General features: G+C 47.2%; 54 protein-coding genes and 1 other annotated feature (2 of these 55 cut by a window edge). Of the genes, 39 read left to right on the top strand and 15 right to left on the bottom strand.

Annotated features, from left to right (window positions below; translation table 11 throughout):
• From CYJ37_RS15860 to CYJ37_RS15825, 7 genes are all read left to right on the top strand, one after another.
• Positions 1-280: the 3' portion of an IS110 family transposase gene (locus CYJ37_RS15860; protein ID WP_022543719.1), read on the top strand. Its footprint begins 833 nt before the window's first position; 280 of the gene's 1113 nt are visible here — the last part of the coding sequence; its start codon lies beyond the left edge, outside the window; the stop codon is at positions 278-280.
• 716 nt (positions 281-996) lie between these two features.
• A complete protein-coding gene (locus CYJ37_RS15850; RefSeq protein WP_180827363.1) occupies positions 997-2361 on the top strand; it encodes a sigma-54 interaction domain-containing protein in 1365 nt (454 codons plus the stop codon).
• A gap of 321 nt (positions 2362-2682) precedes the next feature.
• Complete coding sequence (locus tag CYJ37_RS15845; RefSeq protein WP_101550558.1) at positions 2683-4002, top strand: GntP family permease; 1320 nt, start codon at positions 2683-2685, stop codon at positions 4000-4002.
• Positions 4003-4065: 63 nt separating this feature from the next.
• Complete coding sequence (locus tag CYJ37_RS15840) at positions 4066-4842, top strand: 3-hydroxybutyrate dehydrogenase (protein WP_101550556.1); 777 nt, start codon at positions 4066-4068, stop codon at positions 4840-4842.
• 177 nt (positions 4843-5019) lie between these two features.
• Positions 5020-5238: a binding site (T-box leader), on the top strand.
• A gap of 99 nt (positions 5239-5337) precedes the next feature.
• Positions 5338-7755, top strand: coding sequence for a leucine--tRNA ligase (gene leuS, locus CYJ37_RS15835; protein ID WP_094769903.1), 2418 nt, complete (start codon positions 5338-5340; stop codon positions 7753-7755).
• Between the two features lie 163 nt (positions 7756-7918).
• Positions 7919-8224 carry a rhodanese-like domain-containing protein gene (locus CYJ37_RS15830; RefSeq protein ID WP_009795252.1) on the top strand — a complete coding sequence of 102 codons (306 nt, stop codon included), beginning with the start codon at positions 7919-7921 and terminating at the stop codon, positions 8222-8224.
• A gap of 97 nt (positions 8225-8321) precedes the next feature.
• The gene (locus CYJ37_RS15825; protein ID WP_009795251.1) at positions 8322-8504 is read left to right on the top strand and encodes a sporulation protein Cse60; all 183 of its coding nucleotides are present in this window, start codon (positions 8322-8324) and stop codon (positions 8502-8504) included.
• 17 nt (positions 8505-8521) lie between these two features.
• Here the strand turns inward: CYJ37_RS15825 and CYJ37_RS15820 are convergent, their stop codons facing one another.
• Complete coding sequence (locus CYJ37_RS15820; protein ID WP_094769902.1) at positions 8522-9781, bottom strand: NAD(P)/FAD-dependent oxidoreductase; 1260 nt, start codon at positions 9779-9781, stop codon at positions 8522-8524.
• A 285-nt stretch (positions 9782-10066) separates the two neighbouring features.
• Between CYJ37_RS15820 and CYJ37_RS15815 the strand changes: the two genes are divergently transcribed.
• Positions 10067-11683 carry a putative polysaccharide biosynthesis protein gene (locus CYJ37_RS15815; protein ID WP_009795249.1) on the top strand — a complete coding sequence of 539 codons (1617 nt, stop codon included), beginning with the start codon at positions 10067-10069 and terminating at the stop codon, positions 11681-11683.
• Positions 11684-11748: 65 nt separating this feature from the next.
• Here CYJ37_RS15815 and CYJ37_RS15810 read toward each other — a convergent pair whose 3' ends face one another.
• Complete coding sequence (locus CYJ37_RS15810) at positions 11749-11994, bottom strand: hypothetical protein (protein WP_022544295.1); 246 nt, start codon at positions 11992-11994, stop codon at positions 11749-11751.
• Positions 11995-12093: 99 nt separating this feature from the next.
• Here CYJ37_RS15810 and CYJ37_RS15805 point away from each other — a divergent pair, with 99 nt between their 5' ends.
• Entirely contained in the window at positions 12094-12813 is a 720-nt protein-coding gene (locus CYJ37_RS15805) for a pseudouridine synthase (RefSeq protein ID WP_009795248.1), read from the top strand.
• 65 nt (positions 12814-12878) lie between these two features.
• Here CYJ37_RS15805 and CYJ37_RS15800 read toward each other — a convergent pair whose 3' ends face one another.
• Complete coding sequence (locus CYJ37_RS15800; RefSeq protein WP_009795247.1) at positions 12879-13100, bottom strand: DeoR family transcriptional regulator; 222 nt, start codon at positions 13098-13100, stop codon at positions 12879-12881.
• 433 nt (positions 13101-13533) lie between these two features.
• Between CYJ37_RS15800 and CYJ37_RS15795 the strand changes: the two genes are divergently transcribed.
• The 6 genes from CYJ37_RS15795 (at position 13534) to dat (ending at position 20074) form a co-directional block, all read left to right on the top strand.
• A complete protein-coding gene (locus tag CYJ37_RS15795) occupies positions 13534-14829 on the top strand; it encodes a M48 family metallopeptidase (RefSeq protein ID WP_224952402.1) in 1296 nt (431 codons plus the stop codon).
• A gap of 134 nt (positions 14830-14963) precedes the next feature.
• On the top strand, positions 14964-15692 hold the full coding sequence (locus CYJ37_RS15790; RefSeq protein ID WP_022544293.1) for an MOSC domain-containing protein: 729 nt from the start codon (positions 14964-14966) through the stop codon (positions 15690-15692).
• Between the two features lie 51 nt (positions 15693-15743).
• Complete coding sequence (locus CYJ37_RS15785; RefSeq protein WP_101550554.1) at positions 15744-16457, top strand: ABC transporter ATP-binding protein; 714 nt, start codon at positions 15744-15746, stop codon at positions 16455-16457.
• Positions 16450-17637 carry an ABC transporter permease gene (locus CYJ37_RS15780; RefSeq protein ID WP_101550553.1) on the top strand — a complete coding sequence of 396 codons (1188 nt, stop codon included), beginning with the start codon at positions 16450-16452 and terminating at the stop codon, positions 17635-17637. The genes CYJ37_RS15785 and CYJ37_RS15780 overlap by 8 nt, the downstream gene beginning before the upstream one ends.
• Positions 17638-17741: 104 nt before the next feature.
• Positions 17742-19160 (top strand): dipeptidase PepV, encoded by a 1419-nt coding sequence (gene pepV / locus CYJ37_RS15775; protein WP_009795242.1) that lies wholly within the window; start codon positions 17742-17744, stop codon positions 19158-19160.
• 38 nt (positions 19161-19198) lie between these two features.
• Positions 19199-20074 carry a D-amino-acid transaminase gene (gene dat / locus CYJ37_RS15770; RefSeq protein ID WP_101550551.1) on the top strand — a complete coding sequence of 292 codons (876 nt, stop codon included), beginning with the start codon at positions 19199-19201 and terminating at the stop codon, positions 20072-20074.
• A gap of 79 nt (positions 20075-20153) precedes the next feature.
• Here the strand turns inward: dat and cysK are convergent, their stop codons facing one another.
• Positions 20154-21086: a cysteine synthase A gene (gene cysK, locus CYJ37_RS15765; protein WP_009795240.1), complete on the bottom strand. Its 933-nt coding sequence runs from the start codon at positions 21084-21086 to the stop codon at positions 20154-20156.
• A gap of 229 nt (positions 21087-21315) precedes the next feature.
• Here cysK and thpR point away from each other — a divergent pair, with 229 nt between their 5' ends.
• From thpR to CYJ37_RS15745, 4 genes are all read left to right on the top strand, one after another.
• A complete protein-coding gene (thpR, locus tag CYJ37_RS15760; RefSeq protein ID WP_009795238.1) occupies positions 21316-21873 on the top strand; it encodes an RNA 2',3'-cyclic phosphodiesterase in 558 nt (185 codons plus the stop codon).
• Between the two features lie 29 nt (positions 21874-21902).
• On the top strand, positions 21903-22856 hold the full coding sequence (locus CYJ37_RS15755) for an NERD domain-containing protein (protein WP_009795237.1): 954 nt from the start codon (positions 21903-21905) through the stop codon (positions 22854-22856).
• A gap of 197 nt (positions 22857-23053) precedes the next feature.
• Positions 23054-25195: a type I pullulanase gene (gene pulA / locus CYJ37_RS15750; RefSeq protein ID WP_009795236.1), complete on the top strand. Its 2142-nt coding sequence runs from the start codon at positions 23054-23056 to the stop codon at positions 25193-25195.
• A 367-nt stretch (positions 25196-25562) separates the two neighbouring features.
• Entirely contained in the window at positions 25563-26342 is a 780-nt protein-coding gene (locus CYJ37_RS15745; RefSeq protein ID WP_009795234.1) for a phosphotransferase family protein, read from the top strand.
• Here the strand turns inward: CYJ37_RS15745 and CYJ37_RS15740 are convergent.
• Together CYJ37_RS15740 and CYJ37_RS15735 are read right to left on the bottom strand one after the other, a co-directional pair.
• Positions 26339-26617 carry a YtzH-like family protein gene (locus CYJ37_RS15740; RefSeq protein ID WP_009795233.1) on the bottom strand — a complete coding sequence of 93 codons (279 nt, stop codon included), beginning with the start codon at positions 26615-26617 and terminating at the stop codon, positions 26339-26341. The two genes, CYJ37_RS15745 and CYJ37_RS15740, sit on opposite strands and share 4 nt — an antisense overlap.
• Before the next feature lie 112 nt (positions 26618-26729).
• Positions 26730-26909, bottom strand: coding sequence for a hypothetical protein (locus CYJ37_RS15735; protein ID WP_009795231.1), 180 nt, complete (start codon positions 26907-26909; stop codon positions 26730-26732).
• Between the two features lie 283 nt (positions 26910-27192).
• Here CYJ37_RS15735 and trmB point away from each other — a divergent pair, with 283 nt between their 5' ends.
• Both trmB and CYJ37_RS15720 read left to right on the top strand, forming a co-directional pair.
• On the top strand, positions 27193-27831 hold the full coding sequence (trmB, locus tag CYJ37_RS15730) for a tRNA (guanosine(46)-N7)-methyltransferase TrmB (RefSeq protein WP_022544290.1): 639 nt from the start codon (positions 27193-27195) through the stop codon (positions 27829-27831).
• A gap of 458 nt (positions 27832-28289) precedes the next feature.
• Positions 28290-29129 carry a YtnP family quorum-quenching lactonase gene (locus CYJ37_RS15720; protein ID WP_022544289.1) on the top strand — a complete coding sequence of 280 codons (840 nt, stop codon included), beginning with the start codon at positions 28290-28292 and terminating at the stop codon, positions 29127-29129.
• A gap of 49 nt (positions 29130-29178) precedes the next feature.
• Here CYJ37_RS15720 and CYJ37_RS15715 read toward each other — a convergent pair whose 3' ends face one another.
• Positions 29179-29493 (bottom strand): PepSY domain-containing protein, encoded by a 315-nt coding sequence (locus tag CYJ37_RS15715; protein WP_009795384.1) that lies wholly within the window; start codon positions 29491-29493, stop codon positions 29179-29181.
• 212 nt (positions 29494-29705) lie between these two features.
• Here CYJ37_RS15715 and CYJ37_RS15710 point away from each other — a divergent pair, with 212 nt between their 5' ends.
• Positions 29706-30779 (top strand): M42 family metallopeptidase, encoded by a 1074-nt coding sequence (locus tag CYJ37_RS15710; RefSeq protein ID WP_101550549.1) that lies wholly within the window; start codon positions 29706-29708, stop codon positions 30777-30779.
• Positions 30780-30874: 95 nt separating this feature from the next.
• Positions 30875-31399 carry a DUF84 family protein gene (locus tag CYJ37_RS15705; protein ID WP_094766873.1) on the top strand — a complete coding sequence of 175 codons (525 nt, stop codon included), beginning with the start codon at positions 30875-30877 and terminating at the stop codon, positions 31397-31399.
• Between the two features lie 41 nt (positions 31400-31440).
• Here the strand turns inward: CYJ37_RS15705 and CYJ37_RS15700 are convergent, their stop codons facing one another.
• Complete coding sequence (locus tag CYJ37_RS15700; RefSeq protein ID WP_009795381.1) at positions 31441-31887, bottom strand: YtoQ family protein; 447 nt, start codon at positions 31885-31887, stop codon at positions 31441-31443.
• 160 nt (positions 31888-32047) lie between these two features.
• Here CYJ37_RS15700 and CYJ37_RS15695 point away from each other — a divergent pair, with 160 nt between their 5' ends.
• From CYJ37_RS15695 to murC, 8 genes are all read left to right on the top strand, one after another.
• Complete coding sequence (locus CYJ37_RS15695) at positions 32048-32557, top strand: hypothetical protein (RefSeq protein WP_094767241.1); 510 nt, start codon at positions 32048-32050, stop codon at positions 32555-32557.
• A gap of 201 nt (positions 32558-32758) precedes the next feature.
• The gene (locus CYJ37_RS15690; RefSeq protein WP_009795379.1) at positions 32759-33802 is read left to right on the top strand and encodes a PTS transporter subunit IIC; all 1044 of its coding nucleotides are present in this window, start codon (positions 32759-32761) and stop codon (positions 33800-33802) included.
• Positions 33789-34106 carry a thioredoxin family protein gene (locus CYJ37_RS15685; protein WP_009795378.1) on the top strand — a complete coding sequence of 106 codons (318 nt, stop codon included), beginning with the start codon at positions 33789-33791 and terminating at the stop codon, positions 34104-34106. Before CYJ37_RS15690 ends, CYJ37_RS15685 begins: the two co-directional genes overlap by 14 nt.
• Positions 34107-34195: 89 nt before the next feature.
• Positions 34196-34996 carry a DUF1444 domain-containing protein gene (locus CYJ37_RS15680; RefSeq protein WP_009795377.1) on the top strand — a complete coding sequence of 267 codons (801 nt, stop codon included), beginning with the start codon at positions 34196-34198 and terminating at the stop codon, positions 34994-34996.
• A gap of 349 nt (positions 34997-35345) precedes the next feature.
• A complete protein-coding gene (locus CYJ37_RS27790) occupies positions 35346-38666 on the top strand; it encodes a DNA translocase FtsK (RefSeq protein ID WP_257964238.1) in 3321 nt (1106 codons plus the stop codon).
• Positions 38667-38745: 79 nt separating this feature from the next.
• The gene (locus tag CYJ37_RS15670; protein ID WP_009795375.1) at positions 38746-39846 is read left to right on the top strand and encodes a nicotinate phosphoribosyltransferase; all 1101 of its coding nucleotides are present in this window, start codon (positions 38746-38748) and stop codon (positions 39844-39846) included.
• Between the two features lie 40 nt (positions 39847-39886).
• Positions 39887-40522, top strand: a complete 636-nt coding sequence (locus CYJ37_RS15665; RefSeq protein ID WP_009795374.1) for a hypothetical protein — start codon at positions 39887-39889, stop codon at positions 40520-40522.
• Between the two features lie 234 nt (positions 40523-40756).
• Complete coding sequence (gene murC, locus CYJ37_RS15660) at positions 40757-42052, top strand: UDP-N-acetylmuramate--L-alanine ligase (RefSeq protein WP_009795373.1); 1296 nt, start codon at positions 40757-40759, stop codon at positions 42050-42052.
• A gap of 325 nt (positions 42053-42377) precedes the next feature.
• Here murC and CYJ37_RS15655 read toward each other — a convergent pair whose 3' ends face one another.
• On the bottom strand, positions 42378-43493 hold the full coding sequence (locus tag CYJ37_RS15655; RefSeq protein WP_101550547.1) for an aminopeptidase: 1116 nt from the start codon (positions 43491-43493) through the stop codon (positions 42378-42380).
• Between the two features lie 418 nt (positions 43494-43911).
• Between CYJ37_RS15655 and CYJ37_RS15650 the strand changes: the two genes are divergently transcribed.
• The 3 genes from CYJ37_RS15650 to ytxJ all read left to right on the top strand — a co-directional run bounded on the left by CYJ37_RS15650 (position 43912) and on the right by ytxJ (position 45346).
• On the top strand, positions 43912-44427 hold the full coding sequence (locus CYJ37_RS15650; protein WP_022544286.1) for a DUF948 domain-containing protein: 516 nt from the start codon (positions 43912-43914) through the stop codon (positions 44425-44427).
• Positions 44428-44449: 22 nt separating this feature from the next.
• A complete protein-coding gene (locus tag CYJ37_RS15645; RefSeq protein WP_101550545.1) occupies positions 44450-44950 on the top strand; it encodes a YtxH domain-containing protein in 501 nt (166 codons plus the stop codon).
• A 66-nt stretch (positions 44951-45016) separates the two neighbouring features.
• Positions 45017-45346: a bacillithiol system redox-active protein YtxJ gene (ytxJ, locus tag CYJ37_RS15640; RefSeq protein WP_009795368.1), complete on the top strand. Its 330-nt coding sequence runs from the start codon at positions 45017-45019 to the stop codon at positions 45344-45346.
• Between the two features lie 40 nt (positions 45347-45386).
• Here the strand turns inward: ytxJ and CYJ37_RS15635 are convergent, their stop codons facing one another.
• Positions 45387-47546 carry a cell division protein FtsA gene (locus CYJ37_RS15635; RefSeq protein WP_101550543.1) on the bottom strand — a complete coding sequence of 720 codons (2160 nt, stop codon included), beginning with the start codon at positions 47544-47546 and terminating at the stop codon, positions 45387-45389.
• Positions 47547-47791: 245 nt separating this feature from the next.
• Between CYJ37_RS15635 and CYJ37_RS15630 the strand changes: the two genes are divergently transcribed.
• The 4 genes from CYJ37_RS15630 (at position 47792) to motS (ending at position 52065) form a co-directional block, all read left to right on the top strand.
• Complete coding sequence (locus tag CYJ37_RS15630) at positions 47792-48868, top strand: bifunctional 3-deoxy-7-phosphoheptulonate synthase/chorismate mutase (RefSeq protein ID WP_035403260.1); 1077 nt, start codon at positions 47792-47794, stop codon at positions 48866-48868.
• Positions 48869-49411: 543 nt separating this feature from the next.
• The gene (ccpA, locus tag CYJ37_RS15625) at positions 49412-50410 is read left to right on the top strand and encodes a catabolite control protein A (protein ID WP_009795364.1); all 999 of its coding nucleotides are present in this window, start codon (positions 49412-49414) and stop codon (positions 50408-50410) included.
• A 106-nt stretch (positions 50411-50516) separates the two neighbouring features.
• On the top strand, positions 50517-51335 hold the full coding sequence (gene motP, locus CYJ37_RS15620) for a flagellar motor protein MotP (protein ID WP_094766882.1): 819 nt from the start codon (positions 50517-50519) through the stop codon (positions 51333-51335).
• Complete coding sequence (gene motS, locus CYJ37_RS15615) at positions 51325-52065, top strand: flagellar motor protein MotS (protein WP_101550541.1); 741 nt, start codon at positions 51325-51327, stop codon at positions 52063-52065. The genes motP and motS overlap by 11 nt, the downstream gene beginning before the upstream one ends.
• 58 nt (positions 52066-52123) lie before the next feature.
• Here motS and CYJ37_RS15610 read toward each other — a convergent pair whose 3' ends face one another.
• The 4 genes from CYJ37_RS15610 to CYJ37_RS15595 all read right to left on the bottom strand — a co-directional run bounded on the left by CYJ37_RS15610 (position 52124) and on the right by CYJ37_RS15595 (position 55178).
• A complete protein-coding gene (locus CYJ37_RS15610) occupies positions 52124-52588 on the bottom strand; it encodes a hypothetical protein (RefSeq protein ID WP_022544284.1) in 465 nt (154 codons plus the stop codon).
• 104 nt (positions 52589-52692) lie between these two features.
• Positions 52693-53865 (bottom strand): acetoin utilization protein AcuC, encoded by a 1173-nt coding sequence (locus CYJ37_RS15605; protein WP_009795360.1) that lies wholly within the window; start codon positions 53863-53865, stop codon positions 52693-52695.
• A complete protein-coding gene (locus tag CYJ37_RS15600; RefSeq protein ID WP_009795359.1) occupies positions 53862-54509 on the bottom strand; it encodes an acetoin utilization AcuB family protein in 648 nt (215 codons plus the stop codon). Before CYJ37_RS15600 ends, CYJ37_RS15605 begins: the two co-directional genes overlap by 4 nt.
• Positions 54510-54545: 36 nt before the next feature.
• A complete protein-coding gene (locus CYJ37_RS15595) occupies positions 54546-55178 on the bottom strand; it encodes a GNAT family N-acetyltransferase (RefSeq protein WP_094766884.1) in 633 nt (210 codons plus the stop codon).
• Between the two features lie 248 nt (positions 55179-55426).
• Here CYJ37_RS15595 and acsA point away from each other — a divergent pair, with 248 nt between their 5' ends.
• On the top strand, positions 55427-57145 hold the full coding sequence (gene acsA / locus CYJ37_RS15590; RefSeq protein WP_009795357.1) for an acetate--CoA ligase: 1719 nt from the start codon (positions 55427-55429) through the stop codon (positions 57143-57145).
• Between the two features lie 40 nt (positions 57146-57185).
• Here the strand turns inward: acsA and CYJ37_RS15585 are convergent, their stop codons facing one another.
• Positions 57186-57671 carry the 3' end of a transglycosylase domain-containing protein gene (locus CYJ37_RS15585; protein ID WP_101550539.1) on the bottom strand. The gene runs 2394 nt beyond the window's last position, so the window shows 486 of its 2880 coding nt (coding positions 2395-2880); its start codon lies off the right edge, out of view; the stop codon is at positions 57186-57188.

The raw sequence follows: 57671 nt of genomic DNA, 5'->3' as shown, positions 1-57671 counted from the left end.
CAAAACAGGAAATCGGCATGTGCGGCGATTATTGGTAGAGGCCTCATGGAGCTATAGATATAAGCCAGCTGTGAAAGGAGAACTTAAAAAACGACAAAACGGCCAGTCTCCAACTATCCAGGCAATATCATGGAAGGCACAGAACAGGCTGCATAAAAAGTATTTCCGTTTACTAGCGAGAGGTAAAGAAAGTCCAAAAGCCGTTACAGCTGTCGCGAGAGAATTGGCAGGATTTATTTGGGCAGTGATGCAAGAAGTAGAAGACATTCCTCAAGGGTAAAAAAGAGAAGTAGTGATCTATCGGAAGATAGAGGTTTTAAATAGAACTGAGAATAGGGCTCGAAGGCAAAGAGAAAAACCGGAAAGGAAGATCCACGTGCCTCCTCTGTGCTATATCTTAATAGATTAACGCACGTCGCGAGTTAGTGGCAGGTCCTTTATACGGAAAGATAAAATGTGAAAACCCACGAATATCAGAATGATAACCGCAGTTGAGTTTTTGCCTTCGTGCCGTGTTTTTATCTTCTATTCCTATCAATAACAGGAGGTCGATTATTCCTTCTTTTAGCTCTAACTAGCCTCTCATCGCTTGGATGGGCCGTCAAGGAGACCACTTGACCGCCCATCCAAGCGATGAGAATTGGTCAGTAAGCTAAAGAAGAAGCTATTCTAGCCAATTTGGCTAAATATCTAACCAGCACAAGAAGCCAAAATAGCTTCTCTTCTTAAAAGTGCCCAAAAATAAAACCAAAACGATGGTGGAGTGGGAATCTTGACAGTTTCGTTCATATCAGGAGGCTCAGCGTCGCCCCGCGGAAAGCGAAGTGCCTGGAACGGAAATGAACAGACTGCATGACTGCGCCAACCCTTCTTTTAGAGAAGGGTATACAAAAGGAAATGCCAAACCAGCTTGTCCCCATTTTTTATCCTCCCTCCTTTATTATCAGAAAAATGTGATAAAATTCAAAGTAAGATTAGAGTTAAAGGGAGAAGCAGATGAATAAAACATTAATGGAGCTTCCATACGAGATCCTGGAAACGATTGTTGAAAATGCTTTCGGCTGGCTGGTAGTGGTCGATAAGGAAGGCAAAATCATCTATATCAACCGCAATTATTGCGAATTTATCGGCTGTGAACGCGATGAAGTAATCGGCCGGGATGTGACCGGAGTGATCGAAAATACAAGAATGCATATCGTTGCCTCGACCGGGAAAGAAGAAGTGGCAGATCTGCAGTATATAAAAGGGAATTATATGATTGCCAACAGGATGCCGATCATGTCAGGAGGAGAAATCATCGGCGCATTCGGAACCGTCTTTTTCCGCGATACACAGGAATGGATGAAGATGAACAGCCATGTCAAAAGCCTGCTGAATAAAATCCAGCATTATATCCAGCATATCGACAGCGGGGTGAAATACAGCCTTGAGGATATTTTGGGGAAATCAAAGCAGATTGCCAGCCTGAAGGAAAAAGTCAAAATGATCGCTTCCAGCGATATATCCATTCTGATCAGGGGTGAAAGCGGGACAGGAAAAGAGCTTTTTGCCCACAGCATTCATCAGCTCAGCGCCAGGAGCCATCAGCCTTTTGTCAAAATTAATTGCGGTGCGATACCGGAGCATCTCCTTGAATCCGAGCTTTTTGGATATGAGGAAGGAGCTTTTACCGGGGCGAAAAAGGGCGGGAAAAAAGGGAAGTTCCAGCTGGCGCATGGTGGGACTTTATTTTTGGACGAAATCGGCGATATGCCGCTCAATATGCAGGTTAAGCTTCTTCGCGTCCTTCAGGAAGGTGAAGTCGAGGCAGTGGGCTCTGTTAAGCCTATCTCAGTCGATGTCCGGATCATCGCCGCGACAAACAGGCCTCTGGAGAAAATGATGGAAGAAAAACGGTTCCGGGAGGATCTGTTTTACAGAATAAATGTAGTTCCGTTTTTCATTCCGCCCATTAGAGAGCGAATGGAAGACCTTGATGAGCTGGTCGACTATTTTACAGGCAAAATTACTAAAAAGTCAGGAAAGAGAATAACGGGCATTGATGAAGAGGTACGCCAGATTTTTCAGGCCTACAGCTGGCCGGGAAACATAAGGGAAATAGAAAATGTGATGGAAGCATCCATTTACCTGACCAGTGATGAACGAATCCAGAAAGGGTCTCTTCCAGAATATTTGCGGGAAAGGGCCATTCTCCCGATTGGGACGAGCAAACTGAAGGAAATCCTTGAAGAGACAGAGAAGAGAGTCCTGGCGCAGAGCCTGGAAAAGTATAAAGATGATAAGCTGAAAGCTGCTAAGGTTTTGGGCATCAGCAAGTCGACTTTTTATGAAAAGGTGAAAAAATACGGGCTGGAAATCTAGCAGTCCGGAAAATCGGAAAATATTCCGGTCTTCCGGACTTTTGTTTTTTTTTTGAAAAGAAGATAAAGATTTCTCTTGCTTGTTTATTGAAGGCGATTATCTAGTAATCCAGAACCTCCGCAAATTTTATAGGCAAAAACTTTTTTCCGGAAATCCGGAAAAAAATTCGCAGAATAGCCTCCTTTACCTGCTGCTGCTTATTCGGACACTTGGCACATATCTTGCATTGGAATATGGGCAGACAAAATCTTAAGAAGGGAGGGTGTTATCCTTTTAAATGTAAACGGTTTCAAATAAGGAGATAAATAAGGGGGAAAACGAATGCTTAGTATGATTGGATTGGTAGGTGGGCTTGCCCTCCTGATATTCCTGACGATGAGGGGCATGAACCTGCTTGTTGTCGGGCCGCTTTCAGCTCTGTTTGTTGCCGTGTTGAGCGGGATGCCATTATTTCCGCAGCTGGCGGGCGAGGGGGAGGCCAACCTGGTAGGAAATTATATGTCGGGCTTTTCAGGGTTTGTAACATCCTGGTATCTGATGTTCCTGCTTGGCGCCATTTTTGGAAAAGTCATGGAAGACAGCGGTGCAGCCGACAGTGTCGCTGAATTGATTGTTGGAAAGCTGGGAATGAAATACGCTGTCCTTGCAATAGTAGCTTCTTGTGCAGTTTTGACTTATGGTGGCGTGAGTTTGTTCGTTGTAGCTTTCTCCGTTTATCCGATGGCATTGAGCCTTTTTAAGCAGGCCAATCTTCCGCGCCGCTTCATTCCGGCCGCCCTTGCATTTGGGTCGGTCACCTTCACTATGACTTCTGCGGGATCTCCTGAAATCCAGAACTGGATCCCGATCGAACACTTGGGGACATCCCCGTATGCAGGCTGGGAGGTCAGCCTTATTGTCGCAGTCTTTATGATGATCTTCGGCTACTGGTGGCTGAAAAGGATCATTACAAAAGCCGTCAGCAAGGGTGAAACCTTTATTTCCAGGGAAACAGATCCGGTGGCCGAGAAAAAAGAACTTCCGCATCCTGTAATGGGAGTCCTGCCTTTGGCAGTCGTGCTGGTCATTGCCTTTATTTTTCATGACTCACTCGCACAATCCGCACTTATCATTGCTTTATTGGGTGGAGTCATCGCTACTTATCTGCTGAACAGGAAGTACTTCAGGAATTTCTGGAATGCTGTTTCCGAGGGGACGCTTGGAGCGCTTATTGCCATCGGCAATACCGCCGCGGTCGTAGGATTCGGCGGGGTGGCCAAGGCAGTGCCTGCGTTCCAGACAGCGGTCGACTTTATGACAGATATCCCCGGAAGCCCTTTGATCGGAGGAGCAATCGCGGTCAGTGTTATCGCCGGGATGACTGGCTCCGCATCCGGAGGCCAGGTAATCGCCCTGCCGCTGATTGCGCCGCACTATATGGATATGGGAGTCAACCCAGAAGCACTGCACCGTGTAGCGGCCATTTCATCAGGTGCTCTGGATTCCCTGCCGCATAACGGCTATGTGGTCACAACAGTCAGATCCATCTGCGGAGAGACCCACCAGGATGCGTATGGAGCTGTCGGCATTGTGACCGTCATCGTACCTCTGCTCGGCCTGGCATTGGCGATCCTCTTATTCTCGCTTGGACTGGGCATATAACATTTTTCGGAAAGGAAGAGATTTATCCAATCCCTTCCTTTCCTTTATGGAAGGAGAAAAGAAATGGTGCAAGGAAGAACAGTTCTTATCACCGGGGCTGCCCAGGGGATAGGGTATGAGATAGGAAAAAACTTTGCCAGGCAAGGAGCTAATCTTGTCCTGACAGATATTCAGGAAGAACAGGTTGAAAAAGCTGCAGAGCAGCTGAGGGCAGAAGGGTTCAGGGCAGTGGGCCTGAGATGCGATGTGACACTTGAAGAAGAAATCAAAAAGTCCATCCATTCTGCGGTTGAAGAATTTGGGGGATTAGATGTACTAATCAATAATGCGGGACTTCAGCATGTATCCATGATTGAAGATTTTCCGACAGAAACATTTGAGTTTATGCTTAAGGTCATGCTGACGGCTCCTTTCACTGCCATCAAACATAGTCTGCCGATTATGAAAAAACAGGGCTTTGGAAGGATCATCAATATGGCCTCGATCAATGGCCTGGTCGGGTTTGCAGGGAAGGCTGCCTACAACAGCGCCAAGCATGGGGTCATCGGGCTGACAAAAGTAGCTGCCCTTGAAGCTGCGCCCTATGGAATCACCGTGAACAGCATCTGCCCGGGCTATGTGGATACCCCGCTTGTCCGAAATCAGCTGAAGGACCTGGCAGTTACAAGAAAAGTCCCGCTGGAAAAGGTACTCGAAGAAGTACTTTATCCTCTGGTTCCCCAGAAAAGGCTTTTATCAGTAGAAGAAGTTGCCGCCTATGCCCTTTTCCTGGCTGGAGAAGATGCGAGAGGCATAACGGGGCAGGCCGTTGTTATTGACGGGGGATACACAGTGCAATGAAAAGATGCAGACAGCCGGCAAGGCTGCTGCGTCTTTTATTTGCCGTCACAAAGAATAGTGAAGCTGTTTGCACGAGAGCACAGCCTTTGCATACATTGAAAAGTATAACTTTTCTAATTGAAGAGCATACTTGCATACAAAGGAGAATTTTAATACAATAGCTTTATATATTTTAAAGCAAAAACTATGATGAGGAATAGTAATGATGTAGTTCCGCTCATTAGAGAGCTGGCGGGAGGTGCAAGCCAGCCGGGACTGTCATGAACTCGCCTTGGAGTTGCAGGTGTGAACCACAGTAATGCCTGCCGTTTTCCGCGTTAAGGATGAATGAAGAGAGCGGCAATGCCGCTAATGTGGGTGGTACCGCGGGAGAATACATATCCTCTCGTCCCTGTTTTGGGATGAGGGGTTTTTTTATGGTCTTTTTCGCTGTAAAGCAGACCGGCAAAACCTTTCCCCAAAAGAAAAATTCATATTATGCAGGAGGAAAGCACAATGAGCTTCAATCACAGGGAGATTGAAAAGAAATGGCAAAAGTCTTGGGAAGCCAATAAAACATTTAAAATGGGCGAGGAAAAGGGAAAAAGCAATTTTTATGCGCTTGATATGTTCCCGTATCCTTCAGGCGCCGGACTTCATGTCGGGCATCCGGAAGGATATACAGCGACAGATATTCTGTCCCGTGTAAAAAGGATGCAGGGCTATAATGTACTCCATCCAATGGGCTGGGATGCTTTCGGGCTTCCGGCAGAACAATATGCCCTGGACACAGGCAATGATCCGGCAGAATTCACGAAGAAAAATATCGATACGTTCCGCCGCCAGATCAAATCGCTTGGATTTTCATATGACTGGGACCGGGAAATCAGCACGACGGACCCGGAATATTATAAGTGGACACAATGGATTTTCACTAAGCTGTATGAAAAAGGGCTTGCCTATATTGACGAAGTGGCTGTCAACTGGTGCCCGGCACTTGGAACAGTCCTGGCTAATGAGGAAGTAATCGACGGCAAGAGTGAGCGCGGAGGGCACCCGGTAGAGCGCCGCCCGATGAAGCAGTGGATGCTGAAAATCACGGCTTACGGCGACAGGCTGCTTGAGGATCTGGAAGAGCTTGACTGGCCGGAAAGCCTGAAGGACATGCAAAGGAACTGGATCGGCCGTTCTGAAGGCGCAGAAGTGACCTTCAGCATTGAGAACCATGAAGGGACATTCACCGTCTTTACAACCCGTCCTGATACACTCTTTGGGGCGACTTATGCGGTGCTTGCACCAGAGCATTCACTTGTTGAAAGCATTACGGCTGAAGACCGGGTTGAGGCGGTCGAAGCATATTTAGAAAAAGTGAAGAGCAAAAGCGATCTGGAACGTACGGATCTGGCAAAAGAAAAAACAGGGGTCTTTACAGGCGCTTACGCCATCAACCCTGTAAACGGCGATAAAATGCCGATCTGGATTGCCGACTATGTTCTTGCAAGCTATGGAACCGGCGCCATCATGGCCGTTCCTGCACATGATGAGCGCGACTATGAGTTTGCAAAAGAGTTCAGCCTGCCGATCAAGGAAGTTGTGGCAGGCGGAGATATCGAAAAAGAAGCGTATACAGGCGACGGGGAGCATGTGAACTCCGGATTCCTTGACGGCCTTCAGAAGGAAGAGGCCATTTCCAAAGCGATTGAGTGGCTTGAAGAAAAGGGCATCGGGACGAAGAAAGTAACTTACCGCCTCCGCGACTGGCTGTTCAGCCGCCAGCGCTATTGGGGAGAGCCGATTCCGATTATCCATTGGGAAGACGGCACAATGACTGCTGTACCGGAATCAGAGCTGCCGCTGATGCTTCCGAAAACAACAGAAATCAGACCATCCGGAACAGGAGAATCACCGCTCGCCAATATTGATGAGTGGGTCAATGTGACAGATCCTGAAACAGGCAAAAAAGGGCGCCGTGAGACCAATACAATGCCGCAATGGGCGGGAAGCTGCTGGTATTATCTGCGCTATATCGATCCTAAAAACGAAAATGCGATCGCTGATGCCGACCTGCTGAAAGAATGGCTTCCGGTTGATATTTATATCGGCGGTGCCGAGCATGCGGTTCTGCACTTGCTGTATGCACGCTTCTGGCATAAGTTCCTGTATGATATCGGTGTGGTTTCTACCAAGGAGCCGTTCCAGAAGCTGTTCAACCAGGGGATGATCCTTGGAGAGAACAATGAAAAAATGAGCAAATCAAAAGGCAATGTAGTGAATCCGGATGAAATCGTCGAGTCACATGGGGCCGACACACTGCGCCTGTATGAAATGTTCATGGGGCCGCTCGAAGCCTCAGTTGCCTGGTCAACAAACGGTTTGGACGGAGCCCGCCGCTTCCTTGACCGTGTTTGGAGGCTGCTGATTGACACTGATGGAAACCTGCACAGCAGAATAAAGGATGCAGAGCCGGAATCAAGCCTTGAAAAAGCCTACCATCAGACAGTTAAAAAGGTAACAGAAGACTATGAGGGGCTGCGGTTCAATACAGCCATTTCACAGCTGATGGTATTCATCAATGAAGCTTATAAAGCAGAGACACTGCCGGTAAGCTATATTGAAGGTTTTGTTAAAATGCTGTCGCCGATTGCCCCTCATATCGCGGAAGAGCTTTGGGAGAAGCTTGGCCACAGCGGCACAATTTCTTATGAAGCTTGGCCTGCTTATGATGAAGCCAAGTTGGTCGATGATGAAGTTGAAATCGTTATCCAGGTCAACGGCAAGGTTAAAGCGAAGCTAATGGTGCCTGCTGATGCGGGACGTGAAGCCTTGGAGCAGATTGCGATGGATGATGATAAAATCCAGGAGCAGATTGATGGCAAAACAATCCGCAAGGTCATTGCCGTCCCAGGAAAGCTTGTTAATATTGTAGCCAACTAAAGCAAGGAATCCCCTGTTTCAGCGAGAAACGGGGGATTTTTTAAGGCAGGGAAGATGATTGCGATAGAAACTGTCATCAATGGAACCAGTTTTTTGCCTTATTTTACTTCCTTTGTTTATACTAATCATATTGGGTAGACGAATTAATGAGAGGGTGTCATAGATGGAAAATATTGAAATTATCACAACAGAAGAGCTGGAACAGTTGCTGAAGGAAGGCAAGAAGCTCGAGCTTGTAGACGTAAGGGAAGACGAAGAAGTGGAGCAGGGCATGATTCCCGGCGCCAAGCATATCAGGATGGGAGATATTCCTGCCAATATGGACTATTTTGATGATGAGAAAGAATATATTTTTATCTGCCGCTCCGGCCGCCGCAGTGAGAACGTCTGCTATTACATGCAGGACCAGGGCTATAAAGTCCGCAATATGGCTGGCGGAATGCTCGAATGGAAAGGCGAAACGAAGTAAAGAAGAAAGCTGCCTGTCGCAGGCAGCTTTTTATCATGGTTATAGTTTCTGAATATTTCGTCCATACTTTTAAAAAAGCAATTGAGGAGGGACAAAGTTGATTAAAGTGAAGCTCTTTGACCATGAGCATGAAAAAGATCTTGAAAAGGATATGAACCATTTCCTGGAACGGATTGATGAAAACAGGCTGATCGATATTAAATATAATGTTGCAGCCATCCAGGAAGAGGAAGAAGAACAAATTTACTGCTTTTCCGCCATGGTTGTTTACCGGTCCTGAACAGATGGGCCGTTTTTTTAATAGGACGCAGCTTCTGCTGCATTGGAACCGGCAAGCCTGCCTGTCACCAGCGCTGAGGTGATGTTATAGCCGCCGGTATAGCCGTGGATATCCAGGATTTCACCGCAAAAGTAGAGGCCGGGCATCAGCTTGGAGGCCATTGTCTGCGGTTCGATTTCTTTTGTGGATACACCGCCGCCAGTGACGAATGCTTTTTCAATCGGAAGGGTGCCATCGGCTTTAAATTGAAATGCCTTGCAGCTTTTTACAAACAGGCGGATCTTTTCATGCGAAATGGTCCCGCCCTGAGCAGATGGATCGATTTCATTCCAATCGAGCAGGAACAGCAGGTAGCGTTCCGGCAAAAGTCCTTTCAGGATGTTTTTAATGCTCTTTTTTGGATCAGCCTTTATCATGGAGGACACTTCCTGGAATAACGGCTCTTCCTTCCGGTCCGGAACAGCATCAAGGCTTAATACGACTTGTTTAAGATCCCACTTCTTCATCGCTTTCACCACATACTGCGAACATCTCAGGACGGCAGGGCCGCTTACGCCGAAATGGGTGAAGAGCATGTCCATCTTATGGGTGATAAGGGGCTTGCCTTTAGGATTCAGGACACTTAGAGCTGCATCCCTGAGAGCGAGCCCCTGCAGAACTTTATTTTTTATAAATGGCTCAGAAGAAGTGACAGGCACCTCTGTCGGGAACAGATCGGTGATCGTGTGTCCGGCTTTTTCCGCCCATGCGTAGCCATCCCCTGTAGAACCGGTATGTGGGACTGACTTGCCTCCCACCGCAATAACCAGCGACCTGGCATCATACTTTGCTCCATTTTTCAGAAATACTGTATGCCCATTCTCCCCATAAGAAATATCCTCCACCGGTGAATCGGTTTTCACCTCGACACGGAGCTCCTTCATTTTTGAAAGGAGCGCATCAACGACCGACTGGGCCTTGTCTGTGACAGGGAACATCCTGCCATGGTCTTCCTCTTTCAGCTGGATGCCCATATCCTCGAAGAAGCTGATGATATCTTCGTTGCTGAAAATAGAAAATGCGCTGTATAAGAACCTGCCGTTGCCGGGTATATGCTTTATGATCTCATCGATGGGCAGGCGGTTCGTAACATTGCAGCGGCCTCCGCCTGAAATGGCGAGCTTTCTGCCAAGTTTGTTTCCCTTGTCGATAAGAAGGACTTTCATTCTCTTTTCTGCCGCCGCAATCGAAGCCATCAGGCCTGATGGACCGCCTCCAATTACAATTACATCGTACATTTTTTCACCAACTTTATTTACTTTTTGCTTTTTTAACATTAGTACAAACGGAAGGGAAAGGCAAATTTATTCAGGGGGAACACGTCTAATCTGGCGGGGCCTGCCCGATCTGCGTATTTTTCTGGTGGGACGCCCGGCAATCTAGTAGCTTTGGGGGCGAAAGAAGGGTAAACTACTAATAGTGTGTTTACATTTCGACAGAAACTGATAAAATTGGCGGTCTTGCGGCATGATGCCGGCCGCATGGATGAATGAAGCAAGATTTTCTTTTTAGGAAGGGATTATATGTCATCTAAGCTTTTAAGAGGTACCTTTATTTTAACCCTCGGAACCATTATTTCAAAGGTTCTGGGCCTGTTTTATGTGATACCGTTCTACCGGATTGTAGGGGACCATGGAAGTGCTTTATACCAGTACTCCTATGTTCCGTATACGATTTTTATCAGCATTGCTACAGCGGGGATCCCCCTTGCTGTTTCCAAGTTTATCGCCAAGTATAATGCCCTTGAAGAGTATGCTGTCGGCAGAAAGCTTTTTAAGTCCGGCCTTGTCGTCATGCTCTGCAGCGGGATTTTCTCATTTTTAATTCTTTATTTTTCGGCCCCGGTCCTTGCAGAATTATTCATTCCTGACTCTGATCTGGACTCCAGTGTCAGTGATGTTATTACTGTCATCAGGGCAGTAAGCTTTGCTTTGATTGTTGTCCCGTTCATGAGTTTAATCAGAGGATTCTTCCAGGGCCATCAATCGATGGGACCGTCTGCCGTGTCACAGGTTGTTGAACAGATTGTCCGCATTGTCTTTTTGCTTGCCGGTGCCTATATTGTCCTGAACTGGATGGGCGGAAGCCTGGTCAAAGCTGTCAGCGTGGCAACTTTTGCTGCATTCATAGGAGCAATTGGCAGCCTTGCGGTACTGTTCTGGTACTGGTATAAACGGAAATCCCATTTGGATGACCTCCTCCTTCAAGACAAAGGGACGATGGATATTTCCCTGAAGGATATGTATAAAGAAATTCTCATATATGCTGCACCATTTATCTTTGTCGGCCTTGCCAACCCCTTGTTTCAAATCATTGACCAGCTCACATTCAACAGGGCGATGGCAGAAATTGGCCTTGCCGGGCAGGCTGAGTCATCACTGGCGGTGCTGAACTTTCAGGCGCATAAGCTGGTGATCATCCCAGTGTCGCTGGCAACGGCCTTTTCACTGACGCTTGTCCCTGCCATAACGAAGGCGTTCACAGATAATGACCGTATGAGCCTGAACAAGCAGCTGAACCAGACATTCCAGGTGCTCCTTTTTCTTACATTGCCTGCCGCAGCGGGGCTTTCACTGCTGGCTGAGCCGGTTTTCACTGTCTTTTACGAGCATAAGGAATTGGGTACAGAGGTTTTGAGAACGTATGCCCCGGTGGCGATGCTGTTTTCCTTGTTCTCCGTTACAGCGGCGATCCTGCAGGGCATCAATGAACAGAGATTCACGATTCTGAGCCTGCTTGTCGGTCTGCTCGTCAAGCTGAGCCTGAATATTCCGCTCATCAAGCTGATGGAAACACAGGGAGCAGTATTGGCTACAACCCTTGGATACACTGCAGCCATACTGATCAATTTATATGTCATCAGGACCTATGCAGAATATCCATTCCGCCTGGTCGTCAGAAGGAGCCTGCTGATCATCCTGTTCACGGCATTCATGTTTGCCGGAACTGCAGTATCCTATAAACTGCTGACATTATTCCTGTCTCCGGCTTCTACCATCCAGTCGCTGATCATCATTTTCATTTGTGCAGGCATTGGAGCAGCCATCTATTTTTACTTGGCCTTCAGAACAAGGCTTGTTTATTTCCTATTTGGACAAAGAGTGGAGAAAATCAAACAGAAGCTCCGCCTCCGCTTTTAATAAAGCCAAACGAAAGGCCGCCGCAGCACGAAGCGGGGCCTTTCATTTTTTTCCGTGAAGGGGTGCTAGAGCTCCGGATTATAGTAGATTGGGGCGGATCCACCGAGCCCGAGCCTGCGCTCAATGCGGTTCAGCCTCCTGTTGAACCGGCTGCATTGTTTGTTAAGCTGCTCGACGGTGCGTTCAAGCTCGATGACGCGCTGCAGAATCTGGGCATCTCCCTGGGATAAAAAAGAAGGAGATGTACGGAAGACAGGGTGCAGGGGATAAGGGCAGACGGGAAAATAGTGAATAAGAAGCGCTCCTTTCATTTTGTAAAAAGTTCTACTATACTCAGGTAAATAACCAGATAGTACAGTCTATGATAAAAGCAGTGGTCCCGGGACTGAAATTTTTAAGGAGGAAGAAGGATGAGAATTGATAAAGTGCTGGCCAATCTTGGATACGGCAGCAGGAAAGAGGTAAAAAAGCTGCTTAAGGACGGTTCGGTGACCGTCAATGATGAAAAGATCAAAGATGCCAAGCAGCATGTCGATCCTGAAAAAGATCTGATCCGTATAAACGGAGAAACCGTCGAATACAGGGAATTTATTTATTTGATGATGAACAAGCCGCCGGGCGTCATTTCAGCAACAGAAGATAACAGAGATGAAACGGTCATTGATCTCCTTGAGGCAGAGGATCTGATCTTTGAACCTTTTCCGGTCGGAAGGCTTGATAAGGATACGGAGGGTCTGCTTTTGATTACGAATGATGGCCAGCTGGCCCACCGCCTGCTCTCCCCAAAGAAGCATGTGCCGAAAACGTATTTTGCAGTCATAGACCAGGAAGTGACGGAAGAAGATGTCACTGCCTTCCGCAAAGGAGTCATCCTGGATGACGGCTATGCGACAAAGCCGGGAGAGCTCAATATCCTGAAGTCCGGAGAACGGTCTGATATCGAATTGACGATCACAGAGGGAAAGTTTCACCAAGTCAAAAGAATGTTTGAAGCTGTAGGGAAGAAAGTGGTATATCTGCAGAGGCTTTCGATGGGGCCGCTGCGGCTTGATGAGACGCTCGAGCTTGGTGAGTACAGGGAGCTGACAGAGGAAGAGCTGCAGTCTCTGATGGAATATGAAGTGAAGTAACAAAAAAATCGCCTGATAAGGGCGATTTTTTTGTTTATGGATCCCCCGAGCCCGGGAGACTGTATTTACGATGATAATTTAACTTTTCTTTGCGTCGTCGTCCATTTTCCTCTGCTCGGACTGATGACTAAATCATTATAGGCCAGGACATTCAAATCTCGTTGTATGGTGCGAGGAGTAATACCAAATTCCTCTACAAGCTCCTGAGTTGTTACAGTTCCGCGCTTACAAATAAACATGTAGACGGCTTTAATGCGGTTTAACATCCGGTTAGTCGAAGGTTTCAAAGAACCACTCCCTATCCTTTTTTCAAACCTTTGGCAAATTCCTGCAACCGACAGCTTCGATGAAGAAACATGTCTTCAAGGTATGTAGTTTTCTTTTCCCCAGACAACTCCTTTTCTAATCATTAAAGAATGTTCTAGATGTCATACTTCTACAATAATTGTACTCTTTCTTGCTTGATAATGCTACTTTAATACTTGAATTTACAAAAGATTAACACATTTTGGTTGGAATTGGCTCCATTTCTATACTGGTGCCTGCCTGATCAGAAACTTGCATGATGCCTGGCTCTCTTTACATCTCTATGCATTTAAGTATCTGCATATGTGTTTACCAGCTTTTTTTTAATGGGCCTATTTACCTGTATTCCCAAATGGGGAAATTCATTATAATCAATGAGTAATTTATGCAGATAACTGAAGGGGATGGAATTATTTGAATCATTCGTTGCGTGAACAGCTCGTACACAGAAAAGAAAGTCTCTATTTTGCTTTTGTCATTTTATTCGGCATCCTTACGTATTTGCTATTATCTATAACTATTATTGGCATTATCATGCTGGCCATTTTGCTGACTGCCACCATCATTCTCCACGGGCTGATGATGGCCGGAATCCGCAGGAACGGTGTAAAGCTTGGGAAAAAGCAATTCCCAGAGCTGTATGGAAAGGCGGTTTCAGTGGCCGGGCAGATGGGGCTTGCGAAAGTCCCGGATATTTATATTGTGGAATCCGAAGGGGTTCTCAATGCTTTTGCAGCCAGGTTTTTCAGAAAAAATATGGTGGTGCTGTATTCTGGTATTTTTGAATTGATTGAGCAGAAAGCGGAGAAGGAGGTATTGTTTGTACTGGCACACGAGTTTGCCCATCTGAAACGAAGGCATGTGACAGTCAGCTTCCTCCTGCTGCCTGCTCTGTGGGTGCCATTTTTGGGAAATGCGTATTTAAGAGCTTGCGAGTATACCTGTGACCGCTATGCTGCCTACTATACTGAGTCTTATGAAGCTTCCAGGAATGCGCTGACAATGCTTGCCATCGGGAAAGAATTATATAAGAAGGTCGACCAGGAAACCTATATGGAACAGATCGAGTCGGAGCAGGGCATTTTCATATGGCTGAATGAGAAGCTTTCCACTCATCCGCATCTTCCGAAAAGGCTGCATGCACTGGCACAGTTTTTTGCCCCGGAAACGGCACTGGTGCTTAAAGAGAAGCGAAGTACTGTCTGGATTGGTTCTATCGCAGCTGTGCTCTTTCTGGCCCTTGCCGGAACAGGGCTATGGTTTGGCTTAAAAGGAATCGAAAATCTTGATATGCTCTCAGATATGCCAATTGATGGACCAGTAGAAGAAGTGGAAGGAATTACGCCTCTGATGGAGGCTGCAGAGACAAGTGACCTCGCCTCTATTGAAAACCAGATTGGGAATGGAGCTGACATTAATGCTGCTGACAGTGAAGGCTCAACTGCCCTGCACTGGGCCGTGTACAGCGGACAGGCCGATGCCGCCCGGCTCCTGGCAGAACACGGAGCTGATCCAAATACAGTGGATGCCTATGACACAACGCCTTTAATGAGCGCGGTTTTTGCAGATGATGCCAGTATGGCTGAATTGCTTCTGGAATATGGGGCAGATCCGTTATATACAGATGCAGAGGGCCTTACAGCCTATGATTACGCTCAGGAATACGGAAACCCTGAAGTATTGGAAGTGCTTAAGCCTTATTATGAATAAGAAATGAACGCTGCTGAAGAGTTCAGCAGCGTTTTTTGGTGCTTACCATGAGTTTATCGAGTAAGCGTTGTCTGCCGTCTGAACAAACACCGTGCTATAATATGGAAAAAAACAGCGGGAAAGGGGAGAGAGATATGAAGGTGGGAACGATTAAAGAAATCATCAGGCACCCTGTCAAATCCTTTGGCGGTGAAAGTGTGGCAGAGACGCGGCTGATGTCTTACGGATTATATGGAGACAGGAGCCATGCTTTCCTGGACACGTCGAGGCCCGGGAAATTCCTGACCATTACCCAGGCTCCCGAGATGGCCACATTTTCAGCGCGTTTTGCAGGAAAGGAACAGGATAACATGTTTCCGGCAGTCATCATCAGAATGCCTGACGGAAGTAGCGCCAAATGGGGCGATCCCCGCGTAGCAGGTTATTTAGAAAGCCTCACAGGCAAAAAAACTGAGCAGATTCAATACTCGCCAAAGAGTATACCTTTAGGTCCAATAGAAGAGGAGCATCTGCAGCTCGTTTCCGCCGCTTCATTGAGAAAGCTCGGTGAAATGCGGGGCAGAGAAGTTGATCACCGGCGCTTCCGGGCCAATATTATCCTTGATATTGAAGGATCTGTTCCCTTTGCAGAAGAAAGCTGGTTTGGGAAAAAGCTGATCATCGGCAGCGGAGGATCCGCTATCATGATTAAGCGTCATTGTGAAAGATGCCAGATCATCACAGTCGATCCGGAGGATGCCGGTAAGGATGCCGCCCTTCTGAAAATGGTTGCCAAAGAAAGGAGCAATCATTTCGGCGTCTATGCTTCAGTGGTGCGTACAGGTCCGATCCGAACAGGTGATGCAATCTATCTTGCAGATTGACCAAGGAAACTTTTTCCTTCTCTTCGCCGTATATATATCGGGGGGAAAACAATGAAACTATTAACAGCGCAAATAAAACAGGCGGGATACAGCAAAGAGGCTCCATATCTGCAGGATATTAAATTTGAAGTCCATTCAGGAGAGCTGATCGGCCTGATCGGGGCGAATGGTGCGGGAAAGAGCACTACGATCAAAACGATCCTTGGCCTGATGAATTATACAGAAGGAGAAACCGTTTTTAAAGAGGGGATCAAATATTCTTATGTTCCCGAGCGGCCCATCTTTTATGACGAGCTTACATTATGGGAGCATCTCGACTTCATCGCTGCAGTAGAAGGGCTCAGCGATCAGGAATACAGGAAGCAGGCGGAAGAGCTGCTGGAGCTGTATAAGCTGGCAGACTATGCACATGATTATCCCCATACATATTCAAAAGGGATGCAGCAGAAGGCCATGCTGGTCCTCTCTCTGATCATCAACCCTTCTGTATATATCATTGATGAGCCTTTCATCGGCCTGGATCCGAATGCAACAAGGCTTTTCCTGGAATCAGTCGAAAAGGAGCGCCAAAAGGGTGCAGGCATTTTGATGTCGACCCATGTTCTGGACACTGCCGAAAAGGTTTGCGACAGGTCTATAATCATTAATAAAGGCAGGGTCGCGGCATCAGGGACCATGGATGAAATCAGGCAGCAATGCGGCCTGCCGGGCGGGTCGCTGTTCGATTGCTTCCACATGTATTCAGAGGAGCATGTAAATGACTAGCAGCAGGCTCCTTTTTAAAAGGCTTTCGGCAGAATGGAAATATCAGTACAGCGTCTTCAGATCAATTGCGGACTGGACCATCATCCTTTATCTGGCGGTTCCTGCAGCAGTCATCTCCTTTTTCATATACAGATCCTGGTGGACAGAAATGCCCGGGTGGATTTTAATGGTGCCGGCAGCTTTCCTGTTCCTTCCAGGCTATATTGCCTCATGGGACGGCCATTACCGAACCTTTATCCAGGAGGCAGATAAGGTATTTCTAATTAAAAACCGGAAGCTTTATTTCGGCCTTAAAAAAGGAGCTTTTTTCTATTCTCTTCTGGCTGGAGCATGCCAGGCAGCCTTCATAGCCATTCTGCTGCTTCCCTTTTTAATAGGGCACTACGGCTTTACAATGCTATATGCCGTTTCTTATTTCCTGTTTTTCTTTTCCTGCAGAGTATTTATTATGTGGCTGAAGCAAAATCTGAGGAAGATAGAAGGGAAGCTTTTAAGGATACTATTCAGTCTTGCAAGCTTTGTGCTGTTAAGCTGGATGGTCCAGCTGGTTTTTGCCCTGTGGCTCGGGGGAAATCTGCTGGCCTTTAATATGTCGGCTATTCTGCTGCTTGCCCTGGGAAGCTTCCTATACAATAGGAATCTGTCCAAAACACATACCTTTGATACTGAAGCGGCGTTTGAGAGGGAGGAACGAGTCAAATATACAGGCTTAATTTTCCAGCTTTCCTATGAGGTAGAGATGCCTTCGCCTTCCGCAGTAAGAAAAAAGCCTTTTTTGTTCAGGCAATCAAAAAGGATCTTTAAAAAAAGGACGGTCTCTGCCGGATTTCTGGAAGTTTTCATTAAAGTATTCCTGCGCAACCCGTCTTATTGGGGAAACTATTTAAAAATCATATCACCTGCAGTGGCAGCGATCGTCATCATTCCGCCTATCTGGTTAAAAACACTTATAGCCATCGGCTTCCTCATCATGATGTTTTCCTGGCTGCAGATGGTTTGGGGAAAAATCACGATCTCCCACCCCCTCACAAAAAAATACGGTGAAAGAGATGTGTATTTTTCGGCAAGGACCAAAGCGGTATGGGCTCTCTTTCTTCTGTCCATCATTCTTGTTATACTGGCGGCAGCGGGAGGACTTTGGCTGACAGGCCAGATGCCTGCTGGCAGCCTTTCTCTTTGATTTAAGGTTTTCCATTGAAATGATTTATAATGGAAGAGCGAAATTGGTTTAATTATTCCGGATGCAGCCGGTCTGCTTTTGGAATGTACATAAGGAGGATGTGTATGAAAAACATTGATTGGCAGAAAGAAATAGAAGAACGTGAGCAGGCTTTCCTGGCTGATACCCAGAAGCTTCTGCAAATCAGGAGCATTCTTGATGAAGAGAATGCGACTGAAGATGCCCCTCTGGGAAAAGAAGTCAAAGAAGCACTTGATTTTATGCTGGAGCTGGGCAGCAAGGACGGATTCTCCGTGAAAAACACCGGCAATCTTGCTGGACATATTGAGTTTGGGAGTGGAGAAGAAATCGTCGGGATTCTTTGCCACGTCGATGTTGTTCCTGAAGGTGACGGATGGACAAGCGATCCTTTTGCTGCAGAAATAAGGGATGGAAAGATTTTTGCACGCGGGGCGCTGGATGATAAAGGGCCTACAATGGCCGCTTATTATGCTATGAAAATAGTCAAGGAGCTTGGGCTGCCGCTGAGCAAAAAAGTGCGGATGATCGTCGGGACGGACGAAGAGAGCGACTGGCGCTGTGTGGACCATTATTTCAAGCACGAGCAGATGCCTGATATCGGCTTCGCCCCAGATGCTGATTTTCCGATCATCTATGCAGAAAAAGGAATTTCCGACTTTGACCTTGTTCAGGAAAGCACAGCAGAAAATCAGGATGGCGATGTCAAGGCAGAAGTTGCTTCATTCCAGTCCGGCCGAAGATACAACATGGTCCCTGACTATGCCAAAGCATCCCTGCTCGTCCATCATGAACAGACAGAGGTGCTGCAGCGTTTTGTAGATTTCCAGAAGCAGCATGACCTGAAAGGCAGCTATCATGTGGATAATGGTGAGTTGATTCTTGAGGTTGAAGGGATTTCTGCACATGGAATGGAGCCTGATAACGGGAAGAATGCAGGCTTATATTTAGCTAAATTCCTGTCAGAGCTTTCAATCGATTCAAAGGCAGCCCAATTTTTCAGCTTTGCTGACCGCTATTTCTTCAAGGATTCCCGCGGCAGGCAGCTGGGCGCGGCCTACTCTGACGATATCACAGGCGACCTGACCATCAATCTTGGAAAGATAAGCTATTCACAGGCAGAAGGCGGACGGCTTGGATTGAATCTCCGCTACCCTGTCACCAATGATATGGCTTTAACCAAGGAAACGGTCATGGCTGCTGCTGGAAAAGAAGGGTTCCGCCTCGAAAACTTTACAGATTCCAAGCCCCATCATGTGGATGAGGATACTTTCCTGATCCAGACGCTGAAAAAAGTGTATGAGGAGCAGACTGGAGATGAGGCCAAGCTCATCTCGATCGGGGGAGGAACGTATGCCCGTTCCCTGAAGGCCGGTGTCGCTTTTGGTCCATTATTCCCTGACAGGGAGGACATTGCCCACCAGAAGGATGAATATATGTTTATTGAGGACCTTGTAAAAGCTGCAGCCATCTATGCACAGGCTATTTATGAGCTGGCAAAATAAAAGAAACAGGCTGAATATTGTATAGGGGAGGAACGAAAGTGGAATATGCAATCCTGAATGGGGAATTGATTGAACGCAAAGATGCCAAGGTTGACATTGAAGACAGAGGCTATCAGTTTGGCGATGGTGTCTATGAAGTAATCCGGGTATATAACGGCAAAATGTTTACAGCTGAGGAACACCTGAACAGGCTGTCTGAAAGCTGTGAAAAGATCGGACTGAACCCTGGTTTTACAAAGGAAGAGCTAAAAACGAAACTGGAACAGCTGATCGGGAAGAACAAAATTGGTTTCGGAACAGTCTACCTTCAGTATTCAAGGGGCATTTCGCCAAGGAATCACGCCTTTCCGGGCAGTGAAGTCCCTGCCGCTTTCGTAGCCTATACCCGTGAAGCTGCGCGGCCGGAGGAGAATATGAAATCGGGGATCAAGGCAATACTGACTGAAGATATCCGCTGGCTCCGCTGCGATATTAAAAGCCTTAACCTGCTTGGCAATTTGCTGGCCAAGCAGAAGGCAGCCCAGTCTGGGTGCTTTGAAGCCATCCAGCATCGGGGCCATACAGTGACCGAGGGCAGCTCATCTAATATCTTCATCGTAAGCGGCGATAAACTGGTGACACATCCGGCTGACCATTTCATTCTTAATGGGATATCACGGCAAAAAGTGCTCGAGATTTCCCGTGAGAATGATATTCCGTTTGAGGAAAAAGCATTCACGATTGATGAGCTCCTTGGTGCAGATGAAATCTTCATTTCCAGCACAACAGCTGAAGTGATGCCGGTCATCGGGATTGACGGCAGTCCTGTGAAGAACGGTAAGCCAGGAGAGCTGACGCAGAAGCTGCAAGGCCTATTCCTCGAAAAAATTGAAAAGGAATGCGGAAGCATTCAAACAGGTGCGTTGAACAGCTGAAAAAAACCGGCCAGGCACTCCAGATCAGGAGGCATGGCCGGTTTTTTCATATAAAGCTGTTTCCGTCATTTATACTATCTTACTCAAAACGGAACAGGTCGCTGGAAAGGTATCTTTCTCCTGTATCACACACAATGAAGACGACTGCATCTTCGGGTGTGAGCTTTTTGGCGACTTCGATGGCCGCAAAGCAGGCTGCCCCTGAGGAAGGGCCGACAAGGATGCCTTCCTCCCTGGCGAGCCTCCTTGTTGTGTCATAAGCCTCTTCGTCCTTGATCTGGTGGATTTCATCATAAACATCCTGATTAAGGATTTCAGGGATAAAACCGGGGCTGGTGCCTACAAGCTTATGCTTGCCGGGCTTGCCTCCTGAAAGGACTGGAGAGCCCTTCGGTTCAACAACGTGGACCTCAAGACCCGGATATTTCTCTTTCAGCACCTCTCCGGTTCCGGTGATCGTTCCGCCTGTGCCTGCAGTCGCGACGAAAGCAGACAGGGGCTTTCCAATCTGTTCCATCCCATCAATAATTTCAAGTGCGGTTGATTTTCTGTGGGCATCGGGATTTGCTTCATTATCAAACTGCATCGGGACAAAGCTGTCCGGGATTTCCTCTGCAAGCTCCAGCGCTTTTTTGATTGATCCGGGCATCTTTTCATCACCTGGTGTGAGGACCACTTCCGCCCCATACGCTTTCAGCAGATTGATCCGTTCAAGTGTCATTGTGTCAGGCATAACAAGAATGGCCTTATAGCCGCGTGCAGCAGCATTCATCGCAAGGCCGATCCCGGTATTCCCGCTTGTAGGCTCAATGATGGTTGACCCTTTTTTCAACCTTCCTTCTTCCTCTGCTTTAATGATCATATTAAAAGCTGCCCGATCTTTGACGCTTTTGCTCGGGTTGTAAAATTCGAGCTTTGCATAAATGGCTGCTCCATTCTCTGGGGCCAGCCTGTTCAGCTTCACGAGCGGCGTGTCGCCAATCAAGTCAGACAGGTTGTCTACAACCTTCATAAAACTCTTCCTTTCTAAAAATAATAATAAAGCTATTTTGCATTCCTTCAGCAAATCTCATGCAAAAGGAGGGAAAACTAAATGATTTTCATTTAATGCTCTGCTCCATAATCATACCTAAAAGGTGGGAAGGCTATCAAATCTTAAGGATTTTCCGGCAGCTTTTTGTTCCCGGCTGTGCAAATTTTGTTAAAATAAATAGAAATGTCGTGGAAAGGGCGTTTTATTGATGCAAACACATTATTTTTTTGCTGTGCGGCTTCCTGACGATGCCAAAGAAAAGCTGAAGCTGAAATGCGAAGCGGCAGCAGGAATGCTTGAATTTCAAAAATGGGTCCATTATCAGGATTATCATATTACGCTGGCCTTTCTGGGAAATGCAGGGAAGGATCAGCTGCAGCATGCAGCCAGGCTTGTCAGGAAGGCACTTGAGGAAGAGGAAGCTTTCAGCCTATCCACCTCAAGGTTTGGCGTCTTCGGAAAGCCGGATCAGCCCAGGATCTTTTGGTCGGACACAGCAGCCCAGCCCAGGCTTGCCGAGGTAAGGAAGAAAGTTTTTGATGCCTGTAAGGAAGCAGGCTTTCAGCTGGAGACCCGGCCATTTAAGCCGCATATCACTCTGGCAAGGAAGTGGGCAGGCAGCAGCCCTTTTGAGCCGGACCTTTTGGGAAATGAATCTGTTTTAACAGAGACAATCTCATTTCCTGCCGCAGAAGTGGTTTTATATCAGACGCATATGGATAGAAGTCCTAAATACGAAGCAATCGAGGTTTATACACTGAAATAAAATACAAGGAAACAAGGAAGGCAGAGGGAATGGGACAGTTAATAAAGCTACAGGATTATATTTCACGCTATGAACAGGATATCTTTTTATATCCTTCCAGATATGTCCGACTGAAGAAGCAGCGGTGGGCACAGCTTTTGGACGCATGGGAAAATAACGATGGTCGGTTTTTCGGCCCTGAACCGGGACAAGCAGAGGATGATTGGAAGCTGGAAGAGAAACAGCCCCTGTCAGAGAGGATTAAGGGAATATTCAGCCTGAAGAGGAAGTCAGAGGACGCTGAGCCGGTTCCTGAAAAGGCAGTGGAAGAGAAGCTCGATTTTGATCCGCAGTTTGCCTCAAGGCCGGATACGGCAGATGAATTGAAGCAGCAATTCCTGGATCAGCTTTTTAGATTTCAAATGAAGTGGGCGAGCTCGACCATCATGGAAAAATCATTTGTTCAGAGATCCTTTTTCTATGACCCCGAGCTCCGCTTCCTCCTTCAGCGTTTTCCGGACACCTATCTGCTTCTTTATAAGCCGGTATTCCGTTTGAAAAAAGCGCCTGTAGAGGCAGAATCGGTCTTTATTACCCCGACTGGGGCCTATTGCCTTTCCTTTATGGAAGAAGATGAGCAGGCTGTTTTCATCGGTTCCAAGGAGCATTTCTGGTTAAAAAGGACAGGGAAGGAAGAAAAGAAAATACTTAATCCGCTCATCGCCCTGGACCGGACAGAAAAAATTGTAAAGAGCATTTTTCAAATGTATGAAATCGATTTCCCGGTACATAAAGTATTAGTAAGCCGGAAAGGCTATTTTGATTATCCGAATGTACCATATGGGGTGGAGCTGATTGAGAAGCGCGGATTCGAGGAGTGGTTTGAAGCTATGAGGAAAAACACGTCCCCCATCAAGCATATCCAGCTTAAAAGCGCGCAGATCCTCCTGCAATATTGCCAGACAACCTGTGTGAAACGCCCGGAATGGGGAGAAGTTGAATAAGGCACATGATCTTAAATACATGCCTGGGCAATTATCAAAAGGTCTTGTAGTAATTCATCCTGATTTTGGGCTCGTTCGTGTGAATAGCTGTTAAGACACCCTTTAAAAAATGCCCTGGGCAAGGTTTGGGGCAGCCTGTATTACAGGTAATAAGGAAGTACTCGGAGGAAAGCCGAGAATAGAAGCGGAGTGAGACGATGATCACAGTGGAACGGATGTACCATGCATACCTTGATGAATTGAATATCATTGCCATCCTGCTTCCCCGTTCTTATTACAATGGCAGCTGTTCTGAATTTGCTCTTTCAGGCCAGGAAGGGAAGAAGGAGCTCTTTATTAAAGAACAGCAGGAACTGGAAGAGGAGATTAAATATATTTGCACCTTCGAAGGTGATTTGGATCTCGGAACAACCTGCTGGATCCATGATGAACATGGGGGGAAGACAGACCTTCAGATTGGATCTGTCATCCGGACAGAGGCATTTGATGAAAAATATTATTATAGCGGGAGCCTGGGGTGCTTTTATACAGAAGAACAGACAGTGTTCAAGCTATGGGCCCCTACCGCCACTCAAGCCAGGCTGTCGTTAGAAGAGCCAGGGAAGGGTATCACGGAATATGCAATGGAAAGAGGAGATTACGGTGTCTGGTCCTATTGTGCCGAGGGAGATCTTGAACTTCATGCCTATTCTTACAAGGTATGCATCGATCTTGAGTGGCGGGAGGCTGCAGACCCATATGCTGCCGCGCTTACAGCCAATGGGGAGAAAGCCGTCGTTGCCAGCCCCGGGAAAATAAAGATGCCTGAGCTTGAGCTTCCGGAGCTGGAACATGATACAGATGCGGTTATATACGAAACCCATATCAGGGACTTTACCATCCATCCCGGGAGCGGCGCGGATAAAAAAGGCACATACCGCGGTGCGGCAGAGCTGGGTACAAAGGGGCCGGAGGGCTGTTCGACCGGCCTTTCCTACGTAAAGGAGCTGGGGGCGACCCATATCGAGTTCCTCCCCTTCCACGACTTTGCGGGGGTGGATGAGCTCGGGGGAAAATCAGATTATAACTGGGGCTATAACCCGCTCCACTTCAACGCACCTGATGGCAGCTACTCCGAGGATCCTTCAGACCCGTATTTGCGGATCCTTGAGCTGAAGGATTTGATTTCAGCTGTCCATTCCCAGGGCCTGCGGGTCATAATGGACGCTGTGTACAACCATGTCTATATAAGGGAATCATCCGATTTTGAAAAGCTTGTACCAGGCTATTACTTCCGGCACGATGAGTTCGGGATGCCATCAAATGGAACCGGGGTAGGCAATGACTTTGCCTCTGAGAGGAAGATGGCAGGGAAGTTCATCGTCGATTCCGTGAAGTTCTGGCTGCATGAATATAAAATTGACGGGCTGCGCTTTGATCTGATGGGAATCCTGGATGTCGGGACGATGCAGGAGGTCAGGAAAGCTGCAGATGAAGCCGGCAGGCATATTCTCATCATTGGGGAGGGGTGGGACCTTAACACTCCTCTCCCGCAGGAACAAAAGGCCAATCTGCGCAACCAGGGCAAGCTCGAGAGGATCGGCCAGTTCAATGACTGGTTCAGGGATTCTATTAAGGGAAGTACATTCAATATTTATGATAAAGGATATGCACTGGGAAATGCACATTACCGCGAGGATGCGAAACAGGTTCTTGCCGGAAGCATCGGAATGGGGAAAAAGGCTAAGCCTCTCTTCCGTTCTCCGGGGCAGTCTGTGAACTATGCCGAATCGCATGATAACCATACACTATGGGATAAGCTTGGCGCATGTTTCCCTGAAGAGAGAGAGGAATTCAAGGAGAAGCACCACCGGCTTGCGACGGCAATGGTCATCCTTGCACAGGGAATTCCTTTCCTTCACAGCGGACAGGAGTTCTTCAGGACAAAAAATGGGGACGGCAACAGCTATCGGTCCCCAAATGAGGTCAACTGGCTTGATTGGGAGCGCCGGCTTCACTATCAGGATAATGTGGACTATATAAAAGGGCTGATTAGCATAAGGAAGAACATCAAAGCTTTCCGTTTTCACAGCACAGACCTGATCAGGAGGCATATGCAGTTCATCCAGGCAGAAGAGCCGATGATTGCATTCGAGCTGCAGGATATCAGGGAATTCGGGGGCTATGATTCCATCAGGGTATGTTTCAATCCTTCCCGGGAAGAGCGGAAGTTCCCTGCTGATGGAGAATGGGAAGTTTTGGCGGACGGAGACAGGGCGGGTGCAGAACCGGTAAATACTGTGAATTCGGGCGCTGCAATAATTGCCCCATGCAGCCTGCTGATCCTTGCCAGAAGGTGAAAGAAGCTGCCCTTTTGCCCGCCCGAAGCTGAATCGGGATCAAACCATAAAAATTGAAAAAGAAATCATTATAATAAAATACTGTTTTTATCTCTGATTGACTTGACTAGAAAACACGCTAAGAGATAAAATTTATAAGATAGCTATTGCAGGACATTTGCTTCAATAGCTTTTTTTTTATTTTACTTTGCTTTTCTATACAATAGTCCTTTAATCAATTAGCGGCGGAATGGACAGGAGCGGGCTTTGCTTTCTTTGCAGTTCCGCATATATAGATAGGAGACTGTAAAAGGCCTGGCTGAGATGCGGGCCTTGCACTTTCCTTACTCGCATTTAATTTGCAGAAAAACATTGTAGGTGAACAATTTTGGAACATTTATTCGGACAAGATTGGGAGATAGTTCCTGCCGGAGGAGCGACAGGTGAAGCGTTTTTTGCCCAGCATGAAGAGCAGCAATTATTCTTGAAGCGGAATTCATCGCCTTTTCTCGCTGTTTTGTCAGCAGAAGGAATTGTTCCAAAGCTTGTGTGGACAAAAAGGCTTGAAAATGGGGACGTCATAACAGCCCAGCAATGGCTTGCCGGAAGGGAATTGAAGCCGGGGGATATGGAAGATGAGCGGGTAGCCAGGCTTCTCAAGAAAATCCATGACTCCAGGCCGCTCCTTGGGATGCTTAGCAGGCTGGGAAAATCTCCCCTGAAGCCAGAGGCAATACTGAACGCGGTCACAGAAGAGCTGGATGAAGAAATCCGCAGACTGGATGCTGTCAGGAAAGCCCTCGGGTTCCTTGAAAAGGAGAAGGGGAATATCTTCTGTGAAGATATGGTCGTCTGCCACTGCGATGTCAATCATAACAACTGGCTGCTCACAGAGAACGACCAGCTGTATCTGATTGATTGGGATGGGGCAATGATTGCCGACCCTGCCATTGATCTCGGGATGCTCTTATACTGGTACATCCCCCGTGATAAATGGCATTCCTGGCTGAAGCGGTATGGAATGGAATTAACATCCTCCCTTGCCCTTCGCATGAAATGGTATGTGGCTGCCCAGACTTTGACATCGATTCAATGGCATAAAAGCAAGGGGAGATATGAAGAAATGGATAAGTGGATCCAGTTCATCAAGGAGCTTGACCTAGGCTAGGAAAGCTGGTCAATGCTCTCTACCCACTGGGAGAGCTCCTGCTGGTGCAGCTCTATATGGCCGTCGAGATTGGAAGAGCCGGCGCCGTTTTGGCTGTAGCTGTAAATCTGCTCCAGTACTGTCCTTACCTCCTGGCCGATATTTGCATTGACCATGAGGGATTTTACCAAGCGCTCCAATTGTTCACACTCTGAAACCGACCCGCAGCAGTCTGTCTGATGGCTGCTTAATATATCCCTCAGCAGGGTTAGTTGATCTGTATGGCACAGCGGCATATGATTCAGCATCCTTTCTATTTGTACATGAATGGGATTGAGGCACCAACAAAAAAAGGAATTCACATTTATCATGTGAATTCCTTTTTTTTATTATTCATCAGCTTATCTTTTATAGATGGTTGACAGGCTTTCCGATATAAAGGCTCTGTCTCTTTGATCTGACTTTCTGAGTCCATTTTCTGTTCCTAAGCTTCTCATACGGATAGACAGTCACACTGTAGCCAAGGAACATGATGCCTATAACTAAAAGGACGGCCATTTCCAATCCTGTCTCAATCAATTTTCCCATGTATATTTCCAGCTCCTTTTGATGCCTGAAGGAAAAGCATTTCAGGCTCGGGTTTTTCCGTTCGAGTACACTCTTAAAACCTTAACAAAACATCATATAAATGAAAAACGCGGTTTCGATTGATATACAGGAGATATTTCCGGTAACATAAGATGAACGCGCTTTAACAGACAGTGCCCTTACATATGCGGCCGGATGCTCCCCGATCCTTCCTGAACGAGGGTTGCATCGATAGGGAAGGCATGGTATTGTTTGAACGATATTATTATTTAGGGGTGTCCTCATGAGACAAAGAAACAAGCCTTGGGCTAAAGATAAATTAATGCAGCATCCGCAGTATGTCATCCTGGAGCCGATTCAGCATAAAGGAAAATGGGCTGAAGTATTTGAAGAAGACCAGCCGCTCCATATAGAAATTGGAACAGGGAAAGGCCGATTCATCACAGGGATGGCAAAGGCCAATCCCCATATCAACTATATCGGCATAGAATTGGCAGAAAGCGTCATCGTGACTGCCCTTGATAAGCTTATTGAAGAAGAGCTTCCAAACCTTAAGCTGATGAATGCCAATGCCAAGAACCTGGCTGAGTATTTCGATAAAGGGGACGTAGACAGGGTTTACCTTAATTTCTCAGACCCTTGGCCAAAGACCCGTCATGAAAAAAGAAGGCTCACTTTCAAAAGTTTCCTTGATGTCTACAAAAGCATCCTTGTCGATAAAGGAGAAATCCATTTCAAGACTGACAACCAGGGGCTGTTCGAATATTCACTTACAAGCTTCTCCGAATACGGACTCCTCCTCACTTACGTCAGCCTCGACCTTCACAACAGCGACTATGAAGGCAATATCATGACCGAATACGAAGAAAAATTCTCCGGCAGAGGCAGCAGAATCTACCGCTCTGAAGTGAGATATCAATAAAATTGCATAAAGCTGCTCGTGAGCGGCATTGGTATAGAAAAAAGGAGTACGGACATTTCGTACTCCTTCTTTGGTTATGTTTTTTAGGATTTACTGTGAAAGGCCACAACAATTGTTCATTTGTTTAGCTTTTTAAATGGGCTGTTAATTTCCGTTCCAGGCACTTCGCTTTCCGCGGGGCGACGCTGAGCCTCCTCTTCGCTACGCTCATGCGGGGTCTCAGCCTTGCCGCTACTTCCCGCAGGAGTCTGCGTGCCTTCCACTCCAATTAACAGGTTCAATAACCTTGTGAATGCAACTAAGTTTTTTAAAGATAAAACCAAAAATCTTCCTAATTTCAATACATTTCAATAATTCTGTTGTATCTTATTTTATGCTGAGCAAATATTCCACCAACTCCCCTCTTAATGATAAACTAACAAGTATACATACAATCTGCTGAAAAAGGGAGTGTCCAAATGGAAACCTTAAAATTAAAAACAGTCAAGCTCACGTGGCTCAACGGCGGGGTCACACATCTGGATGGCGGCGCCATGTTCGGCGTTGTCCCAAAAGCTCTGTGGGAAAAGAAATATCCCTGCAATGAAAATAACCAGATCGAGCTTAGAACAGATCCAATCCTTGTGGAAGCTAACGGGAAAAAGATGCTCATAGAAACAGGCATTGGCTCAGGCAAGCTTAACGAAAAGCAAAAGCGGAACTACGGAGTGACAGAAGAATCCAGTCTTGAAAAATCCCTCGGAGAGCTTAGCCTCAGCCCGGAGGATATCGACTATGTACTGATGACCCATCTGCATTTCGACCATGCATGCGGCCTTACCAGACTTGAAGGAGAAGAATTTGTTTCAGTGTTCACCAATGCAAAAATCATTGTATCGGAAACCGAGTGGGAAGAGATGCGCAATCCGAACATCCGGTCCAGGAATACATACTGGAAAGAAAATTGGAGCGGGATAGAGGACCAGGTGATCACATTCAAAGATGAATGGAGCTTCGGTCCAGTGAGAATGGTCCACACAGGCGGTCACAGTGATGGACATGCCATTATTCTCATCGAGGAAGAAGGGGAAACAATCGTTCATATGGCAGACATCATGCCGACACATGCCCACCAGAATGTTCTATGGGTTCTTGCCTTTGACGATTATCCGATGGATTCAATCGCTGCGAAGCAGAAATGGCTTGAGTACGGAATCAGCAGGGATGCATGGTTTACGTTTTACCATGATGCCTATTTCCGGGCGGTGAAATGGGACGGGGATAAACAGCTGAAGGAAGAGCTGAAACGCACCAGATAAAGGCAAGCTAAAGGCCGGATAAAAGAATCCGGCCTTTAGCTTGCAATCTTTAAGACAGCGGATAGGCATCCAAAATCGTTCCGGTGCGGCTGTCTGCGACAAACTCGTATTGAGATACCTCTCCATCAGCTGTCCTTGAAATGCCGCCTTTATAGACATTATAGCTAAGCCCATGCTTCTCATAAGGTTCAGGCTGCATATGTATCCATGATCCGCTGATCGGGCCATTTTTCTTGAAAGCGGCTTTAGCCTGGTCAAGTGCTTTCTCTGGAGAAACCGCGGTTTTATCTGCCATTAATTCCTTCACAGCCAAGCCGCCTGCTGCTCCGACTCCAACACCAAGCAAAAATGATTTCCAGTTCATGATCTGCCCCTCCGTCTTTTTCCATCATTGTTGTTCTTTATTCCATTCTACCAAATGTAACCGGATATATTAAAGGAATTCACATAAAGTGAAAGAACATGGAACCATATCTGGGGGACGGCTAGGAGGAAAAGGTGGTAAGAGGTAAGAAAGTTCTGTAAAATAACTGTATACATAATAATGATATAAATCCCATTAAAGGAGCAGGTACAATGAACAATAAAACATTGCAGCTTTTTAAAACACTGACAGAATTGCCGGGAGCGCCGGGGAATGAACATTTAGTCCGCAAGTTTATGCGAGAGCAGCTTGGCCAGTATTCTGATGAAGTGGTCCAGGACAAGCTTGGGGGAGTATTTGGAGTAAAAAGGGGAGATGAGGAAGGCCCGACTGTGATGGTAGCAGGCCATATGGATGAGGTTGGCTTCATGGTTACCTCCATCACCGATAACGGCATGATCCGCTTCCAGACCCTTGGCGGCTGGTGGAGCCAGGTCCTGCTTGCCCAGAGGGTGCAGATCATGACCAATAATGGCCCGGTCACAGGCGTCATCGGTTCCATCCCTCCGCACCTGCTGGATGAAGCCAAGCGCAGCAAGCCAATGGATATTAAAAATATGCTGATTGACATCGGTGCAGATGACCGTGCGGATGCAGAGAAGATCGGCATTAAGCCCGGACAGCAGATCATCCCTATCTGTCCGTTTACGCTAATGGCAAATGAAAAGAAAATCATGGCGAAAGCCTGGGATAACCGTTATGGATGCGGGCTTGCGGTTGAACTTCTGGAAGAAGTGAAAGACGAAAAGCTGCCGAACATCCTTTATTCCGGAGCGACAGTCCAGGAAGAAGTCGGGCTGAGAGGTGCGCAGACAGCCGCCAATATGATCAAGCCTGATATTTTCTTTGCATTGGATGCAAGCCCTGCGAATGACATGACAGGCGACAAAAGGGAATTCGGCCAGCTTGGGAAAGGTGCGCTGCTTCGCATTCTGGACCGCTCCATGGTTACGCACCGCGGCATGAGGGAATTCGTGCTGGATACAGCTGAGAAGAATAATGTGCCTTACCAGTATTTTGTTTCCCAGGGCGGAACAGATGCAGGGCGTGTCCACACTTCAAATGAAGGAGTCCCAAGTGCGGTAGTCGGCATTTGCTCCCGTTATATTCATACTCACGCTTCCATTATCCATGTGGATGATTATGCGGCAGCAAAAGAGCTTCTGGTCAAGCTTGTTAAATCCTGCGACAAAGCCACTGTCGCATCCATCCGCGAGAACGCGTAAAAACAACAGCCCGGAGGCAGCAGCAGTGCTGCCTCTTTTCAATGGGTCAAAATGGGGCAATATAGATTGCAGCAATGAAAAAGGAGAACAGCTTTATGAAAATTATAATAGGTTCTAAAAATCCGGCGAAAATAGGTGCTGTGGAAGCCATTTTCAATGAAAGCGGCTTTAAAGTCGATTCTGTGGATGTACCTTCCGGTGTGAGTGACCAGCCTTTTACAGATGATGAAACGATTAAAGGGGCTGTACAAAGAGCGGAGCTTGCACTGAAAGAAGGAGATGGCGATATAGGAATCGGTCTGGAAGGAGGGGTTCAGAACACAGCTGCAGGTTTGTTTCTCTGCAATTGGGGGGCGCTTGCGCAAAAAGGCAAAGAAACAATTGTCGCTGGAGGGGCCAGAATTCCCCTTCCGCAGGAAATTGCCGAAGAGCTGCTCGCAGGCCGAGAGCTTGGGCCTGTCATGGATGAATATGCCCAAAAAGAAAACATCCGGAAAAAAGAAGGCGCCATCGGTGTGTTCACAAATGGCAGGGTCGACAGGGCCGAAATGTTCGCGCATGTTGTCAGGCTGCTCGCCGGGCAGCTGGAGTACCGGAACAGAAATAGGGAGAGGCGTTGACGCCTCTCCCCAGCTTGTATTAAGCAAGCCGCTTCCGCATTTCAGTTTTCTTCAAAGACATATGAAAGAATTTTGATTGCCTGATTAACGGTTTCGACTGTTGCGTTTGCTTTTTGTGAGAGTTCTTTAAGCGGGTGGTGCAGTTTTTCAGGCCTGATCAGGATCAGCGGCTTTTTCAGTGCAAGGGCAGTGCTGGCATCCATGCTCGTGTTCCATTGCTTATACTGCTCGCCGAACAGCGCAATGACCAGGTCGGATTTTTCCATCAGCAGCTGGGTCCGCAGATTGTTGATGCTTGAAGAAGCCTGGTCGAGGTAAACAGGGCCCGGCTGTTCCCCAAGTATTTCTTCCCCAATCTTATCAGAGCGCTCGTGGTTTTCCATCGGTCCGACAAAATGGACCGGAAGCTGAAGGGCTTTTGCTTTTTCCTTCAGCTCTCCCCTCCAGTCTGTATGAATCTCGCCTGCCAGATAAACTGTCAATTCCATCATACTTCCTCCTCTTTGGTAGATATCTTACATTTTACCACTTCTGTTAATAACAAACCGTCCGCAGGCCTGAAAAACCGGCAGGAGGGGTTGTCAGATAATTAAAAAGACGGTTATGATAGAAAAGGACGATATTTTTTCCAGCAGGGAGGAAAATAGTATGAAAAAAATCAGCATCGCCGCCTTGCTAATGATATGCTCCGTTCTGTTCCTGAGCGCCTGTTCTGCATCCTTCCAAGAGGAGCAGAAAGCAGCGAAGAAGGCAGCGGAGACAGCTTTCACCCAAAAGCCCAAGGATGCAAATAATGAAAATGAAGAGATAGATTATTATTTGCCTTTTGGTGTCGAGGTTGAAGAAGAGAGCCCAAACAATCTAATCTTAAAAAATGGAAGCAAAACATATATCCTGTTTTATAACCAGAATGAGGGCAAAGGCAGCAAGGTGGTTTATGAGTCTGCGAAACTTCAGAACGAAAGCTATGAGGTGGATGAAACCTTCCAATATGATGGCAGATTCGGATTTATTCTAATTAAAAAGCTGGATGATGACAGAAGCGAATTGATTGTCGGAGCTGATGGGGTCAAGATCACAACGGAAACAAAGACCTCCAGCCTGAAAGCAGATGCTTCAATGATGATTGATATCGTCAATTCCGTCCGGATGAAATAGGCAGGCAAAGGGGTGTCCCTTTGCTTTTTTTTGTGTTTTTTCTAAGGACAAAAGGAAAATCTGGTTTCTCATAACAGAAAGCGCCCATACTAGGAAGGTTCCGGGTATATTTTTCTTCCTTTTTACATTGTACATGCTTACAATATAGGTTGTAACATCTGTCTTGACACATGACAATGAAGAATGAACGGGGGATTTTAAATGAGAGAGTTTGTGAAGAGAAAAGGGGTCAGCCTGTCTGCGAGGGTTTACTTTATAGATGCATTGAGCAGCATGGCATTAGGCCTGTTTTCTTCTCTGATTATAGGTCTGATCATTAAGACGGTGGGAGAGCAGCTGCCGGCAGGATATGGCGGGAGTTTTTTCATAGAAATGGGGACGCTCGCGATGGGGCTTATGGGGCCGGCAATCGGCGTTGCTGTTGCTTATGGGCTGAATGCGCCGCCGCTGGTACTGTTCGCTGCGATTGCAAGCGGGGCAGCAGGGGCCGCGCTGGGCGGACCAGCCGGGAGCTTTGCAGCTGCCCTGATATCTGTGGAGATTGGAAAGCTTGTCAGCAAGGAGACGAAAATCGATATTATTGTTACGCCTTTTGTTACGATATTGGCTGGCTATGGAACGGCAGCGCTGATAGGACCCGGAATAAGCTTCCTGTTAAAGGGTCTTGGAAGCATGATCATGTGGGGGACGGAGCAAAGGCCGATTTTAATGGGAATCATTGTGGCAGTGCTGATGGGCCTCGCCCTTACAGCACCTATCTCCAGTGCAGCCATTGCGCTGATGCTTGATCTGCACGGGCTTGCAGCAGGGGCGGCAACAATTGGATGTGCAGCCCAAATGGTCGGTTTTGCAGTCAGCAGCTACAGGGAAAATAAAGTAGGCGGCCTCATTGCCCAGGGACTTGGAACTTCAATGCTGCAGGTGCCGAATATCATCAGGAATCCGATGATCCTTCTCCCGCCGACCATTGCGGGTGCAGTTCTTGCACCGCTTGGTACCACTTTATTTGTTCTCGAGAACAATGCGGCAGGTGCGGGAATGGGGACAGCTGGCCTTGTCGGGCAGATCATGACTGTGACAGCAATGGGATTCAGCTCGGTTGTCTTCCTGAAAATAGTCATGTTGCATTTTGTTGGACCAGCCGCAATAAGCTTGTTATTATCTGAGTATATGAGGAAAAAAGGCTGGATCAAACATGACGATATGCTGATCCAGACAGGAGGAAAAAGAAATGAAAAAGCTTGAATCAATGGAACAGTTTGAGCAAATGAAAAATGAGGGGCAGCATATTTTTATGTTTTCAGCAGACTGGTGCCCTGACTGCCGCATCATCGAACCGATCCTTCCAGAGGTAGAAGAAAAGTTCAGCGATTATACCTTTGTATATGTAGACCGGGATGAATATATTGATCTGTGCGGGCAGCTTGATATCTTCGGCATCCCGAGCTTCATTGCCTTCAGGGATGGAGAGGAATCAGGCCGCTTTGTCAGCAAGGATAGGAAAACACAGGAAGAAATCGAGAATTTCATCGCCGGCCTCAGCCGCTGATATCTTTTGCCCTCCGTCTTCTTTGAGATGGAGGGCTTTCTATTGTACAATGGAAACTGCAGAAATTTCCCGTTAAGGAGGGAAAAAGGATGAAAATGGACAGCAGGAAAATGAAGGATGAATTAATGAAGAGGCTGGATGCTGATAACCGGTCTTTCGAATTTGATAAAAAAAAGGATACCCTCCGGATTGAAAATAAAGGGACGGGCAAAGGGATCACCATTTCGCTGCCTGGCATCATTGCTAAATGGCAGGAGCAGAAGGACAAGGCGATTGAAGAGGTGGCCTATTATGTGGAAGAAGGACTCAGGGCCATGTCGGGAGAATCCGGGCTTGAAGGCCATGAAAAAAATATCTTCCCTGTCATCAGGTCAACTTCTTTTCCGCAGGAATCTGAAGAAGGAATCTTGTTCCTGTTTGACGAACATACAGCAGAAACGAGGATCTATTATGCCCTTGACCAGGGCAAAACCTACAGGCTCATTGATTCAGCGCTCATGGAAAAAGAGGGCTGGACAGCTGAAAGGATCAGGGAGATTGCCTTATTTAATGTCAGGTCCCTGTCAACCGGGATTAAAAAGGACGAAGTGGCCGGCAATATCTTTTATTTTTTGAACGCAAATGACGGCTATGATGCGAGCCGCATCCTCAATGAAGCTTTTCTGAAGAGCATGGAGCAGCAGATAACCGGTGAGATGGCACTTGCCGTTCCCCATCAGGACGTCCTGATCATAGCGGATGTGCGGAATAATACAGGCTATGATATCCTCGCCCAGATGAACATGAGCTTCTTTGCAAGCGGCAGGGTACCGATTACGGCATTATCATTTCTTTATGAAAACGGGGAACTTGAGCCGATTTTCATTCTCGGCAAAAATAAGAAAAAGTGACAGGGGAAGGATCACGAAATGTGGTCCTTTTTTATATCTGATAGACAGGGAAAAGCCTGCAGGTTACACTGCCTGTAACAGTTGTAAACCCGATGTTAAACTGGTTATGCCAAAAGTATAAGCATGATGAGGGAAACTGTGGCAATTTTACCCATAAAGCCTATAAAAAGGCTCATTCTCTCTTTTTAACTCGAATTTTTATGAATAGCTGATAAAATAAAAGGGTAGGAAGAATAAGCTGCCCTTTTCATAGAATCTTAAGGGTTATTCTGCTTTTGTACCAGAAATTTGAGCATCCCCATACACCGACAGCTTTGCCTAAACAGCCTTTAAGAAAGAGTGATTGATATTGAGTTGGATAAAAAAACTATTCCGAGTGTTTAATAATGAAGACGAGTATAAAGAAACAGAAGAAGAGCAGCCGTACATAGAACCGGCAAAACCGAAAAAAGACAGAGACGGACGTGAGATGGAGGCCAGGATCCTCTACCAGTACCCTAAGGGTCAGTTCAGATTTCCGCTTATTCCTGATGAAGGCTCACCGGTAAAGGAAAGGAGACCCAGAGAAAAGCCGGAAAATCCTGGACATAATCCGCGAAGAAGCCAAAGGGAGCAGCCGGCGGCAGAAACCTGGAAGCATGGGCGGGGAAAGGCCGGCCCGCTGAATGATAGTCAAGAAAAAAGAAATAAACGGCAGCCGGAGCAGCATGAATCTTATTCGAAGCCTTCCCAAAAAAGCAAGAGCGAGCCGCCGATAGACAACCGCCACCGGCGCCCCTTCAGGCCAACGGAAATTCCTTCCCCGATATACGGGTTCGAACGGCCGAAGAAAAAGGAAGAATCAGTAGTCTATGAGATGAATAGCTTTGACCAGGTGAAAAACGCGCCACTTTTCGATGATATTGATTTTCTGAAGAAAACGGTCCTTGATGGAGGCCGGGAAAAAGAAAGCAATACTGTGAATAATCCGCCAGAGCCAGTGCCTGGAGAACAGCCGGAAGGCATCTCTGACCTGAAAGGAACCATCAGCCCTGATTTAAGGGTAGGATACGAAGAAGCCTCTGCCGTGCCAGGCAGTGCAGAAGAGAGTCCTGCTAAAGTAACGGATGCTGACACCTATACGGGCGGCCTCTCCAATCCAGCTGCTGAAAAAGCTTTTTCTGCAAAAGCGGACGAAGACGAACTTGTCGTGACAACAGAAGCAGGGCAGGAGAGGGAGGTGCTTGAAAGTGGCGATTCATATGCAGAGCTGCCGGCCGGCAGAATTGAAGCTGACAGCAGCATCAAACCTTTTGACGGTACCCCGCCGCTGGATGGCATGACTGAAGGGATCACCAGCAGTAACCCTGAAGTAATGGACAGCAGCACTCCTGAGGCCGGATATAGTACTGCCCCGGCCACCAAATTAGACTTTGAGCCCGATGAGGCGGAAGATGAAAATGCAGGTGAAGCGCTGGTTAACAGCAGCGATACAATCCTGCATGAAGACGCTGAGCCAAATAGAATAGATACTGAAGAATATAACAAGGATATCCCATATAACCCGTCGGGAACCGGGCCGGATCCACTTAATTTTGAAGCAGTGCCGGAACCTGCGGACGATCCTGCAGATTTGCCGGATAAGAATGAAATTGATAAAGAAACAGAAGCAGCAGTCCTATCCGGAGACCATGCTGAAAAAAATGCTGAACTCCAGGCAGGATCTGTCAAAGGTGAACAGTGTACTCAGATAACCGGCCAGCATGAAGCAGCGTCTGCCCTGCTGCTGGATGAGGCGGAGCCGGAAACTGTAGAGGGAAGGGCCGGGGAAACCCGTGAGGACATTCCTCCCCGCGCAGAAGAAGAGCCGAAGCCGAAGCCAAGATCACCGCTGCCTTTCAATGTGATTATGCTGAAGCAGGACAGAAGGATTGCAGAGCAGAAGAAAAAAGAACAAAATACCGCTGTGAAGCAAATGCCTGTCACCCGGGAAAATACAGAAGAAGCAACGCCGCCGGCTGTCTCAGCTGAAGTTATCGGGAATGAAGCGCCTGCAAATACAAATGTACAGGGACGCGGCGAGGATAATGCCCTCGCTTCTGATTATAATTATGCTCCACAGCCAAATGAAACTGCAGCAGCGGCAGAACCAGCACAATTCCATCAGCAGGCTGAAGAGCCAGCTGAACAGACACAAGCAGGGACGCGACAGGAACTGGACGGATTCCATCAGTATGGCCAGCCGGCAGAAGATCCGAAATACAAGGCCTATGAATTTCCGGCAAAAAGCCTGCTTGCCCCTCCAGTCATTCCTGAGGACAATGAGGAGTGGCTGCTGGAGCAGGAAGAGTTCCTTAATCTGACACTGAAGAATTTCAATGTCAGGGCAAAGGTTGTTAATGTAACCCAGGGGCCTTCTGTTACCCGATTTGAGGTTCAGCCGGAGCCCGGAGTTAAAGTAAATAAAATCACGAACCTGACTGATGATATTAAGCTCAGCCTGGCCGCCAGGGATATCCGTATGGAAGCGCCGATCCCGGGCAAGCATACCATCGGAATTGAGGTACCGAACCAGAAGAGCAGGCCGGTATTGATCAGCGAGATCATCAATACGCCTGTGTTCAGGGACGGAGAATCGCCGCTGACTGCAGTCCTTGGGCTGGACATCTCGGGAAGCCCGATCGTCACTGATCTGCGGAAGATGCCTCACGGACTGATTGCCGGTGCAACCGGATCCGGAAAAAGCGTCTGCATCAACTCAATCCTTGTCAGCCTTCTTTATAAAGCATCGCCTGATGAGCTGAAGCTTCTGCTGATCGATCCGAAAATGGTCGAGCTTGCTCCATACAACCAGATACCTCATCTTGTCAGCCCGGTCATTACAGATGTGAAGGCCGCCACTGCAGCACTGAAATGGGCGGTGGAAGAGATGGAGCGGCGCTATGAGCTGTTTGCACACGCAGGTGTCAGGGATATCAACCGTTTCAATCAGCTGGCTGAACAGCATAAACGCTATTCTGACAAGCTTCCGTTCATTGTCATTGTCATTGATGAGCTTGCTGACCTGATGATGATGTCCCCGGCAGATGTTGAGGAAGCAATCTGCCGGATCGCCCAAAAGGCGAGGGCATGCGGCATTCATTTGATCATCGCCACACAAAGGCCGTCTGTCGATGTCATCACTGGCCTGATTAAAGCCAATGTCCCGACAAGGGTGGCATTCTCTGTATCCTCCCAGGTCGATTCACGAACCATCATCGACATCAGCGGTGCCGAAAAGCTCTTGGGCAGAGGGGATATGCTCTTCCTGGAAAATGGCTCATCCAAGCCGGTCAGGCTTCAGGGAACTTATGTTTCCGATGCAGAAATTGATGAAGTCGTCGCCCATGCGAGGAGCCAGCGCAAGCCGGATTATTTATTTGAACAGGAAGAGCTCCTGAAAAAAGCACAGGCAACCGAGGAGGAAGATGAGCTTTTCTATGAGGCGTGCGAGTATGTTGTCGATCAGGGCAGCGCATCGACATCAAGTGTCCAGAGGCGCTTTAAGATCGGCTATAACCGTGCTGCAAGGCTGATCGGCATGATGGAGGACTGCGGCTATATCTCTGAGGCAAAAGGAAGCAAGCCGCGTGATGTGCTGATCACGGAAACAGACCTCGAGGCCATGCAAGACACTAGTACAATGCTATAATACGTGGTATTCTTTACATGCATGTAAAGAATACTAAAATAACGGTAGTTATAACTGATTTGGTATGAGGAGCTTTAGGATGAAAGAAATTGAGCTAAAGATTCAAGGCAAGATCAAGCGGCTTACAAATAAGACCTTTAAATTTGATGAAAGAGTAAGAGACGGCTGGTTTTCAGCTGTCTATTTCTTAAAGACACGGGAGATTGTCAAGAAATATCACAAAGACAATATCGTGACCATGCAATTCTTCCAGAAAAATCATGCTGTCCTTTGCGGGACCGATGAAGTGATTGCATTGATCCATACATTCGCCGAAAATCCGGATGAGCTGGAAATCTTTTCTTTGAAAGATGGAGATAAAATCAGCCCATTCGAAACGGTCATGACGATTACCGGGCCCTATCAGAGCTTCGGCTATCTTGAGGGGATCATTGACGGCATCCTTGCGAGGAGAACGTCAGTTGCCACTAATGTGTATAACACGGTCAAGGCAGCAGGAACGTCAGGCAGGCAAAAACAGGTCATCTTCATGGGTGACCGGGATGACCATTATATCACCCAGGCCGGAGACGGCTATGCCGCCCATATAGGCGGAGCGACTGCCCAGGCTACCCATGCCATGAACGAATGGTGGGGCAAGCAGGGGATGGGAACAATGCCGCATGCCCTTATCCAGATGTTTGACGGGGACCTGGTGGCAGCAACCAAGGCATATCAGGAGACATACCCTGAGGATGCCCTGATTGCGCTTGTTGATTATAATAATGATGCTATAACAGATTCCCTGAAAGTTGCGAGGGAATTCGGCGATGAGCTGAAGGGTGTCCGTGTTGATACCTCCAGGACAATGATCGACCAATATTTCCTGAGGAATCAGCATCTTCTCGGGACCTTTGATCCACGGGGCGTTAATGCGGAGCTGATTTTTGCATTAAGGAAGGCGCTGGATGACGAAGGGTATAATCATGTGAAAATTGTTGTCAGCGGCGGCTTTAATGAAATGAGAATCCAGGAATTTGAAGAAAACGGTGTGCCAGTCGATACTTACGGCATAGGCAACAGCCTGCTGAAGATCAATATCGGCTTCACCGGAGATAATGTTCTGATCAATGGTAAGCATGCTGCAAAAGCAGGAAGGCGCTACAGGCCGAATCCGCGGCTGGAAAAAGTAGAGTTTTAATTCATTTTCGGCCCTGGGGAATTGGAGGGAGCACCCGGATATGGAGAATACAATTAAAGACTTGGAAGCCTACCGCAAACAGAAGCAGGCTAAGGGTGAAGAGAACGCGCTGGCCCTTTACCGGAAAGCACAGAAGGATTTTGCGGTGAATGCGAACATAAGAGAAAAGGTCCGTGCCCGCCATATTTTCCGGGAAGCAGCCGGCCTGCCGGGCGGAATCCCATTCAGCAGTGAACAGGAAGAAGTGTTTGAGGACTGGTTCTTATTCGATTATATAAGCATCAGGGGCTTTACGATGTTTAACCTTTTCCTCCGCCGGAATACCGGCCAATTAGCCGAGGCAGATCTCATTCAGGGAGCGCTTTTCCTCAGCTCTGTCCTCCAGCCTGTAAAGATTGAAAGGGCAGAAGGAGAAATACTTGCTGCCTATGATATTCTGACCGGGGAAAAGCTTCAGCTGAAAGCCGCGGAAAGCATCAGCCTTGAGGAGGGGCGCTCCTATTTCATCAGGTGCATACCCGTTTTCTCCCGGACCTTCTGTTTTGGCCCTGCTTTTCCAATGGACAATACAGACGCTGTTGTGGAGAGTTACAATGAGGCTGTTCGGGAAGGTATGGCCTATAGGCCTTTTCTAAAAAAGACTGCCGTGGCCTTCCTGTTCATTGGTGATATGTGAGTCTATTCACGCTGATTTTTGCCAATTTTAGCCATGCGATCCCGGCCGAACCCCGTTCAGGCCGCCCCTGCCGCCAGCCGGAGTGTTGTGCTACATAGTTTTTGTGCTTGAAAGATGATATAATACTTTAATCTGCTTATGCAGGAAACTTTTGTCCGTAATGAATATATGAGCAATTTATAGTCAGATATCATATACTGTGTTACAGATAGACGACAGTTGGAGGTTCTTTATATGACTATTTACCATTTTGTAGGTATAAAAGGGTCTGGAATGAGCGCCTTGGCTCAAGTCCTTCATGATATGAATTATCATGTTCAGGGATCTGATGTAGAAAAGCGTTTTTTTACACAGATTTCGCTTGAACAGTCAGGAATAAAGATCCTTCCTTTCCAAAAGGAAAACATACAGCCTGGAATGACCGTTATAGCAGGCAATGCGTACCCGGATACGCATGAAGAAATTCAGGAAGCCATGAAGCTGGGCCTTCCGATCGTCCGCTACCACCGCTTCCTTGGGGACTTTATGAAGAAGTTCACCAGTGTAGCTGTTACTGGGGCGCATGGCAAGACCTCCACTACAGGGCTGCTGGCCCATGTTATGAAGGGAGCAAAACCGACTTCTTTCCTTATTGGGGACGGAACGGGCAGAGGGGATGCCGATGCTGAATATTTCGTTTTTGAAGCTTGCGAATATAGAAGGCATTTTCTTTCATATTTCCCTGATTATGCAATCATGACGAATATAGATTTTGACCACCCTGATTATTTCGCCAATATTGATGATGTGTTCTCTGCATTCCAGGAGATGTCATGGCAGGTGAATAAGGGTATTTTTGCATGCGGCGATGATGAGCAGCTGCAAAAGATCCAGGCAAAAGTTCCTGTCTTGTTTTACGGATTTGGGGAGGAAAATGACTTCCAGGCACGAAATGTCATCAAGAGCACGGAAGGAACAACCTTTGATGTTTTTGTGCGCAACACCTTTTATGATACTTTCTCAATCCCTCAGTTCGGCGACCATAACGTACTGAATTCATTGGCCGTTATTGCACTTTGCCATTATGAGGAAATTGATTCTGAAATCGTCAAAGATCTCCTGCTGACATTTGAGGGAGTGAAAAGAAGATTTTCGGAGAAGAAAGTGGCAAGCCAGGTTATCATTGACGACTATGCTCATCACCCGACGGAGATTCGCGCGACGGTCGAGGCAGCCAGGCAGAAATATCCGGAAAAAGAAATAGTGGCTGTATTCCAGCCTCATACCTTTACCCGGACACAGACATTCCTGGATGACTTTGCCGAAAGCCTTAATAAAGCTGATAAAGTTTATCTTTGCGATATTTTCGGTTCAGCCAGGGAGAACCATGGAAAGCTGACCATTACAGATCTTCAGGACAGGATCCCAAGCTCGGAAATCATGAAAGAAGAAGATACAAGTGCGCTGAAACAGCACGAAAACAGTGTCATCCTCTTTATGGGAGCGGGAGACATCCAGAAATTCCAGGAAGCATATGAGGGCACTTTATAAGTTCCGTGCAGAAGCGTTGGGCAGGCTGTCTCCTGGCGCTCTCCGGAAAGGCCTTTTGGCTACATAAGAAAAAGGATGCAGGCTCATGCTGCATCCTTTTTTGCTGTTAAGGAATTTATAAATTGTAAGACTTGTGTATAATTTTCAATTCTTGATCCACGTCCAGCAGCTGCGCCCAGGTCACTAGCCAAACCTCCCAAAAAGGTTTCCGGGAGGTTCGTCTTGAGGGCTCCAGCATGGGAGTCATGCAGACGTTGCCACAGGACGTGGCGTTCTTAGTCTGCGTTTCTTAAGGTGATCAAGGAGCTTGCGCTTTTATTCCTGTTTATTTAAGATTTTCAGGGTTCAGCGCATCGAGTTCAGGGATGACGAATCTTCCATCCTTCCGGATCAGGACATCGTCAAAGTAGATTTCCCCTCCGCCATAGTCCGGACGCTGGATATTGACCATATCCCAGTGGATATTGGATGAATTGCCATTGTAGGCTTCATCATAGCATTGCCCTGGCGTGAAGTGGAAACTGCCATCAATTTTCTCATCGAAAAGAATGTCCTGCATCGGATGGAGGATATAAGGGTTCACGCCGATGGCGAATTCCCCGATATAGCGGGCGCCTTCATCTGTATCAAAGATCTTGTTGATTCTGTCTGTATCATTTGCTGACGCCTCAACAATCTTTCCATCCTTAAAGGTAAGCTTGACATTCTCAAAAGTAAATCCGTGATAAGGAGATGGAGTATTATATGTAATCACGCCGTTAACAGAATCTTTCACAGGAGCCGTATAGACTTCGCCGTCAGGAATATTCATCTGTCCAGAGCATTTGATTGCCGGAATATCCTTAATGGAGAAGGTCAAATCTGTCCCGGGGCCTGTCAGCCTTACTTTGTCTGTTTTGTCCATAAGCTCCACAAGGCTGTCCATCGCTTTGTCCATCTTGCCGTAATCCAGATTGCAGACATTAAAATAGAAATCCTCGAACGCCTCTGTGCTCATTTTCGCAAGCTGTGCCATTGAGGAGTTAGGATATCTCAGTACAACCCATTTTGTTTTTGGCACGCGGATTTCCCTGTGGACTTTCTTACCGATCGTGCTGCCGTGGATTTTCATTTTATCATCCGGCACATCGGCATGTTCATTGATGTTATCTCCAGATCTAAGGCCAATATAAGCATCCATCTTGCCCATCACGTTTGCTTCAAAGTCAGCCATCATATCGAACTGCTCATCCTGCGCGCCGAGCAGGAGCGCCCTGTCGACCTGCTGGTCCTTCAGCAGCACGAACGGGAAGCCGCCCGCTGCATAGGCTTCAGCGACAAGTGCAGTAACCAGTTCGCGCTGAAGTCCAAAGTTTTCAATTAAAACTTTCTCACCTTTTTGAAGGCGCACTGAATAATTAATTAAATTTTTTGCCAATGTTTGAATCCGGGGATCTTTCATCCTGATTCCTCCTTCATTTCTTCGTACAGCTATTATTGTACCCGAAAAAGCTTTTTTCTGCTTTAAATGATTATACTGGCAGTTGTGCCTGTGGGGATTTGCAAAAGCTCCATGGTGATGGATATAATATTTTCGTACATAGTCAATCTGCAATCAGCTTTATTAGTTCATGCTGATTTTTGGCTCATTGTGAAACTCATCTGTTTTACAAGCGCCTTTTAGCCATGAAGAACATCTGGCTGAATGATCCCCAATATCAGCCGCAATGTTTAACACAGCCTGCAATTATAATGCTAAATGCCGCAAAAAGCAGGAGATTCAGGCCGGCTGATGGAATTACTTACAAGGACGGCCCTGGTTTAGGGTGCCTATCCCCGGGTAATAGAATAAATATATAACAATCATGGAGGTGCTTCTTTTGGAAATTATTCTATATTTGAGCGTGGCTTTAATAGCAGTAGCCTTTTTAGTGCTCGTCATTTTCCTATCCCGAACATTGAAATCCCTGGCGACAACATTGGATAGTGTGTCAACTACCTTAGATGGGCTTGAACAGCAGCTGGACGGTGTAACCCGTGAGACCACTGTTCTGCTTCATAAGACGAATGCCCTTGCGAGCGACATTCAGCAGAAGTCGGAAAGCCTTAATGGAGTGGTCAATGCGGTGAGGGATGTCGGAGATTCTGTCAGAAAGTTCAATGGGACGATTCAATCCATTTCTTCATCGGTCAATACGCAGGTTGAACAGAATAAGGATAAAATCTCCCAGGTGGTTCAATGGAGCAATGTATTCCTTGAGCTGAAAGATAAGTGGAAGATTCGCAAACAGCAGTCTTCTCCGCTCCAGAACCATATTGAGGATATACCGCCCGCAGAAAGAGCAGTAGAAAGAGCGGCTGTGAGAGCCCGGGAAAGAGAAAGAGCAAAATATTAAAGGAAGTGTAGGAGGATCCCACATGGCTTACAATGAAAGAATGACTACGCAGGCAAACGAGACAAGGCAGGAAGATAATATTAATTCCAAGGATTTTCTGATTGGTGCCCTGGTCGGCGGAATGGTGGGTGCTGCGGCAGCATTATTCCTTGCCCCTAAGACAGGGAAAGAGCTGAGGACAGACCTGAATGAGCAGGCTGCGGTGCTGAAGGAGAAAACTGGCCATCTTAAAGAGACAGCTATGACAAAAGGTTCTGAATTGGCATCAGCAGCCAAAGAAAAGACCAGCACACTTACTCAGAGCGTTTCAAAGCAGTCTTCAGGCCTGGTTGAAAAGGTAAAGGGCATGTCAGGAAAGGCCGGCAGCCAATCTGAGGATTCCAGCGAAGAAGAGGAGGCGTTCACTGAAACAGTGCCTTCCGGCTCAGCTGCAATGCTTTCAGAAGAGGATGGGGAAAGCATACAGCAGAAGCTGGAGGAAACAAAGAACGCTTTTGATGAAACAGAAATGAAATACCGATAATTAGGAAATCAGGCGGTGGAGTGTTAAAATGACTCTGCCGCATTCTTTATTTCAGGAGGAAATAAGATGAAACAAATACATTCAATCGAAGAATTTAATAGCATTTTAGAAGAAAAGAGCCCGGCATTTCTACTGAAGCACAGCACCACCTGCCCTGTAAGCCAGGCGGCTTATGAAGAGTATGAAAGCTTCACGTCTTCTAACAGCAGCGTTCCTGCCTATTTTTTAACTGTACAGGATGCCCGCCCTGTCTCCAATCATGTGGCTGAGGAATATCATATTAAGCATGAATCCCCTCAGGCGATTCTTTTCTTGAACAAAGATGTTGTATGGCATGCATCACACTGGAAAATAACAGAAGACTCACTGGCGAAGGCTGTAAGTGAAAACAGCTGACACCAAAAGGCCGTTCCGGTAAAGGGACGGCCTTTTTAATTTATTTTACTTTAATGTGCTCAGGCCAGTGGATATGGAGGGTGTCCCCAGCATTTACCGGTTCATGGAAGGAGCATTTCCTTCCATTCCTCATTAGTTCAAAGCTGCCGGCTGCATGAGCGGGCGGCTTTACTTCAACATAGGTGAAAAGATCCTGGAAAATAAAAGGTTCTTCAGGGAGGTTCCTGATCTGGATTGAATCCCCGCTCCTGATTATACTCTCAGCTTTCAGCTTCACATCTTCGCGCCAAACCTCGGCTGCATCCCTTGTCAGGGTAATGCGCTCGCCGTTAAAGAATACAGGCAATGTCCGCGTAAGTGTCAGCTGCTTCTTTTCAGCCAGCTCGGCCACTGTCGCCTGGTGTTTTCCCGCGGCTTCAATCACATCCCCATCTTCACAGCCGCTTGAAGGTTTGGCATCAATCCCATTTCGGGTCAGCCTTCCAGAAAGAGAGGGAATGTATGTTTCTTTTCCGTTAATCCTCAGATGGAAGGGCTTTATGCTTTTTAATAAGTCCCCCAGGTTAAGAGTCTTTAAGACCGATTCAATGCTGTCAGCACTTCTGCACTCAATTTTATCGCGGTCCTCCACAGAATCTTCCGAAGACGCTGCTATACCGTTTTTGGAAATGATTGCTTTGACACTATAGTCCTTCCCATTGACGATCAGGTTTTTATCCGGAATGGTATCGACCAGGTCCTTAATTTTAAGAAAAGATGCTCTTCCGTCAGCGCCCCTGGCAACTGTCAGCATATCTCCATCCTTGACTCCGTCATCCAAAGAACAGGCAGAGCCATTTTGCAGCAGAACAGGCGGATTGCCGTGCTCTCCAGGTATCGTGATGCTTAGGCCGTTCAAGGATATAATCTTGGCCATGCCGGGCTTTCCATAAAGCTTGCTCATTTTGATCCCGGCAGCAAGGAGGCAGTCGCCCACAGTCAATTTTTTCACTTCAAAAAGGCGGACAGGCAGATCATTTACATAAACGGTCCTGTATTGGACAGGAGACTGCAAGGCCGCTATCGCTATCCCAACCGGCGTAACAAGATCAGGGCCTTTTAATATATGGTCGGCGAAGGCCAGGGAAGCGACTGCATCAATCCCCCTGATGGCAACCCGGTTCTCCGGGAGTTCCAGGCGGGCTGCAACCATTTGGGGCAGGCGCGGCGTAAGGCTCCCGCCCCCCACAAGCATGACGGCCTTGGGAGATTTATGATTATTGAGCTGCAGAATTTCATTACAAATCGAATCTGCAAGCTTTTCGATTGCCGGTTCAATTTGTGAAATAATATCTTCACTGTCCCAGTCTGTTTCAAAGCCGAGAATATCTGTCGTTTTAATCGTATTGTGATCAAGCAGTTTCCGTTTTGCTTCTTCAGCCAAAGGGAAATCGAGAAGAAGCTGATCGCTGAGTGACTCAGTGATCTCATCCCCGGCAACAGGGACCATACCATATGCAATAACGGTTCCGGAATCTGTAAGGGCAATATCAGAAGTACCAGCCCCAATGTCGACAAGCGCAACGTTCAGCCTCCTCATGGACGGCGGTATGAGGACATTGATGGCGGCAATAGGCTCGAGTGTAAGAGCCTGCATTTCAAGGCCGGCACGGTGGAGGGCAGAAATCAGCGACTCAACGACCACTCTGGGAAGGAATGTTGCAATAATATCGACTGAAGCTTCTTCTCCCTGCTGGTCAATGAGATTGCCAATTTCTTCACCATCCAGCCTGTAATGCAGCACAGAGTATCCGACACAATAATAATAATGGCTTTTATCCGACTTCTGCTCTTCCGCTACTTCTGCCTGCGCCTGCTGAACCGCGCTCAGCTCAAGATGGAGGATATCATCCTTCTGGATTATTGGCTTGCCGGTGATATTGACGGATGCCTGGGCCCTTTTAGTTTTGAGGGCCCTTCCGGCAGCTGCGACGCAGACCTTTTTTAAGGGGCCATGGGCTGCTTCAAGGTCTTCCTTAATCTCAGCGATGATTTTGGATACAGAGATGACGTCGTGGATCTGTCCATCAAGCATGGCTCGTTCTTTATGTTCTTTCGTGTGGATATCTATTACTTTGAACTGCCCGTCCTGTTCTTCCAGGATGATTCCGACCACTGAACGGGTGCCGATATCAAGGGCGAATATTTTATTTTTAAGCAAGGGATGCACCTTCTTTTACAGGATAGAGGAAACTTAAGCCTATCTGCATAGGTAAATTTCTTTAATGCTTAAAAGCGTTTAATTAATAAAGAAAAAATACGTGACATTGGCAGTTAATTCATATATAATAATCCCTAATTATAAAAAATGTATCATATTTTAACAGGCCGATAAAGAAGAACCGTTGCGGATGCTAATTTAGGGCGCAATACTTCGGTTCAGCCAAAGAGAAGGGACGGGACATGATGAGCAATAAAGAATTAGATCAGCTGCGCGAACGAGTAGAGGAAATCAATCTTCAGCTGTTATCATTGATCAGCGAGAGGGCAAGCCTTGTTCAGGAAATTGGAAGGGTTAAGGAAACTCAGGGTGTTAACCGCTATGATCCTGTCCGTGAAAGAAAAATGCTGGATTCCATTAAAGAACATAACGAGGGGCCGTTTGAAAACTCAACGATCGAGCACCTGTTCAAGGAAATCTTTAAGGCAGGGCTTGAACTGCAGAAAGATGACCACCGCAAAGCGCTCCTTGTTTCCCGGAAGAAAAAGCCGGAAAATACCATTGTCGATTTAAGAGGCGAAAAAATCGGCGACGGCAACCCGCATTTTGTCTTTGGTCCATGTGCTGTCGAGTCCTATGAACAAGTGGCTACAGTTGCGGCAGCAGTAAAGGCCAAGGGCATGAAGCTTCTCCGCGGCGGTGCCTATAAGCCTAGAACCTCTCCTTATGATTTCCAGGGGCTGGGACTTGAAGGCCTGAAAATCCTGAAGAGAGTCGCAGATGAATATGACCTTGCTGTTATCAGTGAAATAGTCAATCCTGCTGATATTGAAACAGCTTCAGAATACCTGGATGTCATTCAGATCGGTGCAAGGAATATGCAGAACTTCGAGCTCCTGAAAGCAGCGGGTGCAGCCAATAAACCGGTATTGCTTAAGAGGGGCCTTGCGGCTACCATTGAAGAATTCATCAATGCCGCTGAATATATCATGGCTCAGGGCAATGGGCAGATCATCCTCTGCGAGAGGGGCATCCGCACATACGAACGTGCAACACGCAATACGCTTGATATTTCTGCCGTTCCAATCCTGAAGCAGGAAACGCATCTTCCTGTTATGGTCGATGTCACCCACTCTACCGGAAGAAGGGATTTGCTTCTTCCAACTGCCAAAGCAGCACTGGCAATCGGTGCAGACGGCGTGATGGCCGAAGTCCACCCTGATCCTGCGGTTGCTCTCTCGGATTCAGCACAGCAGATGGACCTGAATCAGTTTGACGATTTCATGGCACAGCTTAAGGCTTCTTCCTTTGTAAAAGTATAAGGCAGAGCATACAGGGATATTCCTTTGCCGGCTATATAAAAAGGGCTCTTCTGATTTTTTCAGGAGAGCCCTTTGCTTTGATGGGAAGGTCATTTGCATTAAATATAAAGAGGTTTTGGCATTTACGGAGTGATGTCTTTGAATAAATCCCCGCTTTTTTGTAAAATAAAAGGGCTTTACATTGCGGCAAACGCCTGTCTGTCGTATGATTAAAGACATAATTAGACAAGTTTAGTTATTCACAAACAGGAAAATTGCGTTACTGTTTGGGATATCAGGACAACATAAGTAATGAACTTAAAAAATGCATGGCCAAATCAATTTATATTTTTCTTTTTATTAGGCTGTGTTAGTGTACCTTGTTGATTTCGGGCTCATGCGTGCGAAACTTTGTTTCACACGATTTCAGCACAGTTGAAATGATCCTAAAATTTAACAGCAATGTTTAACAAAGCCTTTTATTAATAAAGCTGATTGGCAAAGGATACTGGCTAAGACAGTGTGGTAAAAGAGGAATGTTCAAGTGAAAAAGGAGTGTTTTAAATGAATGTAACAATCTATGATGTTGCCCGTGAAGCAAATGTTTCAATGGCAACGGTTTCCCGTGTAGTAAACGGAAACCCGAACGTAAAACCTGCAACAAGGAAAAAAGTGCTTGAGGTCATCGAGAGGCTTGGATACCGTCCAAATGCCGTTGCCAGGGGACTTGCCAGCAAGAAAACGACCACTGTAGGCGTCATCATCCCGGATATTTCCAGCACCTTCTTTGCAGAGCTGGCAAGGGGCATCGAGGATATTGCAACGATGTATAAGTACAATATTATCCTGAGCAATTCTGACCAGAATAAAGATAAAGAGCTTCACCTGCTGAATACTATGCTGGGCAAGCAAGTGGACGGGATCGTATTCATGGGCGGAAATATTACAGCTGAACATGTGGATGAGTTCGAAAAATCCCCAGTACCGATCGTTCTGGCCGGTTCCATTGAGGAATCAGAGAAAATTCCTTCTGTTAATATCAATTACGAGCAGGCCGCTTATGATGCGGTACAGACTTTCATTGAAAAAGGCCATAAGGAGATCGGCATTGCCATCGGGCCGCTGCATGAACCGATCAATGAAGCGAAAAAGCTTGCCGGCTACAAAAGGGCACTCAGTGAAGCAGGCATTGAATATAGGGAAGAGCTGGTTGCAGAAGGAGATTATACGTATGATTCCGGAATCGAAGCGTTTGAAAAGCTAATGGAGGCATCTGTAAAGCCGACAGCCATCTTTGCCGGGTCTGATGAAATGGCCCTGGGTGTTGTCCATGGTGCAGAGGACAAAGGCTTTTCTGTACCTAACGACGTTGAAGTCATCAGCTCAGACAACACACGCCTTGCTTTGATGGTAAGGCCGCAGCTTACGAGCGTCGTCCAGCCGCTTTATGATATCGGGGCGGTTGCCATGCGCCTCCTGACCAAATATATGAACAAAGAGAAAGTAACGGAAAACATTGTCGTCCTGCCTCACCGGATTGAATATCGAGACTCAACAAAATAATAATAATGCCGATATAAAAAGAGAGCGGGCAGAATCCTTCATGCCAGGATCAGGGGATTCTGCTCTCAGGTGTTATTGGATTATAAGCTAACCAGGGAGAGGAATTATGAGAAAGCTCGATACTCTTACACCGATTGGCTTGTTTATCGGTTTTGCAATGCTGGTTTTTGGAATTATGACAAACGGGGGCTTCAGCGGCTTCCTGTCTTTTGTGGATCCCGCTTCTATGCTGATTGTCCTTGGCGGACTGATTTCCGGCCTGCTGGTCAGCTTTCCATTGAGGGACATCAAGCATTCCTTTACAGTGGTCCGCCAATCTTTTTCAAATGATGAAAAGAATTTGGCCGAGATCATCGATGTATTTGTCAAGCTATCGGACAAGGCTCGCCGGGAAGGACTGCTGTCCCTTGAAACCGAGATAGAACAGATGGAAGATCCTTTTATCAGGAAGGGTGTCCTGCTGGCGGTCGACGGGCTCGAGCCGGATGTGATCAATGATATTATGAATGCCGAGATTGCGGCCATGGAGGAAAGGCACCGGAAGGGCAGGAGCATCCTTGAAAAAGCGGGAGAATATGCTCCTGCCTGGGGGATGATCGGGACTCTCATCGGGCTTGTACTGATGCTGAAGAATCTGAATGATCCTGCAAGCCTTGGGCCGAACATGGCAATTGCCCTCCTCACGACCTTATATGGTTCGCTGTTGGCCAATCTTGTTTTTTTGCCGATGGCAGCCAAGCTTCTGCTGAAAACTGAGAAGGAAGTATTTCTGAAGCAAATTGTCATTGAAGGCGTTCTCGGTGTACAGGCAGGGCAGAACCCGAGGCTGCTGGAAGAAAAGCTGGGCGCTTTCCTTTCTGCCCAGGAAAGAAAAGAGAAGTATGAGGCTCAAGCATCAGCGGAGGGCCTAGAATATGGCGATTAACAGACGACCGAGAACAGAGCCGAAGGGTGCGCCAAAGTGGATGGTGACATTTTCTGATCTTGTCACTCTTATCCTCGTATTCTTCATTTTGTTATTTTCTATGTCGCAGATTGATATTGTCAAATTCAAGGCCGTTTCTGAATCGTTCCAGGACAAGCAGTTCATGGATTTTTATCCTTCAATCATTCCATTTGAAAATCCTTCGGAAAATGACAAGAATGTTGTGAACCAGGGGCCGGATTCGGACAGGCAGGAAGAGGAGAGACTGGAGAACCTTCTGCAGGAAGTGGAAGGCTATCTTGAAAAGAACGGCCTTGAGGATGTTATTGTGGCCAACCGGACAGAGCGAGGTGTGGTGCTGGTCCTTCAAGAGCAGGTGCTGTTTGAATCAGGTGAAGCTGAAATCATCGACAGGAACAGCGGGTTTCTGGATAAGGTGGGGTCACTGCTTGCCGGTATGCCGAACTTAGTCAAGGTAGAGGGGCACACGGACAACAGGCCGATTGCCACCTACCGATATCCGTCAAATTGGGAGCTTTCTGCCGCGCGGGCAAGCAGTGTCATCAGGTATCTGGCAGGCACAGGCGTTGACAGCAAACGCTTTATTGCTGTTGGCTACGGAGACACCCGGCCGCTCGTCCCGAATGATTCGGCGGAAAATCTTGAAAAGAACCGGCGTGTTGAAGTTATCATTTCAGATCCCCGCTATGAGGAAAATACAGATTCATAGGAATAGGAAAAAGGCTGTATCTCTTTCTTGAGAAACAGCCTTTTTTCTATTCCATTTGTTATTTCTTGTCCAGAAAGTTCTTTCCAAACTCCGAGAGCAGCCATGGCCAGGGCAAGGATTCTAAATTGAACTCAAATTTGCCATCATCATTCCCGCCTATTGGCGTAAGCTGCTGGTGAAGAACTGTGTTTCCTTCCTGGGCAGCAAGGCTGGCATTCCTGCCAAAGCAATTCGCTATAACTTCATCGCCGCCGATAATCCGGATTTCATAGAATAGTACACCAGCAAGATTTGTATACATGACCGCCAGCTTCTCAGATTCCAGCTTATGCGGGAACATCACCGCATTATTCTTCCCAATCAGGACGGGAAGCTTTGCCGGTTTTGAATAGGACGACCAGTTCCATACTTCCACAGTCACTTCCTGCCCGCTTTGCCCTGTATTGGCCAGATTGATAACCGCAGCCACTGTCCCTGGCTCTTTGCGCAGGACACCTGTGGAGAGAGTCCTCATTTTCCCCAATTTGCATATCTCCTTTCATAGAAAGCATCGCAGCATATTGTATGCAAACTGAAAGGATGAGCTTGGACAAAGGGCATGGCTTGCAGGATTTTTTGCCGGAAAGACTAGAGGGATTCAGAATGTGTCTTATTCCGGATAGGATACAGAGCCTTGGCTGCTGTATTGGCATTTTTCTCAGTTATTTCAGGTTTTCGCGGGATGGGCGGATACAGATTGTCAGGATCATCCCACTCTTCCGGCAGCTCTACCGGAGCCTGATCTTTCCAAGTCTTAATCCATCCCTCCGGCAATCTCCCATAGCAATTGGAGTTTCCCGTCATCTCCATCCAGATCAGGGCCCAGGCCCTTGGCACAACCCGCCAGATATCATAGCCGCCTCCGCCGACGGCAATCCATCTTCCATCACAATATTGGTGGGCTATTTCATGGGCCAGCTTAGGAATTTCACGATAGATTTTCATGGTCGCAGATAAATGTGTAAGCGGATCCAAATAATGAGAATCGGCGCCATTCTGTGTCACAATGACGTCAGGGCGGAAAAAGTCGGCGATCTCTCTTACTGAATCGCGGTAAGCCTGAAGCCATGATTCATCTTCCGTAAAAGCGTCCACCGGGATATTAAAAGAATAGCCATACCCTTTCCCCTGCCCTCTTTCATTGACATTGCCGGTCCCTGGAAAAAGATAGCGGCCTGTTTCATGGATAGACAGGGTGCACACATCAGGATCATCATAAAACGCCCATTGAACACCGTCACCGTGGTGTGCATCAGTGTCGATATACAGGACACGGGCTTTATATTTTTCCTGAAGATATTTTATGGCAACAGAGCTGTCATTATAAATGCAGAATCCCGAAGCTTTGCCGCGGAAACCGTGGTGAAGGCCTCCGCCGAGATGGAGGGCATGCTGCGCTTTGCCCTCCATTACATAATCTGCCGCAGTCAGGCTTCCCCCGACAAGCAGGGAGCTTGCTTCATGCATATCAGCAAATATCGGAGTATCCTCTGTACCAATTCCATAGCTTTCGGCCATTTCTGCCGGAAGCTTGCCCTGGCCTGCCAGCTTCACCGCCTGTACATAATTGGGATCATGGATAAGGCATATTTCCTCATCGGAAGCAGGTCTGGGCGGAATGATGCTGCCGGCATCAATTGCTCCGGCCTGCTGAAGAAGATCAAGTGTAAGTTTTAATCTCAGCTGGTTAAAAGGATGCTGGGGATTGAACTTATAGTTCAGCAGCTCCTCTGAAAAAATAAAAATGCTGTCGCGGGTCATGGCAGCATCCCCTGGCCATTCGGCCACAGCACATGATGCCCGGCCTTTTTCAGGTCTGATATCAAGGTTTGCGGATTCATGGTCCTGACCCGGAGCACAATGATTTTAAATTGTTCATCCTGCTTGTCAGGGTAGACGAGGACACTTTGGATATTGACCTTGCGATCTTTGAAAACCTCTGTCAGGTCTGACAGAACGCCGGCCCTGTTCGGAACCCTCACTTCTATTTGGGAACCTGGCTGGTTGGCGCCTGTCAGCTCCACCAGGGTATAAAGCAGATCCGTTTCCGTTACAATACCGACCAGTGTCCCTTCCTTCACGATTGGGACGCAGCCAATATTATGTTCATATAGCACTGCTGCAATTTCCTCCGCAAAATCAAGCGGATGGCCGGTGATGATATCTGTTTTCATGATTGCCTTCAGCGGCTTGCCCAGCTCGCTCCTGTCGGCATCCAGCTGGAAAATGGAAGGAGCCGCATCGCGGATATCCCTGTCAGAAATGATGCCGACTAACCGGCGCTCCGAATCTATGATCGGAAGATGGCGGATTTTCCTGTCATTCATAAGCCTGAGGGCTTCTGCAATAGAATGGTCAGGAGAGAGTGCGGCAACATCGACTTTCATTATGTCTTCTACAATCATGGAGATTTTCCCCCTTAACTAGAGAAATAGAAAAGGCTAGTACATAAATCGGTTCATAAAGCGGAGCTGGTCAAATCTCTGGATGGATTCAGGGTCCACCCTTTTGCCGATCCTTGCCATCAGGCAGTTGGCCGGATGGGAACTGATTTCAGGATCATCCGTGGCATACCATTCGAGCCCGCCTGCATTCATCATTTTTTCCATTACCTTGCGATATTCCCACACATTCAATCCTGTCCCTTTAAGGTCCCAATGCCAGTAATATTCTGTCGTTATGATAATATAATTTTCCATATAATCATCCATCATGGATACCTGCAAAAGGCTTTTTCCTGTGCCTGCACCCCTGAACTTCGGGATCACCTCAATGGCTCCCAGCTCTATCAGGTTTTTCATATTGCCTTCCGACCATCTTTCGAGGGGATCGGGGTACAGATAGGTCACATAGCCGACAATCGTCATCCCGTCCCGGGCGATGATGATCCTGCCTTCCGGAAGGGACGCGATTTCAATCAGGGCCTTATGCTGCTGCTGCGGAGGGCGGAATGCGACCAGGTCCTCGTGAAACTCATACTGTGCCAATTTTTCTGACGGGACTGGACCCTCGATGATCAGGCTCCCTTTAACTGTCTTCAATTCTTTCGCATTATAAGTCATTGTATGTTCCATCGATTCACCACCAAAAAATCATTGCATTTCAGTTGTACTCCTATTATACATAAAAAACAGCGGTAAAAGCGCTTCCAAACTATTTTATCAATAAATTGCAAATATTTAATCTTGAAGTTTCGTATATTTCCTGTATGACAAAAGTATTAAATCGGCTAACCGCAATCGCTTGCAATATTTTAAAAATTGAGAAAAGAAATGTTTTGTACTATAATAATGACAAACATTGTAAAAGGGGGAGCATGCAAATGAAAGTGGAAGCGCTGCCAGCAGTCCAGGGGAATTTCAATCTGGCAAACTATGACGAACTGTACAGTCAATTTGACTGGAAGGAAGCGGAAAAAGAGTTTTCGTGGAGCGAGACCGGGAAAGTCAATATGGCTTATGAAGCCATAGACCGACATGCAGAATCTTTCCGGAAAAACAAAGTGGCATTATATTACCGGGACGGCCAAAGAAAAGAGAAGTATACCTTCAAGGAAATGAAGGATCTTTCCAACAAGGCCGGCAATGTTTTAAAAAATTATGGTGATGTGGAAAAAGGGGACCGCGTCTTTATTTTTATGCCGCGTTCGCCTGAATTGTATTTCTCTGTCCTTGGAGCTATTAAACTGGGGGCGATTGTAGGGCCTTTATTTGAAGCGTTCATGGAGGGGGCTGTCCGCGACCGCCTTGAAGACTCGGGGGCGAAAGTTCTGGTCACAACGCCAGAGCTGCTTGGCCGGGTGCCGGTGGATGAGCTTCCAGATTTGAAGACTGTATTCCTGGTTGGGGATGGAATAGAAGAAGATGGCCCGTTTATCGACTTTAATAAAAGATTCGCCGAGGCCGGCACAAAGCTGGGGATAGAGTGGGTGGAACGCACAGATGGGCTGATCCTTCATTATACCTCCGGCTCCACAGGGAAGCCAAAAGGAGTCCTGCATGTACATAACGCTATGATCCAGCATTACCAGACAGCCAAATGGGTGCTGGATCTGCAGGAAGAGGATGTCTACTGGTGTACGGCTGATCCTGGATGGGTGACAGGGACTTCCTATGGAATCTTTGCTCCATGGCTTTCTGGTGCGTCGAATGTTATTGTCGGCGGGCGATTCAATCCTGAAACATGGTATAAAATGATCGAGGAATATGGAGTGACGGTCTGGTACAGTGCGCCAACAGCCTTCCGTATGCTGATGGGTGCAGGAGACGAAGTGGTGAAGAACTTCGACCTGGGCAGCCTGCGCCATATTTTAAGTGTCGGGGAGCCTCTGAATCCTGAAGTTGTCAGATGGGGAATGAAGGTCTTCCATTTGAGGATCCATGATACATGGTGGATGACTGAAACCGGTGCACAGCTGATCTGTAATTATCCTTGCATGGAGATCAAGCCGGGATCCATGGGCAAGCCGATACCAGGCGTAGAAGCCGCCATTGTGGATGATCAGGGAAATATCCTTCCGCCTCACAGGATGGGGAATCTGGCCATCAAAAAAGGCTGGCCGTCCATGATGCAGACGATCTGGAATAACGAACCGAAATATCAATCCTATTTCATGCCTGGAGACTGGTATGTTTCCGGTGACTCAGCTTATATGGATGAAGACGGCTATTTCTGGTTCCAGGGTCGAATTGATGATGTCATCATGACCTCCGGAGAGCGGGTAGGGCCATTCGAAGTAGAGAGCAAGCTTGTTGAACACCCGGCTGTCGCTGAAGCTGGGGTCATTGGCAAACCGGACCCTGTCCGCGGGGAAATCATCAAGGCCTTCATTGCACTGAGAGATGGCTATGAAGCGTCTGACGAATTGATTGAAGATATCCGCCAGTTTGTCAAAAAAGGCCTGGCCGCTCATGCAGCGCCCCGCGAAATCGAATTCCGCGACAAGCTTCCAAAAACACGGAGCGGAAAAATCATGCGCCGGGTCCTTAAAGCATGGGAACTGGATCTGCCTACAGGCGATTTATCGACAATGGAAGATTAACACAAAGGGAGAAGCCATATTGGCTTCTCCCTTTGTTATATTATTCACTGCCGCTTTCATCCTGACCTCCATCATCTGGGTTTGGTTCATTTTCAGCAGGCTTTTCTTCATCCGGTTTGTCTTCCGGCTTTTCCTCTGGTTTATTTCCAGGAGGATCGGACGGCTTCGTTTCCTTCGGCTTATCCGTCACCGGCGGAGCGGCCTGGCCGATCTGAATCGTGTTTGATGCACCTGATTCCCTGCCGGCAATATCGACGGCCGTGACATAATAGGAACCATTGCCGCCGCTGAATGAAAGGCCAGAGCCAGCTCTCACGCTGCCGACTTTGGCTCCGCCGCTGTAGACCCTGTAGCCGATCACATCTGATTCAGGATGCTGCCCCCATACAATGGAGCTTCCTGAAGCTTTGATTGATGGAGCGGAAGGTGTTTTGCCGTTATCCTCGATTTTATCCTGGGGAACGAGAACTTTAGACCATCTGTCCTTCTGCGGGATCAGCTGGCCAGGATCCACATTCACGCCAAA

Source organism: Bacillus sp. UMB0728 (genome assembly GCF_002858875.1).
GTDB lineage: Bacteria > Bacillota > Bacilli > Bacillales > Cytobacillaceae > Bacillus_AB > Bacillus_AB infantis.
This window is presented reverse-complemented; position numbering and strand designations above follow the sequence as displayed.

What these genes read in the sequence shown, in the direction of transcription:
- CYJ37_RS15850 (WP_180827363.1), top strand. Translation starts at nt 997, where the DNA reads ATGAATAAAACATTAATGGAGCTTCCATACGAGATCCTGGAAACGATT.
- CYJ37_RS15845 (WP_101550558.1), top strand. Translation starts at nt 2,683, where the DNA reads ATGCTTAGTATGATTGGATTGGTAGGTGGGCTTGCCCTCCTGATATTC.
- CYJ37_RS15840 (WP_101550556.1), top strand. Translation starts at nt 4,066, where the DNA reads ATGGTGCAAGGAAGAACAGTTCTTATCACCGGGGCTGCCCAGGGGATA.
- leuS (WP_094769903.1), top strand. Translation starts at nt 5,338, where the DNA reads ATGAGCTTCAATCACAGGGAGATTGAAAAGAAATGGCAAAAGTCTTGG.
- CYJ37_RS15830 (WP_009795252.1), top strand. Translation starts at nt 7,919, where the DNA reads ATGGAAAATATTGAAATTATCACAACAGAAGAGCTGGAACAGTTGCTG.
- CYJ37_RS15820 (WP_094769902.1), bottom strand. Translation starts at nt 9,781, where the DNA reads ATGTACGATGTAATTGTAATTGGAGGCGGTCCATCAGGCCTGATGGCT.
- CYJ37_RS15815 (WP_009795249.1), top strand. Translation starts at nt 10,067, where the DNA reads ATGTCATCTAAGCTTTTAAGAGGTACCTTTATTTTAACCCTCGGAACC.
- CYJ37_RS15810 (WP_022544295.1), bottom strand. Translation starts at nt 11,994, where the DNA reads ATGAAAGGAGCGCTTCTTATTCACTATTTTCCCGTCTGCCCTTATCCC.
- CYJ37_RS15805 (WP_009795248.1), top strand. Translation starts at nt 12,094, where the DNA reads ATGAGAATTGATAAAGTGCTGGCCAATCTTGGATACGGCAGCAGGAAA.
- CYJ37_RS15790 (WP_022544293.1), top strand. Translation starts at nt 14,964, where the DNA reads ATGAAGGTGGGAACGATTAAAGAAATCATCAGGCACCCTGTCAAATCC.
- CYJ37_RS15785 (WP_101550554.1), top strand. Translation starts at nt 15,744, where the DNA reads ATGAAACTATTAACAGCGCAAATAAAACAGGCGGGATACAGCAAAGAG.
- CYJ37_RS15780 (WP_101550553.1), top strand. Translation starts at nt 16,450, where the DNA reads ATGACTAGCAGCAGGCTCCTTTTTAAAAGGCTTTCGGCAGAATGGAAA.
- pepV (WP_009795242.1), top strand. Translation starts at nt 17,742, where the DNA reads ATGAAAAACATTGATTGGCAGAAAGAAATAGAAGAACGTGAGCAGGCT.
- cysK (WP_009795240.1), bottom strand. Translation starts at nt 21,086, where the DNA reads ATGAAGGTTGTAGACAACCTGTCTGACTTGATTGGCGACACGCCGCTC.
- thpR (WP_009795238.1), top strand. Translation starts at nt 21,316, where the DNA reads ATGCAAACACATTATTTTTTTGCTGTGCGGCTTCCTGACGATGCCAAA.
- CYJ37_RS15755 (WP_009795237.1), top strand. Translation starts at nt 21,903, where the DNA reads ATGGGACAGTTAATAAAGCTACAGGATTATATTTCACGCTATGAACAG.
- pulA (WP_009795236.1), top strand. Translation starts at nt 23,054, where the DNA reads ATGATCACAGTGGAACGGATGTACCATGCATACCTTGATGAATTGAAT.
- CYJ37_RS15740 (WP_009795233.1), bottom strand. Translation starts at nt 26,617, where the DNA reads ATGCCGCTGTGCCATACAGATCAACTAACCCTGCTGAGGGATATATTA.
- CYJ37_RS15735 (WP_009795231.1), bottom strand. Translation starts at nt 26,909, where the DNA reads ATGGGAAAATTGATTGAGACAGGATTGGAAATGGCCGTCCTTTTAGTT.
- trmB (WP_022544290.1), top strand. Translation starts at nt 27,193, where the DNA reads ATGAGACAAAGAAACAAGCCTTGGGCTAAAGATAAATTAATGCAGCAT.
- CYJ37_RS15720 (WP_022544289.1), top strand. Translation starts at nt 28,290, where the DNA reads ATGGAAACCTTAAAATTAAAAACAGTCAAGCTCACGTGGCTCAACGGC.
- CYJ37_RS15715 (WP_009795384.1), bottom strand. Translation starts at nt 29,493, where the DNA reads ATGAACTGGAAATCATTTTTGCTTGGTGTTGGAGTCGGAGCAGCAGGC.
- CYJ37_RS15710 (WP_101550549.1), top strand. Translation starts at nt 29,706, where the DNA reads ATGAACAATAAAACATTGCAGCTTTTTAAAACACTGACAGAATTGCCG.
- CYJ37_RS15705 (WP_094766873.1), top strand. Translation starts at nt 30,875, where the DNA reads ATGAAAATTATAATAGGTTCTAAAAATCCGGCGAAAATAGGTGCTGTG.
- CYJ37_RS15700 (WP_009795381.1), bottom strand. Translation starts at nt 31,887, where the DNA reads ATGGAATTGACAGTTTATCTGGCAGGCGAGATTCATACAGACTGGAGG.
- CYJ37_RS15695 (WP_094767241.1), top strand. Translation starts at nt 32,048, where the DNA reads ATGAAAAAAATCAGCATCGCCGCCTTGCTAATGATATGCTCCGTTCTG.
- CYJ37_RS15690 (WP_009795379.1), top strand. Translation starts at nt 32,759, where the DNA reads ATGAGAGAGTTTGTGAAGAGAAAAGGGGTCAGCCTGTCTGCGAGGGTT.
- CYJ37_RS15685 (WP_009795378.1), top strand. Translation starts at nt 33,789, where the DNA reads ATGAAAAAGCTTGAATCAATGGAACAGTTTGAGCAAATGAAAAATGAG.
- CYJ37_RS15680 (WP_009795377.1), top strand. Translation starts at nt 34,196, where the DNA reads ATGAAAATGGACAGCAGGAAAATGAAGGATGAATTAATGAAGAGGCTG.
- CYJ37_RS15670 (WP_009795375.1), top strand. Translation starts at nt 38,746, where the DNA reads ATGAAAGAAATTGAGCTAAAGATTCAAGGCAAGATCAAGCGGCTTACA.
- CYJ37_RS15665 (WP_009795374.1), top strand. Translation starts at nt 39,887, where the DNA reads ATGGAGAATACAATTAAAGACTTGGAAGCCTACCGCAAACAGAAGCAG.
- murC (WP_009795373.1), top strand. Translation starts at nt 40,757, where the DNA reads ATGACTATTTACCATTTTGTAGGTATAAAAGGGTCTGGAATGAGCGCC.
- CYJ37_RS15655 (WP_101550547.1), bottom strand. Translation starts at nt 43,493, where the DNA reads ATGAAAGATCCCCGGATTCAAACATTGGCAAAAAATTTAATTAATTAT.
- CYJ37_RS15645 (WP_101550545.1), top strand. Translation starts at nt 44,450, where the DNA reads ATGGCTTACAATGAAAGAATGACTACGCAGGCAAACGAGACAAGGCAG.
- ytxJ (WP_009795368.1), top strand. Translation starts at nt 45,017, where the DNA reads ATGAAACAAATACATTCAATCGAAGAATTTAATAGCATTTTAGAAGAA.
- CYJ37_RS15630 (WP_035403260.1), top strand. Translation starts at nt 47,792, where the DNA reads ATGAGCAATAAAGAATTAGATCAGCTGCGCGAACGAGTAGAGGAAATC.
- ccpA (WP_009795364.1), top strand. Translation starts at nt 49,412, where the DNA reads ATGAATGTAACAATCTATGATGTTGCCCGTGAAGCAAATGTTTCAATG.
- motP (WP_094766882.1), top strand. Translation starts at nt 50,517, where the DNA reads ATGAGAAAGCTCGATACTCTTACACCGATTGGCTTGTTTATCGGTTTT.
- motS (WP_101550541.1), top strand. Translation starts at nt 51,325, where the DNA reads ATGGCGATTAACAGACGACCGAGAACAGAGCCGAAGGGTGCGCCAAAG.
- CYJ37_RS15605 (WP_009795360.1), bottom strand. Translation starts at nt 53,865, where the DNA reads ATGACCCGCGACAGCATTTTTATTTTTTCAGAGGAGCTGCTGAACTAT.
- CYJ37_RS15600 (WP_009795359.1), bottom strand. Translation starts at nt 54,509, where the DNA reads ATGATTGTAGAAGACATAATGAAAGTCGATGTTGCCGCACTCTCTCCT.
- CYJ37_RS15595 (WP_094766884.1), bottom strand. Translation starts at nt 55,178, where the DNA reads ATGGAACATACAATGACTTATAATGCGAAAGAATTGAAGACAGTTAAA.
- acsA (WP_009795357.1), top strand. Translation starts at nt 55,427, where the DNA reads ATGAAAGTGGAAGCGCTGCCAGCAGTCCAGGGGAATTTCAATCTGGCA.